This is a genomic window from Sphingopyxis sp. (assembly GCF_965279725.1).
Lineage (GTDB): Bacteria > Pseudomonadota > Alphaproteobacteria > Sphingomonadales > Sphingomonadaceae > Sphingopyxis.
Genome location: NZ_CBDIIL010000002.1, coordinates 172,495 through 228,171, shown reverse-complemented (window position 1 = coordinate 228,171; position 55,677 = coordinate 172,495). Strand labels below are relative to the sequence as shown.

Genomic DNA, 55,677 nt, shown 5'->3' with positions numbered 1-55,677 from the left:
CAGATCGTCGATCCCCAGTTCGGCGAACACCGCGGCCACCGCCGACACCTGCCCCTTGCCGCCGTCGATCAGCACCAGGTCGGGCCATTCGCCCTTGGTCCGCTCGGGATCCTCCTCGATCGCGCGCGCAAAGCGGCGCTGGAACACCTCGGCCATCATCGCGAAATCGTCGCCCGGCATCGTGTCGGCGCGCTTGATGTTGAACTTGCGGTACGCACCCTTGATCCAGCCCTCCGGCCCCGCGACCACCATCGCGCCCAGCGCATTGGTCCCCTGGATATGGCTGTTGTCGTAAATCTCGATCCGCTGCGGCGGAGCTTCCAGGTCGAACAGCTCGGCCAGTTCGCGCCCCAATTTCGCCTGCGAACTGCTTTCGGCGAGCCGCCGGTCGAGCTCCTCGCCCGCGTTGCGGACCGCCTGCTCCAGCAATCGGCGCCGGTTGCCGCGCTGCGGGACGCTGATCTCGACCTTGCGTTCGGCGACTGCACCGAGCGCCTCGGCCAACAATGCGCACTCCTCGGGCTCGCGATCGACAAGGATCGTCTTGGGTGGCGGCACGCCCTCGTAAAACTGCATCAAAAAGCTCGCCATCACCTCTGGCTCGGGCACCCCCGACACATGCGCCGGGAAAAAGCTGCGATGGCCCCAATTCTGGCCGCCGCGAATGAAGAAGCCCGCGATGCACAACTGGCCACCTTTGGCCGCCAGCGCGAACACATCGGCGTCACCCAGCCCGTCGGCGTGGACCGACTGGCTGCCCTGAATGAAGGTCAGCGATTTCAGCCGGTCGCGCACGATCGCCGCCGTTTCGAAATCCATCGCCTCGGCCGCCTGCGTCATCGCATCGCCCAGCCTTTTCTGGACCGCGATCGACCGCCCTTCGAGGAAATCCTGCGCATCGCCGACCAGCTGCGCATAATCCTCCTTGGAAATGCGATCGACGCATGGCGCGCTGCAGCGCTTGATTTGATAGAGCAGGCAGGGCCGCGAGCGGTTGGCGAAAAAGCTGTCGGTGCAGCTGCGCAGCAAAAACGTCTTCTGCAATGCATTGAGCGTCTGGTTGACCGACCCCGCGCTGGCGAACGGTCCATAATAGCGCCCCTTGGCCCGCCGTGCGCCGCGATGTTTTGCACCCGCGGGAAAGCATGATCCATTCGCAGCAGGATGAAGGGAAAGCTTTTGTCGTCGCGCAGCAGCACATTGTACGGCGGGCGATAGCGCTTGATCAGCTGCGCCTCGAGCAGCAACGCCTCGGCCTCGCTCGTCGTCGTGATGATCTCCATCGCGCGCGTTTGCGATACCATGCGCTGCAGTCGCTGGGGCAGCCGCGCAACCTGGGTGTAGTTGGTCACCCGGTTCTTCAATGCTCGCGCCTTGCCGACGTACAGCACGTCGCCGCGCGCATCGAGCATCCGATAGACGCCGGGCCGCGTCGGCAGCTTGCGGACCACGCTGCGGATCGCCTCGGCACCGCGCTCAAGATCGGGCTTGTCATCCTCCCCGTCGCCGCCGCGCATCACATAGGTGGCTTTTTCTTCGTTGAATCGATCGGGAGCGTTCGGGCGAGCCATGATTTGCATGTAGGCGAGGACGATGCGACCCGCCATAGTGCGACAGGTAAAACAAACACCGGAGGGGTCCGCATGAACGTAAGAGGGAAATTGGCGCTGGTCACCGGCGGCAGCGACGGCATCGGGCGCGAAATCGCGCTGCAACTGCAAGCCGCAGGCGCTGAGGTGATCGTGACAGGCCGTTCGGCAGAAAAGTTGCGGGCGATGGCAGCGCTGGGTTTCGGAACCATCGCGGGCGACCTGTCGGGCCCAGCCGGGATCGACGCGGTCGTTGCGGGGGTTGCCGGCAAGCCGCTCGCGCTGCTCGTCAACAACGCCGGGGTCGGCGCGATGGACTATGTCGTCGACGATCCCGCCAACCTCGCCACCGCTGACAATTGCATGCGCACCAATCTCGATGCGCCCATCGCGCTCTGCGCCCATCTGCTACCGGGCTTGAAGGCGCAACCCGAGGCCGCAATCGTCAACGTTACCTCGGGCCTCGCGCTCGCGCCTTGTGGCAGCGGCGCGGTCTATTGCGCCAGCAAAGCGGGCCTGCGCGCTTATACCCAAGCGATGCGCTACGTTCTGAAGGACAGCAACGTCCGGATCATCGAGGCATTGCCGCCGGTGGTCGAAACCAACATGACAAAATCGCGCGCGGGCAAAAAGATGAACGCCCACGATTGCGCCGCCGAAATCGTCCGCGGCATCCGTAATGGGAAGACCGAAATCAATGTCGGCATGGTGAAGATTTTGCAGTTCGTCCACAGCATCTCTCCCGCGTTGGCGCGGCGGATCATGATCAAGTTTTAGGAGGCAACGGACATGATCACCCTCTATGGCGAAGGCCGCGGGTTTCGCGTCGCCTGGCTGCTCGAGGAAATGGGGCTTCCCTACCGGCTACGCCAGGTCGATTTGCTCAACGGGCTCGAAAACGACACCGAATTTCTGGCAGTCAACCCCGCCGGTTTCATCCCGGCGATCGTCGATGGCGATACGATGATGGTCGAATCGATCGCGATCATGGAATATCTTCTCGCAACCCACGGGCCCGGCCCACTAGCGCCTGCGCCAAACGATGCCGCATTCCCCGCCTATCTGCAGTTTCTGCACATGGGTGAGGCGGGCCTGGCCGGTCCGGTGAACGCCATCGTCGCGACCAAAATCCTCGCGCCCCAAGCCGAACAGAATAACTGGACCACGGGCTGGGCGCTGAGCGTTTTCAAAAGCCGCCTCGGTCTGGTGACCCGTCAGCTTTCTTTGACATCCTATATCGCGGGCGACGATTTCACCGCCGCCGATATCTCGGTCACCTATGCACTCGAATTTGCCCAGCGTACTATCGGTTTCGCGCTCGGCGCGGTCGAGCGGGGATATCTCGCCCGGACCACGGCGCGTGCGGCATACGGTCGCGCGATGGACTATTGTCCCGCCACCAAGGCGTGGGTCGCGAGCATGGCCGGCACGGATTAGACCGACAAAACAAAACGCCCGCGGAAATTTGCGGGCGTTTTCTTATTCAACGATGGCGAAAGCGCTCAGCCTTTGGCGACGCCCGCAATCGCCTGATCAACCAGGGCCTTGTCGGCCTTGGCGTCATGCTTTTCGGCAATCAGCGCCGCAGCCGCAGCGGTCGCTGCCTTGGCAGTCGCGGCGCGAACTTCGGTCAGCGCGGTCGCTTCAGCCGCGGCGATGCGGTCTTCGGCCATCTGCTTGCGGCGGCCAATCAACGCGGTGGCGTCGGCCTTTGCCTTGGCGACCAGCGTTTCGGCTTCGGCTTCAGCGCGGGCGCGCATCTCGTCGGCTTCCTTGGCGGCGGCGGCGAGCTTCGCCTCATATTCAGCCTTCAGTGCTTCGGCGTCGAGCCGCAGCTGTTCGGCTTCCTTCAGCTGCTTCGAAATCTCGGCAATCTTGTTGTCGAGCATGCCCGCGACCAGCGCCGGCACCTTCTTCCACAGCAGGATGCCGATGAAGATCGCCATCGCGATCGAGACCCATGTGGTCGCCGTCAGAATCCCGAAGGACTTCGGTTCGGCTGCCGCTTCGGACAGGATCATAAGGAAATCAGCCATGGAGCACCGCCTTCACCGCTGCCTTGGCGTCCGCCGCGGCAATTTTCACGCCCGACAGCTTGGCAACGAGGTCGCTCGCCGCTTCGGCTGCAACCGATTCGATTTCGGCCATCGCCGACGTGCGCGCTGCGGAGATGTCTGCCTCTGCCGCCGACAGCTTGTCGGACAGTTCGGCATCGATCTTCGCAAGGCGCTTTTCAGCATCTTTCGCGGCCTTGTCCTTGGCGTCGGTTACCGCCTTTTGCGCGGCGGCGCGGCTCGCGTCGCTCTGTTGGCGATAGCTTTCTTCCAGATTGTCCGCGGCGGCATGGGCGGCTTTTGCAGCTGCCAGATCGTCCGCAACCTTGCGGTCGCGCGCGTCCACCGTCGCCTCGATCTTCGGCAGCATGCCGCGACCGATGACAAAAAAGACGAAGCCAAAGGTCAGCAGCACCCAGAAAATCTGCGATGCGGCATACCAGTTTTCAGCGAATTGGCTGATTTGAGGCATGGATTTACTCGACCAACAAAGAGGAATGCAGTCGCGGGGCTAACCTTAGGCGGTCAGCCCCGCCGACGAAATCAGGCTGCCTTGAGGTACAGCAGGATCGCGATCAGGAACGACAGCAGGCCCAAAAGTTCGGCAGCCGCGAAGCCGATGAACAGGCGGCCCTGCTGGCCGTCGGCCGCTGCCGGATTGCGCAGCGCGCTTTCGAGGAAGCTACCGAACACATTGCCCACACCGATGGCGGCCATACCGGCACCGATAGCAGCCAGACCAGCGCCGATGAGCGAAGCAGCTTGAACGTCCATTTTAAAACTCCTTGGGAAAAACGTTGATTAGGTAGTTGAAATATCAGTGAAGATTGATCGCGTCGTTCAGATAGAGCGACGTGAGCAGCGCGAAAACATAGGCCTGGATCCCCGCGACGAGCAGTTCCAGCCCGCTGATGCCGACCATCAACGCCATGCTGGGAATACCGACACCGATACCGATCGCCGGACCGGCGGCAATGCCGTCGATGATGAACGAAGCGAAGACCTTCATCAGCACGTGGCCGGCGGTCATCGCAACGAACAGTCGCAGCGCCAGGCTGAATGGGCGGACCATGAACGACACCAGTTCGATCACCGGGATCAGCCATAGCAGCCACCAGGGGGTGCCATGCGGGACGAACAGCGAAAAGAAATGCAGGCCGTGACGCCAGAAACCAACGATGAGCACGATCGCAAAGCTCAGGATCGCAAGGAAGCCGGTGATCGCGAAATGGCTCGTCACGGTGAAGGGATGCACGCCGAACAGGCCGAGCGGCATCAGCCCGATCACATTCAACATCAAGATGAACATGAAGAGCGAGAAAACATAGGGCGTATATTTACGGCCTTCGGGGCCGATATTCGCGTTCATCATGCCCGAAATAAAGCCGGTGAAGCCTTCGACGGCGACCTGCCAGCGACCGGGGACGAGCTGGCGCTTCATCCCGCCGATCATGAAAACCCAGAGCAGCAAGCCGGCGATAAGCATCCACATCGCGCTAGTGGTAAATGCGACCTCGTGATTGCCGACATGGAACATGTCGAACATCTTCTGCACCTCGAACTGGTGCATCGGGTCCACTTTGCCTTGATCCGCCACGCGATACCTCGCCTAAATCCCAAGTCTGTCGAGCGTCAATCCGGCTTCGAAGGCCGAATATTCGCAATTCGAAATATGTTCCTGAAGGCGACGGCTACTCCAAGGAACAGCACCGCCAACAGGCCCCAGGGTTCGGTTCCGGCAAAATGGTCGATCGTCCAACCGACCAACGCGCCGCCACCGATGCCACCCAGCAATTCGGCCAATACGCGATTACCGAGCTTATAATTGGCATCGGTCTCCGGTCCGGCTTTCACATCGGTCCGTTTCGCTTCTGCGGCTTCGGCCCGGTCCAATCGCTCCGTGAGCGACACCAGGCGCGAATCCTCCGAAGCTGGTTCCGGATCGCTGTCGTTCCCCGTCATTTCCCGCCATCCTCCTGAAACAGCATCGGAAAGCTCCGATTCCGCCTGCGAAAAAAGGCCCGAAAAATCGGGGGACCCCTAAGGCGCGGTCCGTTTAGGAACGCGGCCCGATTAAGTCAATGCCCGCGCGCTAGCGCACAACCATCAATTGCTGCCCCGCACAAAAATGCCGCCGCGTTTAGGGGCGCGGCGGCATGTGGCGCCCGCGGGCGCCCTTGTATGGATTTCGGGTTACGGGCAGCTTGCGTTGCGCACAGGCGGGCTGTCATCGCGGGTCAGCCAGCGGCCGTCGGGCGCCTGATATTTCTCACCCGGCTTGGTACTGGCGATCAGGTTGCAGCCGCTGGTAAAGGCGAATTGCTGGACCGTGCTGCCCGTCGACTGCGCGCTCTCGGTGTATTTGGCCTTACGCTTGATATTCAGATCTTCCACCAAAGCGCGGATCGCCGGCGTCGGCGTGCTCGCAAAGCCCAGATAGCCGTCGGGCTGTTCGCCGACCTGTCCGGCGGCGCGCGCCGCAGCATAAGCGGGGTCGCGCTGGGCCATTGCCGACGGCACCATCAGCGCAACGGCGGCGGTCGCCGCGATCGCAGCAAGAGCCAGTCCGGTCGGTTTCCACATTTTCACACGCATCTGTTCATTCCCTGTCATCAGAATATCTCGCTATTCTGTTCGATGAGCTTTTTGGCATCGCCATCCAGTCTGTACACCACTTCCTGACGGATGTTGATGTTCAGGTTGATCTCGATCGGCTTGTCGGGCGTATCGATCTGCACACAGCCGGACAGCGCCGCGGTACCGATCAAGACCACCAGACCGCGCCCGTATCTGGCCAGCCTCCTTGCTCCTGTCTTGGGTATGGTCATCGCATGGGCTCGCTTTCTGGAGGCTGAACGGGGGCAGGTGTGCCCCTTGCAGCGGCTTCGGCTTCTTCCTGCGCGCGCATCAGGGCGGGCAAATTCTGTTCTATGAGCAACGACGGGTCATAAAAACCTTTCGCCGACGTCAGCAGTTGCCGGAACGGCGCCTTGATCTTCACATTGAAGATCAGTGGGACTTTGGCAATCTGGTTGGTCAGGAAATTGCGCGACGCGCCTTCGCCCTGCCCCACGCCGCCGAAACGGATATCGGTTACCATTTCACCGTCCAGATCCCCGTTCAAGATGATCGTCAGGTCATCATATTTCAGGCTGCGGAGCGCGCCAAAGGCAAAATTGGCAATCGCGCCCAGATTGCGGTTCGACAATTCGCCGACATAGGCGAGCGTGCCGCCGCCAGCGCGCGAATCGATCCGCCCGCCGACGATGCGTCCGCCCAGCCCGCCGAACTCGACCGGCAGCGTGCCGTCGAATTTGCCAGTCGCGTTGATATTGTCGAACCCGAAACTCTGCAGAAACACCGCCGCATCGACCCCGACGATGTCGAATGACAACCGCCGCGTCTGCTCGGCGCTGAAATCAAGCGTCGTCGGATGAAGCAGCAACTGCCCGCCCCCAAAGGGCCAGCTGCCGCCCTCCACCCGCACCCGGTTGTCGCCGAGCAGCTGATATTCGATCTCGCCGTCGAGCACCGGGATGCCCGGGTTGACCTCTTTGATCTTCGCAATCTGGCCGGGCGCCGAATGTAACCCGATCAGGTCGTCAAAGGTCAGCGTCGTGGTCAGGCCGGTCACTGGGCCGAACGCCGCGGCAAGGTCGGCGCCAGCCGTCGCGAAAGTCCCGCGGCTGGTCACGCCATCGGCGGTCCACTCGATCCGCCCGTCGCCGACCACCGAACCCTGGACATTGGCGACAACACCAAGCGCGAGGCTGGTCAGCTGATCGGGCTGGAAGCTGTCGCCGAAACGCAGTTCGCGGACCAGCAAGTCGGCCGCACCGCTGCCGTCGGTAAACCGGTGACGGATGATCGTATCCAGAATCTTGGTACCGGTCTTTTGCTCGTTGAATGCAGCCTTTGCGTCGATCATTCCGTCGGCAAAGCGCAAAGTCGCGTTGTTGCTGATGAGCGGCGCAAAGCGGCCATCGGGCGCCGCGTCGGTCAGCAGCAATCCGCCATCAAGCGTCAACGCGCCATTCGCCCATCGCCACGTGCCGCCGATGTCGTTCATGTTCAGCGGCACCGCACCGATTTTGCCGCTGGCGCCGCGCAGTTCGCCCGCCATGCCCTGCGCAGTTGTGCGTCCGGTCAAGCGCTGGGCTCCAAAGTGCGTGACACTTTCGCCTTCACCCAGTCTGAAATCGGCCAGCGCGAGCGACCAGCGCATCGCGGTCAGGTCGATATTCGCCGGTCCGCTGGTCACCGCAAACGGCGAGCGACCGCTGGTGCCGCGCAGATTGATGGCCGGGATCCGAATCTGGCCGCGCAGGCCGTCCGGCCCCGCGCTGAGAAGCGGTGCGCCGGGACGGCTGCACAGATCAATCGCGCTCTTGCCAAGGCTGAACCCGGAAATTGCGATGCGATCGGCGCTCACCCGGCTACAGCCGCCGTTCAGCGCCAGCGCCCCGGTTGGCGCGATGACCCCGTTCAGCGGAATGCTGAGCCGTTCGACGCGTCCGCCTGCGAGTGGTCCCGACAGGTCGGCGCGCGTGGCAAAGCGCAGCAAACCGTTGCGGTCGCCCGAAAAGCGCACTGGTGTCAACGCGAGCCGCGCCCCGTCCGCCTGATAGGGATCGAGACTCGCCAGCCCCGTGATCGATCCGTCGATGCTGCGATCCAGTTTGACCGATCCGGTCGGCAGGCCGCCGCCGCCGAACCGCCAGCCGCCCGACGCCAATATCGCGGGCTGGGCCGCACCATAAATATAGCCGATGCGGCTGTCGGCGCTACCGGTGAAGCGCGCGCCGCTTTCGCTGGTCAGCTGGGGTGCGATCAGGTCGATCCGTGCCGACGCCCCCTCGCCGACCATCGCAAAATCGGCGCTGCCGCCGACATCGGCCAGCATCCGGCTCAGCGCCGCACTGCCCTTGGTCGCCAGTGGTCCGATCGGCGTTCCAACCAGGCCGTCGACGCTGCCCGCCAATGTGCGCCGCATCGCCGCGCTGGCGCTGGCCCGGGCGAAACTGATCCGGCCATCGAATTTTGGCGCGGCGCGGCCGACGTTGCCTTGCGCCTTGAGGTTCACTGTCTCGGCGGTAAAGTCGGCGCCGCGCGCCCTGGCCATAACGGCGTCGAGATCGAGTTTTGTCGCCGCTGCGGTGCCGTCAAAGCGGGCAAGCAAGCCAAGGCGATCGGCCTGCAGCGATCCGGCAGCCAGCGCAGCGATGCTTGCGTCTGCCTGCCCCTTCCAGCTTTGCAGATCTTCGGACAGCGACAGGTCGAGCGCGATCTGCGGCGACGCCGCGGTCACGCCGCCATCGGCGCAGGACAGGCTGCGACCGCGCAGAGGGCCGACGAGTTGCGGGCGAACATTGCGGACGAGGAGGGTGCCGTAAAAGCTCACGTCGCGGCCGCTGCATCCGGCGGCCACGATGCCGGGGGCCACCAGTGCGAGTTTGCCGGTAAAATCGCGGCGCAAATTACCGCCGCCGTTCAGCGCCGCTCCAACATTGCCCCATGGCGTCTCGACCCGCGCCCGCGCATCGCGCAGAACGACTGCCAAGTCGGGCAAGGCAAAGGGGTCGGTGCTGGTCGGATCACGGAACTTGTCGAGCGCGCCAAACGAGAGGCGGTCATCGACAAAGCGGCCATAAAGCCGAACTCCCTCGGCGCGGATTTCCGTAACATATGGTCCCGACCAGCCGTAGCCGAGCAGCACTTGGACCTTTTTCGCGGTCAGGTCGGGGCTGGCGGGATCGCCGATTACCAGATTGGACAGGCGCTCGCTGCGAAAGCCGATCGCGTCGATCTGGTACCGCGCAGCGACCCCGCGGCTGCCCAGCTGGTCGCTGATGAACCGGTCGGCAATCGGCTCGCGTGCCAGCCAGACTCCAGTAACAACGATGATCACCGCACCTGCGGTCAGCCAGCGTTTCTTGAACAGCAGTGTTCGGCTGCGAAATCGTGGTCTCGCGCTCTCATCACCGTCAGTCATAGTAATGAGGCTGCCCGCTGTATTCGGTCCAGTATCGCGTCGCAGCGGATGACGTCATTGCGTCCAATTGTCCTCCGGACCGTATCATGTTCATCAGCGGCAACGCCGGAAATCCCGTTTCGCTGCAACAAATTGGTCCAGTTTGCCATCAGCTGTTTCCTATGACCGTTGAGTGCGGCTCACAAGGCGGTTATTCGACGGCGATGGCCGATGCCGATATACCCGCCCCCTCGCCCCATGCCGCCCCTGATCATGCGGGTCATCGCGGGCGGTTGCGCGCGCGATTACTGAGCGGCGATGTCGACGGCATGGCCGATTACGAACTGGTCGAATATCTGCTCGCGCTGGCCATACCGCGCCGCGATACCAAGCCGCTGGCCAAGGCGCTGCTCCGCGAATTCGGGTCGCTGGCCCAGTTGGTCAGCGCCGATCCCGAATCGCTGCGCCGGGTTGATGGGCTGGGCGATACCGCCATTGCGGCGCTGAAAATCGTCCAGGCTACCAGCTTGCGCCTGCTCAAGGGCGAATTTCGCGACAGGCCTTTGTTATCCAGCTGGGACGCGCTGCTCGACTGGTTGCGCGCCGATATGGGGCCGATCGATATCGAGCGCGTCCGCATACTCTATCTCAACGCGCGCAACATGCTGATCCGCGACGAACTGGCGAGCGAAGGGTCGATCGACCAATCGGCGATTTATGTCCGCGAAGTCGTCAAACGCGCACTCGAACTCGGCGCGTCAGCGATCATATTGGTGCACAACCACCCCAGCGGCAGCCCCGAACCGAGTCGGCAGGACATCGCGATCACCCGCGAAATGGCCGAAACCGCCAGTCGGCTCGGAATCACGTTGCACGATCATATCGTAATCGGCGGGTCGGAGTTTCGGAGCTTTCGCACGATGGGACTGCTGTGACGCCCAAACGGATGCAGCCGTCGGATCGCTCCGACGGCTGCACCACCCCGCGTGTCGCCGATTAGGCGCCGCGCGAGAGGAACCCGGTCAATTCGACCTTGTTGACCGCGCCGGACTTGTCACCATCGGCGGCAGCGAATGCCTGACCGATCCAAGTCTTCACCTCGGCCGATTCGGCATCGACGCTCGGCTCAGTCGCGGCGCGCAGCTTCTTCATCCATGCTGCGAATTCCGCATTGTTGAGATCGCCATTGGCGTCCGCATCATAGGTCGGAAACTCTTGCTCGACGATCTGCGCGATCTGGGTCGGCGTTGCCGTGGCACCCGATGCCGGGGCTGGTTCGGCAGTCGCCGGTGCGGGTTCGGTCGATGCCGGGGGCGCCGCCGAATCGGGAGCGGGTGCCGGAGCCGGTTCAGCAGGCATTGTCGAATCGGGCGCCGGGGCCGGCTGGGTCGCGGTGGTCGAGGCAGCCGGATCGGCAGCGGGTGCGGTGGTCTGCGCCAGCGCGGGGAAACTCACGGCGGCGGCACCGATCAAAAGCATGGTCTTCAACATGATATATCTCCTGTGGCTCGTTGATTGTTATTCCGGTTCCGGTTCAGCTTTGGGATCGGTCTCCGGAGCAGGCTGGTCAGCCGTCGGGGTAGGCTCGGCTGCCGGGGGTGTTTCGGTCGGCGCGGCATCCTCGGTGGGAGCCGCGTCGTCCGAAGGGGTGGCGTCGTCGGCGGGCTGGTCATCCGGCGCCGGAGCCATCGTATCGCTGGGGGCCGGTTCGGCGGGTGCCGGAGCCGTTGTATCGGTCGGTGCCGACTGGGTCTGCGCGGTGGGCGCGGGTTCCGCGCCCGACGGAGCGGTCGTCTGAGCCAGCGCGGGAACGCTGATGGCGGCCGCGCCGATCAAAAGCATTTGTTTCAACATAGAAATTCTCCTTTCGCGGCGACTTTTTGGGTCGTTGTGACCTGCCGCCTTATTGATGGGGTATGCATGCAACCCGTCATCTTCGGGCATGGTTGCGGTGTCACTGCGTTTGGCGAAACGGTCCGTCCCTGCTACGGGGCGGCCCGTCACGGTTCCGCTGCGATTCCGCGATAGAGCGTCCCAAAAGGAAGGAAATTCAATGGTTCCGCGTTACGCCAGGCCGGAAATGACCGCGATCTGGTCGGCCGAGAATCGCTTTCGCATCTGGTTTGAGATCGAAGCGCACGCCACCGATGCCCTTGCCGAGCTCGGAACCGTTCCGAAATCCGCCGCCAAAGCCTTGTGGGACTGGTGGGCGACGAAGCCCGGTATCGACGTCGCTGCGATCGACGCGATCGAGGCGGTGACCAAGCATGACGTCATCGCGTTCCTGACCTGGGTGTCGGAAAATGTCGGCGAAGAAGCGCGCTTCATGCACCAGGGCATGACCAGCAGCGACGTTCTCGACACCTGTCTCGCGGTCCAGTTGGCACAGGCCGCCGACCTGTTGATCGCCGACATTGATGCGCTGCTCACCGCGATCAAGCGCCGCGCCTTCGAACATAAACTGACGCCCACGATCGGCCGCAGTCACGGCATTCACGCTGAACCCGTCACCTTCGGGCTCAAACTGGCGCAGGCCTATGCCGAGTTCGATCGCTGCAAGGCGCGCATTGTCGCCGCCCGCGCCGAAGTGGCCACCTGCGCAATCTCCGGCGCGGTTGGCACCTTCGCCAACATCGACCCGCGCGTCGAGGCGCATGTCGCAGCGAAGCTCGGCCTAACCGTCGAACCCGTATCGACGCAGGTTATCCCGCGCGACCGTCATGCAATGTTCTTTGCCACCCTCGGCGTCGTCGCCGGTTCGATCGAGCGGCTCGCCACCGAAGTGCGCCATTTGCAGCGCACCGAAGTGCTCGAGGCCGAAGAGTATTTCTCGCCCGGCCAAAAGGGCTCGTCGGCGATGCCGCACAAGCGCAACCCGATCCTGACCGAAAACCTTACCGGTCTCGCGCGCATGGTCCGCAGCGCCGTTGTCCCGGCGCTCGAGAATGTCGCGCTGTGGCACGAACGCGACATCAGCCACTCGTCGGTCGAACGCTTCATCGGCCCCGACGCGACGATCACCCTCGATTTCGCGCTCGGGCGGCTGACCGGGGTGATCGACAAGCTGTTGATCTATCCCGAACGGATGCAGAAAAACCTCGACCGCATGGGCGGTCTTGTCCATTCGCAGCGCGTCCTGCTGGCGCTAACCCAGGCGGGAGCGAGCCGCGAGGACAGTTATCTGCTGGTCCAGCGTAACGCGATGCGGGTGTGGGAAAGCGACGGCCAATTGTCGCTGCTCGAACTTTTGAAAGCCGACGCAGACGTCACCGCGCGACTGTCCGCGGCGCAGCTGACGGAACTTTTCGACCTCGGATATCATATGAAGCATGTCGAAACGATCTTCGACCGCGTCTTCGGGCCGGCATAGCCGGACTGGAAAGCCGCGCCAATCTGGCTTAGGGTCGTGACCGACCGACAGAGGAGCATGATATAGTGGGTATTCTGCGGACAATTATCTGGGTCTTTTTGACCGCTGTGCTGGTTATTTTCGCGATGGCGAACTGGCTTGCTGTCACCGTGACCATCTGGCCGGGTCAGGTGCTCGACACCAAATTGCCGGTGCTGATCCTGGCCTCCTTCCTGATCGGCAGCGTACCGATGTGGATTGCACTGCGCACCACCCGCTGGTCGCTCAAACGCCGCCTCGATGCCAGCGAGCGCCAGCTTGCCGACATGCGGGCGCTCGCGAACCGTCCTGTCGAACCCGTTCCGGCGCCGCAAACCGTTCCGGTGAATGACATTCCGCCCGCCCCCAACGATCTCTTTCCAACGGACAAGCTATGAGTTCACCGCTTTATCTCGCTATAGACAACCCTGATCTCGATGCCGCGGTCGCGTTGGCGCAAAAGGTCCGGCATCATGTCGGCGGGTTGAAGCTTGGCCTAGAATTTTTCTGCGCCAACGGCCACCACGGCGTCCATGAAATGGCCAAGCTTGGCCTGCCGATTTTCCTCGATCTCAAGCTGCACGACATTCCCAACACGGTCGCCAAGGCGATCCAGGCGCTGCGTCCGCTCGAACCGGCGATCCTGACGGTCCACGCTGCGGGCGGCCGCGCGATGCTTGAAGAGGCCAAGGCGGTTGCCGGGCTGAATACAAAGGTTGTGGCGGTCACCGTGCTCACCAGCCTCGATGCCCCCGACCTCGACGATATCGGCGTTGGCGGCACTCCGCACGATCAGGTCGTCCGCCTCGCCGCATTGGCGCGCGAAGCTGGGCTGGACGGCATCGTCTGTTCGGGCCAGGAAGTGAAGGCGGCGCGCAAGGCGTGGCCCGGCGGCTTTTTTGTGGTCCCCGGGGTTCGTCCCGCCAACGGCGCCGCTGGCGATCAGAAACGCGTCGTCACCCCGGCGCAGGCATTGGCCGACGGTGCGTCGATTCTGGTGGTTGGCCGCCCGATCAGCCAGTCGTCCGATCCCGACCTTGCGGCGCGCGAAATCGAAGCGACGCTTTAGGGTCCAACCGCACCTACCATCATCGTCATTGCGAGAAGCCAAAGGCGACGAAGCAATCTCCAGCGATCGAGATTGCGCTGCGCCGATAACTGGAGATTGCTTCGCTCCGCTCGCAACGACATCAAATGAGTCAAAACATGTCTCCACTCGTCAAAATCTGTGGCCTGTCCACCCCCGAAACCGTTGATGCCGCGATCAAGCTTGGCGCAACCCACATCGGCCTCGTTCATTACGAGCCAAGCCCGCGCCACGTTGACGTCAAAACCGCTGCAAACTTGCGCAAACGCGCCGGTCCGCATGTCAAGGTGGCGTTGTTGCTGGTCAACGCGTCGCAGCAACTGACGGGCGAGGCGCTGGCGGCAGTGCGTCCCGACATCATCCAGTTTCACGGCAACGAAACCCCCGAATGGCTCGCGGCGGTAAAGCGACTGGTTCCGGCAGAAATCTGGAAAGCCGTTGGCTTGAAGGACGCCGGCACGCTGACGCGCATGCAGCAGTATTTCGGTATCGCCGATCGGATCCTGTTTGACGCTCCTGCGGCGGCTCTGCCCGGCGGGACCGGCACGCGCTTTGACTGGTCGTTGCTCAAGGATCACCGCCATACGATGGAGTGGGGCGTTGCCGGCGGCCTGACACCGGCCAATGTCGCCGAAGCGATCGCCGCAACCGGCGCGCCGCTGGTCGATGTCTCCTCGGGCGTCGAAAGCGCCCCGGGCGTCAAGGATGTGGACAAGATCGCCGCTTTCCTTAAAGCGGCGCGATCATGAGCACCCAGCCCAACAGCTTTCGCACCGGCCCCGACGAGCGCGGGCATTTCGGCATCTTTGGCGGGCGCTTCGTCGCTGAAACGCTGATGCCGCTCGTGCTCGACCTCGAACGCGAATATCGCGCAGCACAGATCGATCCGGCCTTTGCCGCCGAATTCGACGATCTGCTAACCCATTATGTCGGCAGGCCGAGCCCGCTCTATTATGCCGAGCGGCTGACCGACGAACTGCGCAAGGATGCCCCCGCGGGCAAGGGCGCGCAAATCTGGTTCAAGCGCGACGAACTCAACCACACCGGCGCGCACAAGATCAACAATTGCATCGGCCAGATCCTGCTCGCACGCCGCATGGGCAAGACGCGGATCATCGCCGAAACCGGCGCGGGCCAGCATGGCGTCGCAACCGCGACGGTCTGCGCGCGCTTCGGCCTGCCCTGCGTCATCTATATGGGTGCGCGCGACATGGAGCGGCAGCAACCAAACGTGTTCCGCATGAAGCTGCTCGGCGCCGAGGTGATTGGAGTCGAAAGCGGCGCCCGGACGCTGAAGGATGCAATGAACGAGGCGCTGCGTGACTGGGTCGCCAACATCGAAGACACCTTTTACATCATCGGCACTGCCGCCGGTCCGCACCCCTATCCCGAACTCGTGCGCGATTTCCAAAGCGTAATCGGCAAGGAAGCACGCGCCCAGTTGCTGGAGCGGACCGGGCGTTTGCCCGACCTGCTCGTCGCCGCGATCGGCGGCGGGTCGAACGCCATCGGCCTGTTCCACCCCTTCCTCGACGACCCGTCGGTCAAGATGCTCGGCGTCGAGGCCGCAGGCCACGGGCTCGACAGGGAACATGCCGCCAGCCTTGCAGGCGGCGCGCCCGGCATCCTGCACGGCAACCGCACCTACCTGCTCCAGGACGCAGACGGGCAGATCGACGAGGCCCATTCGATCAGCGCCGGGCTCGATTACCCCGGCATCGGCCCCGAACATGCGTGGCTGCGCGACATCGGCCGCGTCGAATATACCAGCGCCACCGACAAGGAAGCGCTCGATGCCTTTCAGCTGCTCTGCCGCACCGAGGGCATCATTCCCGCGCTCGAACCCGCGCACGCGATCGCTGCGGTCACCAAGGTCGCGCTGGAAATGGACCGCGACGCGATAATCATCGCCAATCTGTGCGGTCGCGGCGACAAGGACATCTTCACCGTGGCCGAGGCGCTGGGGACACAGATATGACGCGCTTCGCCACCGCCTTCAATAAGCCCTACGCTGCGCTCGTCACCTTCGTGACCGCGGGTGATGGCGACACCGCCGCCATCCTAGATGCACTTGTTGCAGGAGGCGCCGATGTCATCGAACTCGGGATGCCGTTTACCGATCCGATGGCCGACGGTCCCGCGATACAGAGCGCTAACCTGCGCAGTTTTGCCGCGGGAACGACGACCGCCGACATTTTCGCCATCGCCAAGGGCTTTCGCGCCCGCAACGCTGACATCCCTCTCGTACTCATGGGCTATGCCAATCCGATGACCGTGCGCGGGGCCGACTGGTTCGCCACCGCGTGTAAGGACGCGGGCGTCGATGGCGTCATCTGCGTCGATATTCCGTTCGAGGAAGACGACAGCCTTGGCCCCGCGCTGCGCGCCGCCGGGGTGGACCAGATTCGCCTCGCCACCCCGACCACCGACGCCGCGCGGCTGCCCGCCGTGCTCGATGGCGCGGGCGGGTTCCTCTATTATGTCAGCGTCGCCGGGATCACCGGGCTGCAACAGGCGGCGCAGGCAAGCATTGAGGAGGCGGTCGCCCGCCTGCGGACCCAGACCGACCTGCCGATCGCGGTCGGCTTTGGCGTCCGCACCCCCGAACAGGCCGCGAATATCGCGCGCGTCGCCGATGGCGTCGTCGTCGGCTCAGCGCTGGTTGAGCTCGTCGCGCAGCATGGCGCCGACGCGCCGCGCCACATTGAAACCTTCACCCGCAGCCTTGCCGATGCTATCCACGGCGCCAAGGAGATCGCCGCATGAGCTGGCTCGACCGCGTTCGCAACGCCCTGCCGTTCACCGCCAAGCGTGATACCGCCGACAATCTCTGGCACAAATGCCGCCAGTGTCAGCAGATGGTGTTCGTCAAGGAGTGGGAAGACAATCTCAACGTCTGCCCGCGCTGCGACCATCACGATCGCATCGGCGCGACCGAGCGTTTCGCCCAGCTGTTCGACGGCGGACTGCATGAAATGATCGCGGCGCCGGCGGCGCCCGAAGACCCCCTGAAATTCCGCGATACCAAGAAATATGTCGACCGCATCAAGGCGGCGCGAGCTTCAACCGGCGACCGCGATGCCTACCAGAACGCCTTCGGGCGGATCAACGGTCAGGGTGTTGTCATCGGCGTCCAGGATTTCGCCTTCATGGGCGGGTCGATGGGCGTCGCCGTGGGTGAGGCCTTTGTCGCTGGGGTCGAGCAGGCGATCAAGCGCGGATCCCCCTATATCGCGATCACCGCGGCGGGCGGCGCGCGGATGCAGGAAGGTACGCTGTCATTGATGCAGATGCCGCGCGCCACGGTAGCGCTCGCGCGGCTGCGCCGCGCCGGCCTGCCCTATATCGTGCTGCTTACCGACCCGACCACGGGGGGCGTCACCGCCAGCTATGCGATGCTTGGCGACATCCAGATCAGCGAGCCCAAGGCGTTGATCGGCTTCGCCGGCCAGCGCGTGATCGAGAATACGATCCGCGAGAAACTCCCCGAAGGCTTCCAGCGCGCCGAATATCTGCTCGATCACGGGATGATCGACATGGTCGTTCACCGCAAGGACCTGCCCGAGACGCTGGGGCGCCTCATCGGTTATCTGGCGCCCGAGAAAGCGGCCTGACGTTCAAAAACATCGTCATTGCGAGGAGCGAAGCGACGCGGCAATCTCCAGCGATCAACCTTGCGCTGGACCGCGGGCTGGAGATTGCTTCGCTTCGCTCGCAATGACGACATCGCCGTAAAGTATCGTCCCCTATGCCCGACCACGCCCATAGCTCGAACCCCGCAGTCCAGACCCAGCTCGACCGCCTCACCGCGCTCTCCCCGGGCCGCGACATCCTCGGCCTCGAACGCATCGCCGAACTGTGCGACCGGCTCGGCAACCCGCAGAACAAGCTTCCGCGCACTTTTCATGTCGCCGGCACCAACGGCAAAGGCTCGACTTGCGCCTATCTGCGCGCCATCCTCGAAGCGCAGGGCCGCACCGTCCACAACTACACCAGCCCGCACCTTGTCCGCTTCAACGAACGCATCCGCCTCGCCGGCACGCTGATCGACAACGACCAACTCGCCGCGCTCCTCGAAGAAGTGCTCGACGTCGCGCAAGACCTTCAGGCGAGCTTCTTCGAAGTCACCACCGCCGCCGCCTTCCTCGCCTTTTCGCGCATCCCCGCCGACGATTGCATCATCGAAGTAGGCCTAGGCGGCCGCCTTGACGCGACGAATATCATCCCCGCCCCCGCCGTCTGCGGCATCGCCTCGCTCGGCATCGATCATGAAGGCTTTCTGCTCGCCCCCGAAGTCGGCACCCCCGACGACCCTTTCGTCCGCATCGCTTGGGAAAAGGCGGGCATCGTCAAACGCGGCGCGGCGCTTGCTTGCCTCGATTATCCGCTCCCGCTCGCCAATATCATCGGCGAGCGCGCCGCGGCGGCGGACGTCATTCCTTTCGCCGAAAACGACGTCTGGTCGGTGATTCCCGAGGGTAACAGTTTCCGCTGGCAATCGAAGTTCGGATCGATTGACCGCCCGCTCCACACGCGCATGGCGGGCGCACACCAGATGCGTAACGCCGGGCTAGCGATCGCTATGCTCCGTATCGCCCCCGGACCACACCCGTCGGAGGATGCCATCGCGCGCGGCGTCGCCGACAGCTTCTGGCCGGGACGGATGCAGTTGCTCGGCGATGGGCCGCTCGCCGCGCCGCTGCCGTCCGGGTGCAGCCTGTGGATCGACGGCGGCCACAATCTCGACGCCGCGCGGCAGGTCGCCGATTTCCTCGCGCATGATCTGGCGCACGACGAACCCGTCGATCTCATCCTCGGCATGCTCGCGAACAAGGACGCCGCGGGCTTCCTCGCGATGCTCGCGCCGCATGTCCGCCGCCTCCTCGCGGTACCGATCCCGGGCCACGAGCACCACAGCCCCGCCGCCCTCGCGCGTATCGCCGATACGATCGGGATCGCCCAGACATCGGCGCACAAAGACCTGCCATCGGCGCTCAGCGCGCTGGCGGCGGACGATCCCGCGCCCAACATCCTGATCGGCGGCTCGCTCTACCTCGTCGGGCAGGCGCTCGATCTCAACGAGGAATGGCCGGTCTAAATCGTCACTGCGACGAGCCAAAGGCGACGCGGCAATCTCCAGCTACCAACCTTGATAGCTGAAGATTGCTTCGCTCCGCTCGCCATGTCGCAATTTGCTGCGACTAATCCTCGCTTGTCACCCGAGCTCCGCCTGCATCCGCTTGGCCCAGTCGTACATCGCTGCATTCGCCTTCAGCATCGCCGGCGGGGTGCGCTTCTTGCGCATCTCGACCTCGCTCAGCATCGCCCGCGCCCCGGCCTTGTCGCCGTCGGCGATCAGGATCGCCGCGATCCGGCATCGCACCTCGTCGCCCGGCACCCGGTCGACGATGCTGCGATACAGCGTCAGTGCGTCGGCGCTTTTCCCATTGATCTCCGCCACCTTGGCGCGGAGCAGGTCGCGGCGGTCGCGTTCCGATTGCGACCCCGTCTCGGGCAGCCGATCGAGAGCCGCTAGCGCGTCCTTCGCCAACCCCGTCTCATAGGCGGCCTCGGCAATTCGCATCCCGATCGCCTTGTCGGCGTACGGCGACTTGCGCTCGGCAACCCGAAACTGTTCCAGCGCCTGGTCGTATCGCTCGCGCGCCATCAACGCATCGCCATATTCCATCCGGTTGCCGACGGTATCGCTGAACTCCACAGCGCCCTGCGCATCGCGGACGCGGCGTTCGGGATCGATCGTATCGGAAATCGCCAATCGTGCCTGCCGCACCCGCCGGTCGCCCGACATGCCGGGCAATATCTCGACGATGAAATAGGCGAGGATGCCGACCATCGGCAGGAATGCGATCGCCATGATCCACGCGGTGTTGCGCCCGGTGCGGAACACATGGACAATGCAGAGCAACTGCAACGCGATCGAGATGACGAACCAATGCATCCGCTCGCCCCTATGCCGTCTTCGCCGCCTGGCCCTTCCACGCCAGCAACCCGCCGGCAACGAAAGCGATCAGCGCCGCGGCAAGCACCGGAGTGCCAAGCTCAAGCTGCTTGTACAACAATACGCCGACCAGTCCTGCAACGATCAGCACAAAGCCAAAGACACGCCACGCGCCGACCGGTTGCTTGAGCTCGCGTTCGTCCACCGCGCCGGTCTGGCGGATGCTTTCGACCACATAGCCCTTGTGCCACAAAATCCACAGCAGCAGCATCCCGGGGATCGCCGCGACGACCGTAAAACCCCAAAAACCGACCCAGCCGATCTTCTCGGCAACGATCCCCGCCGGACCGGCCATGAAAGTTCGCCCGACCCCGGCAAAGGATGACAGGAGGGCGAATTGCGTCGCGGTGTAGGCGATGCTCGACAGTCCCGAGAGGTAGGTCGTGAACACGGTCAGCCCGATCCCGCTCGTCATATTCTCGGTGACGATCGCCGCGACCAGCATCCAGTAATTGTTGCCGGTTGCCGCCAGGATCATGAACATGATGTTCGACAACATCATCATCAGTCCCGAAATCAGCAGCGCCCGCCCCATGCCGAGCCACAGGATGAACGGCGCGCCCAGTGCCGAACCGACGATCAGCGCCCCGAATCCCCACAGCTTATTCGCCGAGATATAATCGAGATCGGCAAAGCCAAGATCGACGATCATCGGCCCCAGCATCGCCTGCCCCATCGCGTCGCCGACTTTGTAAACGAGGACGAAGCCGAGGATCAGAAAGGCGCCATGGCGGGTCAAAAATTCGCGGAACGGATTGACGACCGCTTCGGTCAGCCACTGTCCGGTCTTCATCCCCTTGGCATGTTCGAACCGATCGACGAATTTTCCCGGCCCCGCCCACAGCGCGCCGATGATCGCGGGAATGATGCAGAATGCGGTCAGGCCATAAGCGGTCGCCCAGCCCAGCCCCAACCCTTCGTTCGACGCAAAATAGATCGTGCCGGCGCCCGCGATCAGGTTGCCGGTGCGATAGCCGAACTGGTTGGTCGCGGTGCCGTGCGCGAACTCGTCTTCTTCGAGGATTTCGATGCGATAGGCGTCAATGACAATGTCCTGCGTCGCCGACAAGAAGGCAGTGATCAGGCCCCATATCGCGAACAGACCGATATCACCGGGTTTGGGATCGCTGGCGCCGAGTTGCCAGATCGCAACGAACAGCAACGCCTGAACGAAGAACAGCCAACCGCGCCGTTGCCCGAACGTCTTTGTCAGAAATGGCAGCGGCAGCTTGTCAACCAGCGGCGCCCACAGAAACTTCAGTGTGTAGGGAATGCCGAGCGCGACCGCGAAGCCGATCGTTGCGGTATCGATTCCGACCTTGGCCAGCCAGAAGGTCATCGTCGCGACCAGCAACGTCAGCGGAAACCCGCTCGAAATGCCGAGCAGGAAGGTGATCATCGGATTCTTGCGCAGATAGGGCCGAAACGCCGGGACCGACAGCGCGACGATTACCAGTCCGCCCAGGATCGCAACAAAAATGATAAACCGAATCAGATCAACTGACATGCCGTCGCTCCCCGCGCCTCCGCTCGGCGGACGCATTGTATGCAACGGGCCTAAAGGCTTGGTCCCAAATTGGAAGCGGCTATTTGCCCGGTCGGCCGATCCAGCGCACGGCCTGCACGCGTCCGCCTGCCTTGTCCTGCAGGACAGCCGCCCAGCGGTCGGCGCCTTTCTGGCCGGCGATCACCGCGGGCATGGCGGCGCTGCACACCGCCGATGGGGCGCAGGCGACCGCGGCTTCGTTCAGCACGACGTTGGTATAGCCGATATCGCGCCCGCCATTCTCGCCGCGTCCAATCTTGACCGCGCGATTGCTTGCCACCGCCACAAAGCGCAGTTCGGCGCTCGGCACGGCGCGCGATGCGGTCACGCGCCCGCCTGCCTGCGTCAGCAAGACGGGGTTGTTGCCGCGTGCCGATATGATCAACTTGCGCAGCGCGCGCTCGTCCGAACCGACGGTAGCGCTGGTCCCTTGCACCACAGCTTCTGGGGTAAAGACCCCGCCGCCGGGCAATCCGCGCGCAGCATAGCGGCGCTGCAAATCATCATGGGCGGGTCGCGCCAGCGTATCCTTCCAGCCGAGCCGATCCCAATATGTCACAGGGCGGCTCAGCGCGACGACACCGCCGCCCGTATCGAGCCGCGCGAGCAGCTTATCTGCCGGCGGGCAGGACGAGCAACCCTGGCTGGTGAACAGCTCGACCAGCACCGGCTGGGCGTTGGCTGCGCCCGCCGTCTGCTGTGCGGTTGCCGAATTGCCTTCAGGAGCGAGTGCGAGAACCGCGGTTACGGCGGTCGCGCCAAGTACCATCAGCAGAAACAGGTTTTTCGTCACGCTATTTTCCTTCGTCCGGCCATGCACGACCACAGGGAAGTTCGGACGAAGCGGGCAAAAAGTTACCGATCAAGCGGCCTTCGGACGCCAATAGGTCTGGAGGCCACTAACCTTGCGCGGCTCCTGATTCTTGCATGTCATCGTCTCGACCGCGCGCAGCGCCGCGATCAGCGCCGACGCGCTGTGCGGTTTGCCCAGGCAGGCCACCGCGATGTCGGAGGCATCTTCGGGGCATTGTCCGGTAACCAGCAACACTGCGATCCCGCGATCGCGCGCCAGCCGCGCGACCTCGCGTCCGGTCATGTGGCCGGCGAGCCCTAGGTCGAGAACGATCGCGTCGAGCGGTTCGGCGGCAATGATCGGCACCGCGGCTTCACCCGAATCGACCGTGGCGACGACATCATAGCCGCTGTGTTTCAGCGTCCGCTCATTGTCGAACGCGACCAGCGGATCATCCTCGATGATCAGCAGCCGCTTGATGCAGGACGGGCGGGACGCGAAGAGCATTGTTACTCCCTTTAAAGGCGGCATGACGTGCTCGGTGGCTTCGTGCAAGATTGCTTCTGCTTGCCATCGACGAAGCGACACGTTTCCGGCTATGAGCGTGGCCACAACGCAACACTCTCTTTCCGAATAACGACAAGAAAGCCGCATCCGTTCCGATGACGACACGCCGTCCCCCCCGCCCTGCACCCCGTTCCGCGCCGAAAGCCGCTGGCGATCGCGACGCCCCGAAGGGCCGCCGCGCCGCGCGCGGCGCCGCTTCTGCGCTGAAAGCGAAACCCGCCGAGGCCGAACATGAGGATGGGCCGCAGCGCATTGCCAAGCTGCTGGCGCGCGCCGGCGTCGGTTCGCGCCGTGATGTCGAACGGATGGTCGAGGAAGGGCGGATCGCGCTCAACGGCACGGTCATCGTCCAGCCAGCGCCGCTGCTCACCTCGCTCGAGGGGCTGACCGTCGATGGCAATCCCGTCGCGAAGCCAGTCTCGACCCGCCTCTATCGCTTTCACAAGCCGTCGGGCTGCATCACTGCGGCGCGCGATCCCAAGGGGCGCAAGACGATCTACGACGTGCTGCCCAAAGATCTGCCACGCCTGATGCCCGTCGGCCGCCTTGATTATAATACCGAAGGATTGCTGCTCCTCACCAACGACGGCGAATTCAAACGCCAGCTCGAACTGCCCGCCAGCGGGGTCGAGCGCACCTATCGCGCCCGTGCTTTCGGCGACATCAGCCAGGAACAGCTTGAAGAACTCGCGATGGGCATCACCATCGACGGAGTCACCTATGGCAAGATCGATGCCAACCTCGAACGTCGGACGGGCCGCAACCAGTGGGTGGAAATGACGCTGACCGAGGGCAAGAATCGCGAAGTCCGTAAAGTGCTCGAGCATTTTGGACTGCAGGTCAGCCGCCTGATCCGCACGCGATATGGCGCGTTCGAGCTGGATGGTATGCCGCTGGGCGCGGTCGACGTCGTGCCGCGCGACGAATTGTTCAAATTCCGTCGGCATATGAGCTAGCCGATATGCGCGTGATTTCTGGCGAGTGGGGCGGCCGCAAGCTGCTGGCCCCCAAGGGTGATACGACGCGGCCGACCGCGGATCGCACCCGCGAAACCCTGTTCTCGATGCTGGCAAGCCGCCTTGGCAGTTTCGAGGGGTTGGTCGTCGCCGATCTGTTTGCCGGATCGGGCGCGCTGGGGATTGAAGCGCTGTCGCGCGGCGCGGCGCAGTGCCTGTTCGCCGAACAGGACCGCGATGCGCTCGACGTCTTGCGCAGCAACCTCGGCGCATTGGGCGCGACCGCGCGCGCCGATGTTCGGGCGGGATCGGTGCTCGGCCTCGGCCCTGCGCCGCGCGCTTATGATCTGCTGATGCTCGACCCGCCCTATGGGACCGGCGCCGCCAGCGTCGCCCTCGACAAATTGCGGCGGCTCGGCTGGATCGGCCCCGACAGCTGGGTGTCGGTCGAAACCGCGCATAGTGAAACGGTCGATGTCGCAGGGCTTGCTATCGACGCCGACCGCAAGGTGGGCAAAGCGCGGCTGACACTACTCAGATCCGAATAGCAGCCCGTCGCGCCATGCTGGACAGCGCGCCTGCTGTTCCCTAATCGTTCACGCGTGACCATACCCCCCGCCTCCCTCCCCGACCTGCCTTCACTTCACCCGTCGGACCCGCCTTATCTGCAAGGTTTGAACGATCCGCAGCGGCGGGCGGTGCTTACCACCGAGGGGCCGGTGCTGATGCTCGCCGGGGCCGGGACCGGTAAGACCGCCGCGCTCACCGCGCGGCTAGGCCATATTATCGCAACGCGCCGCGCCTGGCCGTCCGAGATCCTCGCGGTCACCTTCACCAACAAGGCGGCGCGCGAGATGCGCGAGCGGATTGGCCGCATGATGGGCGACGCGGTCGAGGGCATGCCGTGGCTCGGCACTTTCCATAGCATCGCCGCCAAGATGCTGCGCCGTCATGCCGAACTTGTGGGCCTGCAAAGCAATTTCACCATCCTCGACACCGACGACCAACTGCGCGTCCTCAAACAGCTCATCCAGGCCGATGGGCTCGACGAAAAACGTTGGCCCGCGCGCCAGCTTGCCGGGCTGATCGACAAATGGAAGAACCGGGGGCTGGTTCCTGCTGACCTCGATGCCGCCGACAAGGAATCCTACGCTGACGGTAAAGGCCAGCATTTCTACGCGCTCTATCAGGCGCGGCTGAAGACACTCAACGCCTGCGATTTCGGTGACCTGCTGCTTCACATGCTGGTGATCCTCAAAAGCCACCGCGACGTGCTCCAGCAATATCAGGAGCGCTTCAAATATATTCTCGTCGACGAATATCAGGACACCAACGCCAGCCAATATCTGTGGCTCCGCCTGCTCGCGCAGCAGCGCAAGAACATCTGCTGCGTCGGCGACGACGACCAGTCGATCTATAGCTGGCGCGGCGCCGAGGTCGCGAACATCCTGCGCTTTGAGAAAGATTTCCCCGGCGCGACCGTCATCCGCCTCGAACAAAATTACCGCTCGACCCCGCAGATCCTTGCCGCCGCGTCGGCGCTGATCGCGCAGAACAGCGGCCGCCTTGGCAAAACGCTGTGGACCGATCTCGACCCCGGCGACAAGCTGCGCGTCGTCGGCGTGTGGGACGGACCCGAAGAAGCGCGGCGGATCGGTGAGGAGCTGGAAACCCTTCAGGTTCGCAAAGTCAGCCTCGACCGCGCCGCGATCCTTGTCCGCGCGCAGTTTCAGACGCGCGAGTTCGAAGACCGTTTCATCGCGATCGGCATGCCGTATCGCATCGTCGGCGGCTACCGCTTCTACGAACGCGCCGAAATCCGCGACGCGCTCGCCTACCTCCGCCTCGTTCAGTCGCCCGCCGATGACCTGGCGTTCGAGCGCATCATCAACGCGCCCAAACGCGGCCTCGGCGACAAGGCGCTCGCACGCATCCACCAGTTTGCGCGCCACGAACAGACGCCGCTGCTCCGCGCGGCGGCGCGCATTACCGAAACCGACGAACTGACCCCGCAAGCCCGTCGTCAGCTCGCTAACTTCGTCGCGCTCATGCGCGGCTGGCAGGAAAAGGCGGGCAATCTTTCGCACCCCGAGCTGACCCAGTTGATCCTCGACGAATCGGGCTACACCGCGATGCTGCAAGCCGATCGCAGCGTCGAAGCCGCAGGACGGCTCGAAAACCTGTCCGAGCTCGTCCGCGCAATGGAGGAGTATGACTCGCTCGAAGCCTTTCTCGAGCATGTCAGCCTGGTGATGGACCGCGACCAGAATGACGAGACCGAAACCGTGACGATCATGACGATCCACGCCGCCAAGGGGCTGGAATTCGACCATGTCTTCCTCGCCGGATGGGAGGATGGGGTGTTCCCGTCGCAGCGTTCGATGGACGAAGGCGGCACCGCCAGTCTCGAGGAAGAGCGCCGCCTCGCCTATGTCGCGATCACCCGCGCCCGTGTGCGCGCCAGCATCTATCACGCCGCGAACCGCCGCATCTACGGCCAGTGGATGAGCAGCATCCCCAGCCGCTTCATCGCCGAAATCCCGCCCGAGCATGTCGACAGCGAAAACAGCTTCGGCGGTGGGCAAAGCCTGTGGCGCGCCAACTGGTCGGCGCAGGGCGACCCTTTCGCGCATGTTGCCGAACGCCAGCCCTCGCGCATAATGACCCGTGGTCCGGCATGGCAGCGTGCCGTCGCCGGATCTTCAACGATCACCCACACCGCGGCGCCCAGCGAAAAAGGCCCTGCGGCGTCGGTAGGCGCCAAGCCGCGCGCCGACCTCGCGATCGGCATGCGCGTGTTTCACGAAAAATTCGGTTATGGCGAAATCGCCGACATCGACGGCAACAAACTCGAAGTCGAATTCGAACAGGCCGGCAGCAAACGGGTGCTCGACAGTTTCATCAAGCTCGCCTGAAATCTCTATTGTCAACTATAACAGTTATGATATGTCATACCATGTCGCCGACGAGCCGCGACTTTGAGAGAAGCTTATGAAGATCAAGCTCTTGGTAGGCGCAATGGCGCTCATATTGGTTGGCTGCGGCCAGCAACGGTCCGAAGAATCCACCTCGAGCGCTCCCGCCGCGATGGCAGAATCAGCGGCCTCCAATAACGCCGGCGGACCCAATGTCGCGGTGACCGCCGCGCCGGGCGTGGCATTCAACTATAGCTATGCCTTCCGCCTCGAAGACGACCGGATCGCCAAGGTACAGGAGGAGCATGCCGCCGCGTGCGAGACGCTCGGCATCAACCGTTGCCGCATCACAGGTCTGACCTATCGCTTGGTGCGAGAGAATGAAGTCGAGGCCCAGCTCCAGTTCAAGCTCGACCCCACGATCGCCCGCCAGTTCGGCAAGGATGCGATCGCCAGCGTCGAAAAGGCCGAGGGCGTGCTGGCGCTGGCCAATGTCACCGGCGAGGATGTCGGTTCGCAGATTAGCGACTCGCAGCGCCGCAGCGCGGGCATCGGCGGAGACATCGCACGCCTCGAAGTGCGGCTCAAGCAAAGTGGTCTCGGCGACAGCGAACGCACCGAACTCCAGCAGCAGATCGCCTCGCTGCGCGAGCAACTGGGCGGCGAGCGCGACACCCGCCGCACCGGCGAAGCGCTGCTCGCGACCACTCCGATGACCTTCGATTACCAAGGCACCGGCGGCCTTCCCGGCATCGGTTATGGCAACCCGTTCAGCGATGCGGCGAACATGCTGATCAGCAGCGGCAGCACCTTGCTCTCCTTTGTCCTCGTTGTCGGCGCGGCGGTGCTGCCGTGGGGGCTGTTTTTCGCAATGCTCCTGTTCCTGTGGCGGACGGCCCCGGTTCGCGCCGCGCGCAAATGGCTGGGTGGAAAACCGAAGGAACGGCCCGCACCGCCGCCCTCCGCGGCCTGAACCCCGCCGCTTGCAAAGGTCCGCCGCTGCGTTATGGCGAAAGCGATGACTGGCGACGGGCCACCCGATAATCCACCCCTCGATAAACCCGCTTCGGGTGCGGCATGGCTTTGGAAAGATCGCGATGTCGCTAAAGGCATGACGATGCCCGGTCCGCAATCCATGGACGCCGTAACGCAAGTCTCACAAGGCTATGCGTTGCGCCTATCATCCGCGATCGACAGCCACGCGGACCATTACAGCGACTGACAGCCTCAAGGACAGGAACGACGATGATCAACCCGGGAATGGACGCCGACATCTATGACGCCTTCATGGAGCAGTTGCAGCGTTATGTGCGCGAACGACTGATACCGGCGGAAGATCAGCTTGAGGAACTCGGCCGCGTTCCCGACGACATCCTGGCCGAAATGCGCGAGATGGGGCTGTTCGGCGTCACCATGCCGCCCGAATATGGCGGCGCGGGGATGAACGTCAGCCAATATGTCGGCTTTATCCGCGAAATCGCCTATGCCTCGCCTGCCTATCGCTCGATCGTGTCGATCAACATTGGCATGGTTTGCAAGTCGCTTCTGGGCTTTGGCACCGACCAGCAAAAGGACCATTGGCTGCCCAAGCTGGCGATGGGTAGCATCGCCGCCTTTGGCCTGACCGAACCCGATAGTGGATCGGACAGCGCGGCGATGAAGACCCGCGCCGTCCGCGACGGCAATGGCTATGTGCTCAACGGGACCAAGCGTTACATCACAAACGCGCCCTTCGCCGACGTCATTCTGGTGATGGCGCGGACCAATGCTGAACCGCTCCCCAAGAACGCCCATGTCAGCGCCTTCATGGTCCCGCGCGACGCGCCGGGGGTGTCGATCGGCAAACCCGATGGCAAGATGGGCCAGGCCGGATCGCAGATCGCCGATGTGATCCTTGAGGATGTGCACGTCGACGGCGACGCGCTGCTTGGCGGTGAGGAAGGCATCGGCTTCCGCGCCGCGATGCAAAGTCTCGACAACGGCCGCCTGTCGGTCGCCGCCGCCAGCGTCGGCTATGCCAAACGGATGCTCGACGTCGGCCTGAAATATGCGATGGAACGCAAGGCGTTCGGCGAACCGATCGCCAATTTCCAGCTGATTCAGGCGATGCTCGCCGACAGCAAGGCCGAAATCTACGCGGCAGAATGCATGCTTGCCGACGCCTGCGCGCGCGCCGATCGCGGTGAGAAGATTCTGGTCGAAGCTGCCGCGACCAAGATGTTCGCCAGCGAGATGTGCGGCCGCGTCGCCGACCGCGTGGTGCAGATTCACGGCGGCGCCGGATACCTGAAGGAATATCTGGCCGAACGCTTCTATCGCGACTGCCGCATTTACCGGATTTATGAAGGAACGACGCAGATTCAGCAGCTAGTGATCGCCAAGAACATGATCCGTGATTATGTGGGCTGATCGATTTTCGGGGTCGTAAAGGTCGCTGGTGGAGCCGAGGGGAATCGAACCCCTGACCTCTGCAGTGCGATTGCAGCGCTCTCCCATCTGAGCTACGGCCCCGCGACGGCGGCGGTTTAACGACACCGCCGAACAGTGGCAACGGCTTTTCTGACCACGGGCCGCCACGCGAAATCGAGGAATGGGGGTTCCGATGAGCAAAGCCTGGCATTTGACCAGCCGCCCGCAAGGGCTTCCGACCATGGACAACTTCGCGCTGCGCGAAATGCCCGACGCACCTCTCGACAATGATCAGTTGCGCGTTCGTAACCTGTGGCTGTCGGTCGACCCTTATATGCGCGGGCGGATGAACGACGCAAAAAGCTATGCGGCGAGTTTCCAGATCAACCAGCCGATGACGGGCGGTGCGATCGGGGAAGTCATTGAAAGCCGGATGGAAGGCTTTGCACCCGGCGACCTGATCCTCCACATGGGCGGATGGCGCGACGGCGGCGTTGTCGGCCTCGACATGATGCCGAACAAACTGCCCGCCGACGCGCTGGCCGCAGGGCTGACCCCGCAGACGTTCCTCCACAATATGGGTTTGACCGGCGGCACCGCATGGATTGGTCTGCTGCGCGTTGCCGCAGCCAAGCCCGGCGACACGATTTTCGTCTCGGCGGCGGCGGGCGCGGTGGGATCGGCGGTCGTACAGATCGCGAAGGCGCGTGAGATGACGGTCATCGGATCGGCTGGCGGCGCTGAAAAATGCGCGTGGGTCAAGGATTTAGGTGCCGATGCGGTTGTCGATTACAAGGCGGGAGCGGTTTTGGCGGGGCTTGCAAAGGCGCTCGAAGCCTTGGGCAAACCCGGCATCGATGTCTATTTCGACAATGTCGGCGGCGAACATCTCGATGCTGCCTTTGCGACCGCCAATGACTTTGCCCGCTTTGCCATCTGCGGCATGATCGACGTCTATAATGACGGCAAGGCGCAGGAGATGAAATATCTGATCCGCACGATCCCGGCGCGCATCCGGATGGAAGGCTTTATCTACACCGACCAGTTCTTCGACTGCATGGAAGAATTTTACGCCGACATGGGCGGCCTGATCGCTAGCGGCGCGGTGACGATGCGCGAAACCGTGCACGAGGGGCTGGAAGCGACGCCGGAGGCGTTCCTGGGCCTGTTCGCTGGGTTGAATATGGGGAAGATGCTCGTTCGGGTGTAGGCCTGTCCGAGCGCTTTCGACCAAAAGCCGACGGTTCTCTATTTCATTGTTCCCAAGAAGGCAGAAACCCAGTGGCAACGGAAGCTCGCTGGATTCCCGCTTTCGCGGGAATGACGAGATAGGTGGGCTTGACCGCTTCCCACCTCAAACATTCTGAAGATTTCAGCTTCCGAAACCGACCGATAGGAAACCAGGCATCGGGCCATTCCAGCCGTCGTCGGGACCATCCTGGTCGTCACGGCGCGGCGCGGGCGCCGGCTTGCGGTCATTGCGCAGCTTCTGCGCTTTTGCTGGCGCAGGGGCAGCTTCTTGTACGAGTTGCACGTCGACCGACTGCACCGGCGCTTTGTCGGGCTTGGCCGCGCCCCTGCCGCGTCCGCCGCGCGCTGAGCGTGCGCGCGCCGGCGGCGCTTCGGTCTCGGCTTCGCCGCGCGTCGAGGGTGCCGTGTCGGTCGCCACTGCGCCATTGCCATGCACGGGAATTTTATAGCCCGTCAGCTTCTGGATGCTGTCGATTGCCTCGTCGTCAGACGGCGTGACGAGCGTAAAAGCGCGGCCCTGCGCACCCGCGCGACCCGTCCGCCCAATACGATGAACATAATCGTCGGGGTGCCACGGCGCGTCGAAATTAAACACATGGCTGACGCCCTTGACGTCGAGACCGCGCGCCGCGACGTCGGACGCCACCAATATGTTGATCGTACCGTTCTTGAACCGGTCGAGTTCGGCGGTGCGGCTCGACTGGTCCATGTCGCCCTGGATCTCGCCGGCATTAAAGCCCGATCGTTGCAGCGCTTTCGCCAGCTCGCGCACCGTCGTCTTGCGATTGCAAAAGATGATCGCGGTATGAACCTTTTCGGATTCGATTAGGCCGCGCAGCGTGTCGCGCTTGCCGCGTTCCGACGTCTTGACCAGAAACTGCTCGATATTCTCGTTGCGGCTCGCTGGACGCGCGACTTCGACCGTCTTGGGGTTCGACAGGAATTTGTCCGCCAGTCGTTTGATCGGCGCCGGCATTGTCGCCGAAAACAGCAAGGTCTGGCGATTCGCCGGCAGCTTGGTGCAGATATTCTCGATATCGGGGATGAACCCCATGTCGAGCATCCGGTCGGCCTCGTCGATCACCAGCAGGTTACAACCTGTGAGCAAAATCTTGCCGCGTTCGAACAGGTCCATCAGGCGGCCAGGGGTTGCGATCAGCACATCGACACCCTTTTCCAGCGCCTTGACCTGATCGCCCATCTGGACCCCGCCGATCAGCAACGCCATCGACAGCTTGTGATACTTGCCATATTTTTCGAAATTCTCTGCGACCTGCGCCGCAAGCTCACGCGTTGGCGCCAGGATCAGCGAGCGCGGCATCAGCGCGCGGGCGCGGCCATGCGCCAGAATATCGATCATCGGCAGCACGAACGACGCGGTCTTGCCGGTCCCCGTCTGAGCGATGCCGATGATGTCGCGCATCATCAGAACCGAGGGGATGACGCCCGCCTGGATCGGCGTGGCTTCGTCATAACCCGACTCGTCGATGGCGCGCAAAAGTTCGTCGGAAAGGCCGATGTCGGCAAATTTCATAAGGTTATCATGTCCGGAAAAGAGGGTGCGCCCAGCCGCCCACGCTGGCGGGCGTTGACGCGGCCATTGCGGAAATGGCGATGAAAAGTCAAGAAAAGGCGACAAAAGACGCGATTAATCGCCTAATCGTCGTCGCGCACCGGAACCATCAATCGGAACTTGTCGATCTCGCACTTTGCTCCGGTTCGCGCATGGATCTGATCGCGGCCCTCACAGAGCCGCCCGTCTTTGCTGCCCTGCATGTAAAAGCCGGCATAGAAATCCAGCGCGCGGCAGCCGCGATTGAGCTGGGCGCGCAAGCGTTGATTCTGCCGCGTGATGATATCGATGCTGTCGCGCTGAACCGCCTGCATCCCCATGATGTTGCGCATCGCCACGCATTTTGGCGCCTTTTTCTCTTTCCATACGATAGGAATTTCGGTGGCGCGCCGCGACTGCGTGGGGCCGGCAGCAAAGTTGTTGAGCTGCGACCGCTGCGCCGGGACGCGAATGATGAGTTGCTGTTCGATCACCACCTGCCAGAAAGATGTGACCTGTTCGGTCGTCGGGGCGGAGATCGCAATCAGGGGTTCGGGCGCCGCAACGGGCGCCGCCGCTTCGGCAGCGGGTACGGCTGCCGCAAACCACAGGACGGCGGCGGTCAGCACAGCCGCGCGACCGCTCCTTCGGCGTCCTGATAGAAATTGCTGCTCACCCGTCGCTCCCGCGTCCATGGTCACTGGACGAAAACCTGATATTCATCCTACGCTCGCTTTAACAGCCATGATTGAACATCAAATGAACTATTATCGCCCCCTTGCCGCAGCAATACCGAGTTATGTCGCATGACCCGGGCGCCATCGAAGCCTTTTCTCGATCAGCTGGCTGGGTTGCTGGGGCCAAAGGGGTTCACCATCGACGCCGATACGATGGCGCCATGGCTGACCGACTGGCGCGGTAAATACACCGGGCGCGCGGCCGCGATGTTGTCGCCTCGTTCGACCGAAGAGGTCGCCGCGGTCGTCCGCCTGTGCGCTGCGGCAGAAGTGGCGCTGGTGCCGCAGGGCGGCAACAGCGGCATGGTCGGCGGCGCGACCCCCGACGCGGGAGGCAACCAGCTTTTGCTCAGCCTGCGCCGCATGAACCGGGTACGCGGGATCGATACCGCTGCGCGCGTCGCGATTGCCGAGGCGGGTGTCATCCTCGAAACTTTTCATCATGACGTCCTCGCCCACGGGCTTCGGTTCCCGCTGACGCTGGGCGGCAAGGGGTCGGCGACGATCGGCGGTCTCTTTTCCACTAACGCCGGCGGCACCCAGGTGCTGCGCCACGGCACGATGCGCGCGCTGGTTGCGGGGATCGAGGCGGTGCTCCCCGACGGCAGCATCTTCGACGGCCTCGCGCCGCTCAAGAAGGACAATCGCGGCTATGACCTGCGACATCTGTTGTGCGGAGCGGAGGGGACGCTGGGCATCGTCACCGCCGCCAGCCTGCATCTCGTTCGCGCCGCCGCGGCACGGCGCACCGCCTGGATCGCCATCGATTCGCCCGAACGCGCGCTGCGGCTGCTTCGCCAGCTCGACGCCCGTATCGGGCCGGAGCTCGAGGGGTTCGAGATCGTGCCGCACGGCTGCCTTGACGCCGTGCTGCGGCATATCCCGCAAACGCGCGCCCCCATCACGGCGGTGCATCCCTGGTATGTGCTCGCCGAACTGGCGGGCGAGAACGATCCGGACCTGGGCGATGCGCTGGAACGCGAACTCGGCGCCGCGCTCGAAGCGGGACTGATCCGCGACGTCGTGATCGCGAAAAACGATCGCGAGAGTGAAGATTTCTGGCGCCTGCGCGATTCCATTTCAGAGGCCGAGCGCGCCGAAGGACCGGCGTTACAACATGATGTCAGCGTTCCCGTCGACCTGATGCCGACCTTCATCGCCGATAACCCGGCTCGGTTGGAAAAGGCATTCCCGGGGGTCCGCGCGCTGTCGTTCGGGCATTTGGGCGATGGCAATGTCCATCATCATGTCCAGCCGCCAAGCGGCATCGATGGTGCCGCCTGGCTGGCGCTGCATGGCGCCGCGGTCAGTCGGCTGGTCTATTCGCATGTCATCGAACTGGGCGGCTCGATTTCGGCCGAGCATGGCATCGGCCAGATGAAACGCGACATCATGGCCGAACTTGACAGTCCGGCGCGACTGACGGCGCTGCGCGGTATCAAGGCGGGTCTCGATCCCGCGGGCATCTTCAACCCCGGCAAGCTGATCGGCTGACGCTTCGCTTGCCCTGTGCCATCGCCCCCCTTGCGCGGCGGGGCGCAGGTCAATAAGGCGCGCTGTTATCTTTTACGTCCCGGCTGGTCGGGACACCCTACCGGAGTTTTATCATGGCCACTGCGCCCGCCCCTGCCAACCTGCCGTTGTTCTATAAGGATCTCGTTCCGCTTTCGAGCGTCGAGCATGCCGATTTCCGCGCGCGTCCGCTGGACAAGGCCGATTTCCTGATCAATCAGCACGCCATTCCGCTGACGTCGGACGAATTCGTATCGGCGTGCCGTCATTATCCGATCGTTTTTTCGGCTGGCGATAACCCGGTGCCGTTGGCGCTGATGGGCCTCAACGAAGGCGTGAACACCTTCGTCGATGACGAAGGCAAGCTGATCAATCCGGTCTATGTCCCGGCCTATGTCCGCCGCTATCCGTTCCTGCTGGCACGGCTTCAGCAGGATTCGGATGAATTGTCGCTGTGCTTCGACCCCACCTCGGGCGCGATCGGGAAATTCGACGAGGGCGATGCACTGTTTGAAGACGGCCAGCCTACCGGCTCGGTTCAGGCGGTTCTCGAGTTCTGCAAGAATTTCGAAGAAGCAGGCCAGCGCACCAGCCTGTTTATCGACGAATTGAAAAAGGCCGACCTGCTGATGGAAGGCGAAGTCAGCATCCAGCAGGAAGGCAACGACAATCCCTATATCTATCGCGGCTTTCAGATGGTCGACGAGGCCAAGCTGCGCGAGCTGCGCGGCGACGTGCTGCGCAAGTTGATGCAGAACGGCGTCCTCGCTCTGGTCTTCGCGCATCTTTTCTCGCTGCAGCTGATGCGCGAAGTCTTTGCCGAACAAGTGAAAGCTGGCAAGGTGCCGGAACTTCAGGAAGTTCCTGCGACCTAAGGAGCATGACACCGATGGCCATCATGGCGAGCACCGACAGTGTGCGTTATACCAAGGTGGCCATCTGGCTCCACTGGCTGATCGGGTTGGCGGTCATCGCGAACATTGGGTTGGCCATGCTGACCGAGGATATGCCACGCGAGACGCATCTCGCGGCGATGGCTGTTCACAAGGCAATGGGCATCACCATATTGGGCCTGACCATATTGCGCATTCTGTGGCGACTTGGTCACAGGCCGCCGCCCTTGCCCGCCGCGACCCCACTCTGGCAACGACCGCTCAGCAAGATCGTGCACATTCTCTTTTATGTGCTGCTGATCCTGCTGCCGCTGTCGGGTTGGGTGTGGATGTCGGCGGCGGATCGGCCGATCGATTTTTTCGGCCTGTTCACGGTTCCGGTCATCGTCGCGCCGAACGAAGGCCTGGCCGATGTCATGCACGACCGGCACGAAATGCTCGGTCTGGCGATGCTGGGACTTGCCGCGATTCATATCCTGGCGGCGCTGAAGCATCAGTTTGTTGATCGGACCGGCCTGATCGGACGGATGAACCCCTTTTGACATCGGGGTTTGCGACGCCTTCAAAAATCGACAGCAATGCCCTTGAGTTCCCAGTCGCCATATCGCACCGGGTTACGGCCGCCCGGCTGATCGGCGGCGTTTTCCTCGCGGATCGGCTCGGGGGGTGGTACCGGGCTGTTGATCCAGTCGGCGGGCGCCTTGACATGCGCCGGACGCCGCACTGCGCGCGGCGTGCCGCCGATGGTTTCCGTTTTGCTGCGTTGGGTCATAACGCGGCTGCTATAGGATTTTTCATGCGTCACGCCAACCTCGCCGATCAACATGGTTGATCGCCCGCGTCGCCCCAAACAACGGTCGCAGGGTGAAGCCGATCCGGCGGGCACCGCACCGCGCCGGGCGGCGCTGCGCCTGGTCGATGCAGTCCTGCGCCGGGGCGATCCGCTCGACATCGCGATGCACGCTGCCGCGCAAGGGCTGACCGGCGCCGACCGCGCCTTTGCGGTGGCCATCGCTTCGGAAACATTGCGCTGGATGGTCGACATCGACGCGCTGATCGATAGCGCGACGGCGCAGATCCTGCCCGACGATGTCAAATCGCGCGCCGTCCTGCGGATCGCCCTGGCGCAACTGCTCGTGCTCAAAAGTCCCGGTCACGCGGTGGTGGCGACCGCCCTGCCCCTCGTCGCAGGCGGACCTCGGCGATTGGTCCACGCGATCCTGTCGCGCGCCCAGCAAGATGCGTGGCAGCTTCCCGACCGCGCGACCCTTCCCCTCCCCACCGCCGAGCGATGGGCCGAGCTATGGAGTTTGGCGACGGTCGAAGCGGCGGAATCCGCATGGAGCACGCCGCCGCCCATCGATCTGAGCTTTGCCGCAGAACCGGGGCCGGAAGAATGGCCGGAAGCCCTATCGCTGGCGCCGCGGCATCGCCGTCTGCCGCGCGGGCAGGCGGTCGAGGCGATGCCCGGATTCGCCGAAGGTGGCTGGTGGATCCAGGATCTGGCGGCGACCCTGCCGGCGCGTTTGCTTGGTTCGGGCGACGCTCGCACCGTCCTCGATCTGTGCGCGGCACCCGGCGGCAAGACGATGCAACTCGCGGCCGCCGGATGGAAGGTCGTCGCGGTCGATTCCAGCGCCAAGCGTCTCGAACGGCTCAGCGCCAATATCGCCCGCACCGGGCTCGCCGCCGATATCGTTCAAGCCGACATCCGGTCGTGGGCGCCCGCCGCGCCCGCCGACGCGGTACTGCTCGACGCCCCCTGTTCGGCGACCGGCATCTTCCGCCGTCATCCCGACGTGTTGCACCGCATCGAACCGCGCCAGATCGACGAGATGGCAGCGCTGCAAACCGACTTGCTCGCGCGCGCGGCGCGCTGGGTCAAACCCGGCGGTACTTTGATCTACGCCACCTGTTCGCTCGAACCGAGCGAGGGTGAGGATCAGGTCGCAACTTTCCTCGAACGCCATCCGGCGTGGCTCATCGACGCCGTGCGCGCGGACGAGCTGCCCGACGCCATTGCGCCCGATGCGAACGGTTTCGTCCGCACGCTTCCCGGTGTTCTGAACGATGTGGGCGGTCTCGACGGCTTTTTCGTCGCGCGACTGCGCGCGCCGTCAGACTGACCGACGCGACAGGCGGTATAGGGCCAGCTCGCCATAATCCTTGGCGAGTTGCACCTTGCCGACATAGTCGCAATCGAAATCGCGCGCGTTGCCGAGCGCCAGCATCGCCGCGAGCGGCTGGGTGCAATACACCTGTCCGACCAGCGTCACCGGCTCGATCCTTGCGGTGCGGGTCACCTCGGTGCCGTACCATAGCTCGTTGCCGACGACGGGGTCTTGGCCGCGATAGATCGGGCCGAAATGGATGCCGGTTCGCATCCCCGCCCGGTGTCCGTCGAGGCCCAGTCCCGGCGGAAGCACATCCAGCCTCTCCTGTATCGCAAGCGCAATCCGCGCCGCCGTCGCAGGGTCGTCGATGATCGCATAAACCGCGTCGCCCCACGTGTTGCGAAACAGCACGGCGTCGCCAAAATCGTCGAGGATGCCCCCGATTCTGCCCATCACTTCGCTGGCAAAAATCGGAAGTTCGGCTTCGCCCAGTTTCGAAAAGCCCGCAAAGTCGGCGAACAGGATCGCGTAAAGCCCGCGCTGCGTTCCTTCGGGCGGCTTTGGAGCGGGCAGGAAGTCAAGATTGCGGTCGAGATCGCCGACCGGAATTGTCCGTGTCGATCCGCCATGCCGCTGCCACAGCGCGATGTCGGCATTCGTCCCCGCAATCAACGCGGCGGGCCGAGCAGCCACCTCGGGATCGACCACCGCCAACTGGATCGCCGCAGTTTCCAACTCGTGCGCGCGGAGTTTGGCAAGCCCCATCGCGGTGTGCGAGCCCAGCACAAATTGACAGTCGTCGCTGACGTAACGCGCGCTGCTGGCAAAATGGACCGTCGCCGCATGGTCGCGGCAATGCACATAACGCGGCAGCCATTGTTCGCCGCCCGATACGACGGACTGGGCGATGAAGTCGTCTTCGGCAAAGGGCAATATGATCGTAAGGTCGATCCCACGCGCCAGCGCCGCTTCGGCGAAGAGGATGTCGGCGCCGCACGCGAGCGGGCCGATCAGCGCCGACAGCGGCTCGGCATCGAGCGCTGCGGCAATCGCCGACCGTGCGTTCGCCTCGCCCACGCCGCCGGCACGGAACATGCGCCCGCAAAAGACACCCACCGGCGGCGGCCGCAGCAAATCGCAAATCGCGGTGGCATTTGCCGCGTCGATCGCACCGCAGGCGGCAAGCCGCGACAGCTGGCGGCAGGTCGACGCGCGGTCGCCGGCGCGCGTTCCCGCCTGATCATTGGCCGATCGCGCGTGGCGCAGTGCATCCTCGCCGCGGCCGAGCAACAGCAAGGCCTCGGCCAGTGTCGCCTGATCCCAGTAATCCTCTGCAGCCCCATTCGCGGCGATCGGTCCCGCCAACGCCGCCGCCCGCTCGCGTTCGCCGAGCATCGCATAAAGACTGGCCGCATTGATGGCCGGAAACAGGGCGCCCGAAAGCTGCCACGCGCGGTCATAGGCGCGCGCTGCCTTTCGAAGCGAATCTGTCCGCCGATCACCATCATGATCGAACGCTGCATCCTTCCAGATACGCCCGGCAAGCGCGAGGCTGTCGATGTCGTCGGACGTGCCCAGCTGAAGCTGTTCGTAAAGATGCATTGCGCCCAGGCTATCTCCCGATGCAGCGAGCGCGCGGACCATCAGGTAACAAAGGCGCGGGCTGTCTTGTCCCGCACGCCGCGCGGCTACCGCACAATCGAATGCGCTGAGCGCATCGCCCTGACCCAAGCGGTGGGTGACTTCCGCCTCGCAGGCGGCGCAGTCCGTCATCGCGCCGCAGTTTCAGCCGATTGGAGCAAGTCGACATTGGCCTGTTCGGTCGGCGACAGCGATACATTTTTGGTCGTCGGTCGATACCAGCTGAACTGCGTAAAATGGGCGCTGAGCGCCGGGTCTTTGAACCGCAAACCGCGCCGCGCGAAGATTTCGTTTCGCGCAATGCGCAGCTCCAACGCGCTATAATTGCCCAGCTCGTCTGCGGTTAGTGCTCGGTCGGATGAATCGGGAATGACCACTCCGCTGCCCCCGACCCCGGTCGGCATCGGCGGTGCGGATGACGTGGCGACACCGCCCTCGACCAATCGGATATATTTGCGGAACATGAAACCCGTGGTGCCGTCGGCCTTCCGGACGCGCCACCATGGACCGCGCTGCTTGTACGTCAGGAACTTCTCGCCCTCGAGCACCTTGCCGACGATCGCCGCCTGCGTGCTTGCACCTGATCGGATATTGGTGAAGCCATCAGGGTCTTCGATGACGGCTGCCAGCGTGAAAGCCTCAGCCGGACCGTCAGTTGCTACTCCGGGGGTTGCTGCCACGCCTTTCTCGCTCGACGCGGCAATCGTTTCCGGCATCGTTCGAGCCGGCTCGGCTGCGGGCTGCAGCAGTTTCCATGCGAGCAAGCCGATCGCGATCACAGCGACACCGACAAGCGCCCAGGCCAGCTTCAGAGCGGTGGACGAGGATTTTGGCGGCGCCGGGGCAACCTGCCGATCGGTCGAAGGCGTCGTCGTTTCGGGCGCGGCGGTTGGCATGGGCGGCGGCGGCGCGACGGCTTCGCGCCCGCACAGTTCCTCCAGGCTCATCAACACTTTGCGCCAACTGCCATCAGCGGGATCACCGTTCCAGTCGCGCAGGTCAGCGAACTGGATCTGGTTGAACGGCAGCGGCGGCATCACATCGTCGATCGCCGTCTGGACCAGTTTTTTCTGGTTACGCGCTACATCGGCCTCGGCGCGCACCCATTCGGATTGCACCGACGCATGCGACCAGACGACGATCGCTGCCTTGGCGCTGCCAATTTTTTCAGTGATGACGTCGCCATAGGAACGATGCGGTGGTAGTTCGGCATCCCACCACACGTCATAACCCGCTGCGGCGACCGCCTTGGCGATGTCCGCCACCCGCGCCTTGTTGTCGCGCGAATAGGAAATGAACACATCGACCATCGGCTAGCCCCCTCTTGCGAGGAAGCTAGCCGTCCATCGGTCGATTCGCCAGCCCGACCTCAGAAGACCGCCTTGGGCGTGTCTTCCTTCATCATTGCGGCGCGCACCATCGGGATCGGCGGGCCGCCGTATGACAGGAATTCATCGTGGAAGGCTTTCCACTTCGTCCTGTCTCCTTTCGTCCAATCCTCGCGCAGCTTGCGGATCATCAGCTTGCCCATCGTGTAGTTCAGATAAGCGGGATCATAAGTGCCGCGCGCCGCCTGTTGCCGCGCATTGCCTTCGTCCTGATAGCATTGTTCCTTAAACAGCTTTTCGCTGTCGGCGACGGTCATGCCCTTGGTGTGCAGTCCGATCGCCGACAGATAGCGGCAATCGCGCAGCAGCGCGTTAGACAACTGGCCGATATGGGTTTCGGGATCGCCCTCGCCCAGCCCGGCATCCCACATCATCTCCTCGGTATAATGCGCCCACCCTTCGGCGAAGGCGTAGCCGACGAACAGCTTGCCAAAGATGCTCTCCGCCCGGTTGGCGTGGAGGAAGTTGAGGAAGTGGCCCGGCCACACTTCGTGGACCGACGTGAACATCAGATCCTTGCGGCCCGGCACGAAATCGGCCTGCGTCTGCTTGTCCCAGCTCGGGTCGGGCGGCGAGATGTAATAGACCGACGGCAGGCCTTTTTCATACGGCCCGGGGATGTCGATATAGGCGCTGTTCTGGCGGTTATACGGCGGCGATTCCTCGACCTGCGCCTGTTCGGTGCCGGGGATCGTTACGATGTCCTTTTCGACCAGGAAGGTGCGCAGCGTTGGCAACTGGCGCCGCGCCTCAGCGACCGGACCGTCGGCGGGCTTGTCCGAATTCATCTTCTTCATGCAGTCGGCGATCGTCATGCCGACGGCGTAGGTCGCGCAGGCGGCCTTCAGCGCGTCCTGGTTGCGCTTGAGGTCGGCCTGGCCGATGCGCTCCAACTCGTCCAGCGGCGTATCGACGCCTTCATTGGTCAGGATCATCTTGGAAAATTTTTCGGCGCCCAGCGCATAGCCATCGGCAGTTCCCGGCTGCGATCCGACGTATTTTGCCAGATCGGTCATCGCGGCGCCGGCCTTTGCCGCCGCTTCATCGAACTGCTTTTGCAGCGCCGCGTCCTTGACCTCGGCAAACGCCGCCTTGGCATCGCCCGTGTAATAATCGGCAAAGCCGCCAAAGCCCGCAGTGCCATATTTCACGAAAGTCGCGGGCAGCGGCAGCTTCAAATTCGCCTTGATCTGCGCCGCGGCAGCAGGGACTTTTTCAGCATAGGCAATAAACGCCTTCATCCGCGTCGTCGCATCAGCATAAGGCCGCGCGATATAGACATTGGGATCGAGCGCGCCAACGTAGAAGGCCGGGTTCTTTTGCGCAAAGTCGGTATCGCGCAGGAAGAACAGCTGGCCCTGCGCCACATGTACCAGATAATCGCGCTCGAATTTCTCGGCGTCGGTCATTTTGCCGTCAAAGGCTTTCGCGTCGACGATGGCCTTTTCGAGATAGGCCGCCTGCTTCTCCATCCCCTCGGGCGACCAGTCGGGCAGCTGTCCATCGAATTCGTGCTTGCCTTGATAAACCGCAAAATTCGGGTTCAGCGGAAAATAGCCGGCGAGGAAATTGTCGCGGAACCCGGTCCAGCTTTCGGTGCTCGGCGCCGCCGTCGATTTGTTGTCCGACGCGTTGCAGGCGGTGAGCACCAGCAGCGTTGCGGCCATGGCCGCGCCGCCAAAGCGGGATAATTTGCGTTTCATTCGATTGTCTCCCTGACTCCAATGGCGGTACTTGTGCCAGCGGGCCGGACCAATGGCACCCGATAATCGACGAACGGCAAAGCTATGCTATCTGGACAGCTGCGAAAAGCGGGCTACGGCGAAGGGCGATGGCAACGATCCCTCCCGCAGCTGGCGACGACCTGGTCATGCCGGGTGCAACGCCCAAAGCCCCTTCCCCGCTGAGCTATCCCGACTTCCGCTATTTCTGGGTCGCACGCTTCACCGCGGTGATGGCGACGATCGCGATGGTCGTCGTGATTGGCTATCAGCTCTATGACACGGCGCGCACCGACTATGGTATGTCGATCAAGGAAGCGTCGTTGCAGCTTGGGTTGCTCGGCCTCTTTCAGTTCGTTCCGCTGGCGATCCTGACGCCGGTCGCCGGGTGGGCCGCCGACCGGTTTGAGAGGCGCAGCGTTGCGATTTTCTCGAACCTCATCGACCTGCTGATCGCCGCGACGCTTGGCTGGTTCACCTGGATCGACGGGCTGACGATCAATCTGCTCTTTGGCCTTGCCGCGCTGCACGGCGTAGCGCGTGTCTTTTCCGGGCCAGCAATGAGTGCGATCGCGCCCAACATTGTTCCGCCGGCGGTGCTCCCGCGCGCGATCGCGATGAGCAGCATCGCCTGGCAATCCGCATCGGTCATCGGGCCTGCGGCGGGCGGGCTCATCTACGCGGCGCATCCCGCCGCGGTTTACGTCTTTTCGGCCGCCCTGCTGGCGATCTCTGCGTTGACGCTCAGCCGCGTCCGCAAGGTCTTGCCGCCGCCTGCTGAAGTCCGCCGTCACCCGCTGCGCGAAATGGTCGACGGACTGCGCTTCGTCTGGACTGAGCGCTTTCTGCTCGGGACGATCACCCTCGATCTGTTCGCGGTGCTGCTCGCGGGCGCCACGGCGATGTTTCCGGTGTACGCCCGCGATATATTACACGCCGGTGCCGACGGCGCCGGATTCATGCGCGCCGCCGTGGCGCTGGGATCGGTGGTGGTGGCCGTCGGCCTCGCTATCCGCCCGATCGAACGCAACGTCGGGGTGAAGATGCTCTGGGCGGTCGCCGCCTTTGGCGTCGGCACGGTCGTCTTTGGCTTGTCGACCAACCTGTTCCTGTCTCTCGGCGTTCTTGTTCTGATGGGCGCGGCGGACATGTTCTCGGTGTTTGTGCGTGGGACGCTGATTCAGCTCAACACGCCGGATCATATGCGGGGCCGGGTCAGCGCCGCATCGGGACTGGCGATCTCGGCGTCGAACGAACTTGGCGAAATGCGCGCTGGAGCGATGGCGGCGGCGCTCGGTCCCGTCGGCGCGGTGGTTGTTGGCGGCGCGGCGGCCGTTGGCGTGACCGCGCTCTGGGCGTGGCTGTTCCCCGAACTGCGGCGCGCGCGGACGTTCGCTCCTCAGTTCAAACAGACCAGCGAATAGTCCCCAACCGTTCGCCGTATTCGGCGCCCTGTTCATCCATACCCTATTGTCAATCTAATTGATTGAGTTATTACCAGCGCACCCGTCACCGCGGCTCCCCACTCCTCCAAATTGGAGCGACCGCCATGCATGATTCCAATATCCGTTATAAAATCCTGACCATTCCCGGGCTTTACAACAGCGGCCCAACCCATTGGCAAAGCCTGTGGGAAAGACGCTTTGCCAATTGCGAGCGCGTGGAACTGGGTCGCTGGGACCAACCGTCAAAGGATGAATGGGTCGAACGAATCGCGTTGGCGATCGACGCGGAACCCGAACCCGTTCTTATCGCGGCGCACAGCTTGGGCTGCCACGCCTTCGCCCACTGGTTTGCGTTGGCCAGCAGCGTCGCCCGCGACCGGGTCGCCGGCGCCTTGCTGGTAGCGCCGCCCGACTTGACGCAACTCAAACGCACCAGCGGGATCGACAGCTTTACCGACTCCCCCGCGCTGTCGTCGCAGAAGCCGATGATCGTCGTGGCCAGCGATGACGATCCCTATGCCAAGACCGCCCATGTCTGGCGCCTGTCGCGGCATTGGGACGCGCGCTTCGTCAACGCTGGTCCTTTCGGCCATATCAACGCGGACTCGGGCGTCGCGGACTGGCCTTATGGACAGTATCTGCTCGCCTCGTTACAACCCGCGTCGACGCCCGAGCTGGCAGACGAGGCACGCTGGCTCCGTGCCGCAGACTGGCCAAATCGGGTCCGCCGCGACCCGCGGTTTGAATTCAAAGAAAGAAGCTACCGATCATGAAAGCCAATTCGATCCTTGAGACTATCGGCAATACGCCGCATATCCGCATGGGCAAGCTGTTCCCCGGCGCCGAAGTCTGGGTGAAGTCGGAACGCAGCAATCCCGGTGGCTCGATCAAGGATCGGATTGGTCTCGCGATGATCGAAGCCGCCGAGCAGGACGGCAGCCTGAAACCTGGCGGTACCATCGTCGAGCCGACGTCGGGGAATACCGGCATCGGCTTGGCGATGGCCGCTGCGGTCAAAGGGTATAAGCTCGTCCTCGTCATGCCCGAAAGCATGTCGATCGAACGCCGCCGGCTGATGCTGGCTTATGGCGCGACCTTTGATCTGACTCCGCGCGAAAAGGGCATGAAGGGCGCGATCGAGCGCGCCATCGAACTGGTCGAAACGACCCCCGGCGCGTGGATGCCGCAACAGTTCGAAAATGAAGCCAATATCGACGTCCATGTCCGCACCACCGGCCCCGAAATTCTCGCCGATTTCAAGGACACGCCGATCGATGCGTTGATCACTGGGGTTGGCACCGGCGGCCACATCACTGGCACCGCGCAGTTCTTGAAGGCGCATTGGCCGAATTTGAAGGTGTTCGCGGTCGAACCCGAAGCATCGCCGGTCATTTCGGGAGGCCAACCCGCGCCGCACCCGATCCAGGGCATCGGCGCCGGATTTATCCCGCGTAACCTGCACACCGATCTACTTGACGGGGTGATCAAGGTCGATGCCGCGGACGCGAAAAATTACGCACGCCGCGCCGCGACCGAGGAAGGTATGCTGGTCGGTATCTCGTCGGGCGCTACGCTCGCCGCCATCGCCCAGAAACTCGCCGAGTTGCCGCCCGGGAGCCGGGTGCTGGGTTTCAATTACGATACCGGCGAGCGCTATCTGTCGGTCCCCGATTTCCTCCCGGAGATCTGAGGCCAGCGCATGCGCCCCGACGGTGATCACGCGGCGTTGCCCCATGGGCGCGACTGGACGGGCTGGTTGTTCGTGCTGCTGGTTGTCGCTGCGATCGGCGCGGTGCTCTATGCCAGCGATCGCAACAGCGACCGGGACTTTGCGGCCCGTCCGCAGCCGATCGCGCCGCCCGCCGACATGGTACCCGAAGTGCTCCCGATGGAATTCGCGCCCGTTGCCGAGGACGATGCTCGCGCCGCGAACGCGCGCATCGCCCTGATGACCAAGGGCTTCGTCGCCGCACGGCCCTTTGTCTATGCTGGCAGCGGCGACGCGCGTCTGCGCGCCCGTGACTGCCTGGCGGCAGCGATGATCTACGAAGCCGGCGACGATGCGAAAGGCCAGCAAGCCGTCGGGCAAGTCATCATCAACCGCGCGCGTCATCCCGCTTTTCCCAAATCGATCTGCGGCGTGGTGTTCCAGGGATCGGAACGCACCACCGGGTGCCAGTTCACCTTCACCTGCGACGGCGCACTCAATCGCCGCTACTCCGACGCCGCATGGACGCGAGCCAGGGGGAATGCCGATGCGATGCTGTCAGGCGGCACCTATCCGCCTGTCGGCCTCGCGACCCATTATCACACTGACTGGGTCCGCCCTTATTGGAGCGATAGCCTGGAAAAGATCGCGGTCGTCGACACCCATCTGTTTTTCCGCTGGCCGGGCTATTGGGGAACGCCGGGCGCATTTCGCGGTGCGGTGTCGGGCAGCGACGGGCCGGTCGCAAAACTCGCCGCCATATCGCCGCTCCATGCCATGGCGCTCGGGCTGCCGACCGAATTGGCGACCGGCGTCGATGCCAACGCTGCAGTCGGCGAAGCGCACGTCGTCGCCGGAGCGGGCGAAGCGACGGGCCGCGACACCATCTATACCCAGCTCGACCGCAAAGCCGCGCCCGAAAGCTTTGTGACGACCGCGCTGCGCCTGTGCGGCGACAAACCCTATTGCAAGTTCATGGGCTGGACCAACCCGGTGCTGAAACCCGATAGCGATGCGATGAGCGACATCCAGCGCGCCGCGATGACCTTTTCCTACCTGCGCGACGACAAGGCGGGGTTCGAAAAGGCGCTGTGGAACTGCAGCGAATATCAGCGCGATGATGTCCGCCAGTGCATGAAGCGCTAAGCTGGATTACAAATTCGGCAGCCACAAGAACAGCCACGCCATCCCGATCCCCGCGCCCATCAGCGTCGAGCAGATAAACAGCGTTGCCGCGACCGACCAATGGACCGCCGGGGTCTTGCTGCGCTGCGCCCAGCGATACAGCTCGAACAGCATGATCGGGACGATGAACTGCGCATAGTTGAGCCCGACACCCGCTGGCCCGCCCAGATCTTCGCCCAGCCCCTCGGGGCCGAACAACAGCACCCACAGCATGATGAAGACGCGCAGGAACCATACCCCGCTCACAGCCAGAAACAGCCGGATCGCCCACGGCTGATGCCGCATAAAATTGCGGGCCATGGCAAAGCGCGTGGCAAAATAGGCGCAGATCAGAATGACGACCCCATTGATCGACGTCGCATAGCCCGACCCGATCTCACCCCGGCCCCACGCGACATAGAAACCGCCCAAGCTCATCACCACCGCAGACAGCATGTACAACCGCCCGTTCCAGCGGTGAAACCGCGGGTATTTCATGCGCACCCGGGGGATCAACTGGAGCAGCCCGCCAAAGGTGATCAGCGCCCCGAACAGTAGATGGAAGAACAACACGGCATTGCCCGCTCCGTCGCCCGGGATCATGCCATCGGGCAACACGTCATTCGCAGCGGTCCAATCGCCGGTGACGCTGGCGCGGCCATAAAAGATCAGAATATAGAGGGTGAACAGGCTTTGCCCGATAAAGGTCAGAACGAACCAGTAGATTGCCGCTGCGACAAGCGGTCGCTGTCGAATTGTCTGAAACATGATGGCGTGATGTCCCGCTGTTTTTCCGCGCGGGTCCGCTAGCAAAGGGATTTATCAGCCGACCCGCAGGCCGCTGTGCTAGGTGAGTAACACACAGTGCACCATGACCGGGCATCTCAAAATACTGACTTCAGGTTGCATGGGATGATGGCTTCAGCCGTCAGTGTCGCCATCGCGCGTCGTAACCCCCTTCAATGTCGCGCGCGGCGACGTGCCGGTCCACCGCTTGAACGCGCGCGTGAACGCGCTCGGCGCCGAATAGCCGAGCAGATAGGCGACTTCGTTGACCGACACCTTCCGCTCCTGAAAATAGCTCAGCGCGAGCCGGTGCCGCAGATTATCGAGCAGCTTTTCGTAACTGGTATTTTCGGCTTTCAACCGCCGGAAAATCGTCTGGCGGCTGACACCCAATTCAGTTGCTATCGTCGCCAGATCGATCGCGCCGGTGTGCAGGCGCGGCATGATCGCGGCTTCGATCCGGTGCGCAAAATCCTCGCTGCCTTGCAAATCCTTGAGCAATCGATCGGCGTGCGCGCTCAGAATCCCGAAAGTGAAGCGCGGCTGTTTCGCTACCCGATATGTCAGCCACCGTTCGTCGAGCCGCATCGCGTTCCGACCCGCCGCAAATTTGACCGGCGCCTGAAAGACCGCCTCATAATCCCGCGCATAGGGCGGCGGCGGATGGCTGACATGGACCTCCAGAACGAACGGCGTGTCGCCGAACACCCGCGTTCCACACACCATGCGCGCAAAAGACATTTCGGTCAGTTCGATAAAGTCGTTCGGGTCGGCGCGGTGGTCGGTCAGCCAAAGCCCCGCCTCATCGCGCTCCAGCGTGAAGCGGTTTGGCGCGTTCGATGCGACGTCGGTGATCAGGCGCGTGTAGCGATTGATCTGCGCAAAGGCGTCGGTCATCGTTTCCGATGCGTGGGTGATGAGGCCCAGCACCGAAATTTCCGACACATCGATCGCTTCGGCATAATGCAGCGCAAACGCCGGATCGCTCGTGAGCGCCGCGCACGTCTCGATCAGGCGCCGATACGCCGACAGCGGCAGGCGCGCCTCGAAATTTCCCAGCATGCCCTCGGTGATGCCCGCAGCCGCTAGCAACTGCTCGCGATTGACGCCTTTGCGCACCGCAAAATTCACCATGCCGCGGGCGTCGCCCACCGCGGCCGTCAGTCGTGCCATATGCGCCTCGCCAAAAGCTCGTCAGGGTCGGATCAGATATTTCTCTCCGGTCCGCTTGGCATTGTAGGCATTGGCCACGTCGAGCGATAGCGCCTCGGTGAGCGAGATCTCATGGCTGTAATGGCTCTTGAACGTGGTCGTCAGCTCATCGACGACGCGTTTGCGCAGCCGCATATTGGTTTCCATCCCGGCCTTCTGCAGGAAGGGTGTCAGCAGGAAGCCAGACAACGACCACGTCAAACCAAATGCGCGGTTAAGGATCGTTGGGCCAAGGTCGAGCGCCCCATAAATATAGACCTGCTTGAACGTGTCCGAACCATAGCGGCTGTACGTCGTCATCCGCTTCACTGCGGCAACCTCCATCGCGGAGAGGATCTGGCCCGACAGCTTGCCGCCGCCGATCGCGTCGAAGCCGATCGTCGCGCCCGTCGCGACGATCGCGGCGACCAGCTGGTCGATGAAATCGTCGGCGCTGCTGTTGACGATATGCGTCGCGCCGATCCCTTTCAGGATGTCGACCTGCGCGTCGCTGCGCACGATGTTGACCAGCGGGATGCCGTCCTTGGCGCAAATCTTGACCAGCATCTGGCCCAGGTTCGATGCCGCAGCAGTGTGGACGATCGCGCTGTGTTCCTCGGCCTTCATCGTTTCGGTGAAGGCTAGGCTGGTCAGCGGATTGACGAAGCAGGAGGCGCCGTCCTTGGGATCGGTGCCGTCGGGCAAAACCATGCACATCTGTGCGGGCAGGCAGCGGTATTCGGCGTAGATTTCGCCGCCGATCAACGCGACGGTTTTGCCGAGCAGCGCCTGCGCGTCGGGCGAATCGCCTGCCGCCACAACCGTGCCGCACCCTTCGTTACCGATCGCCAGCGCTTCGCCGATCCGCCCGCCCATCGCGCGCATACCCGCGGGCGGAATATCGGCGGTGATCATCGGCAGGCTGTCGCGGGTCGATGCCCGCGCGGTCGACATGTCGGCGCCGCCGAACAGCAAGCCCAGGTCCGACGGATTGATCGGAGTGGCAAGGATCTTGACCACGACGTCGTGCGACTTCGGAGTCGGCATTGGGCGCCGTTCGAGCGAGACTTCCAACACCCCCTCAGGCTTGACGAGGGTCAGCATAGTCAGGTTGGTGTCAGGCAAGTCGGTCATCGTGCGTCTCCCGTGATTTTTGAGTTTCTTGATGCAACGGATTAGGGGGTCGAGCCAAGACTGGCAATGGTCCTCATGCGTGCGTCATGCCGCGCCATCGACTTTGGTCTCGCGCCATTCGACGGCGATCGCCGTGATCATCTGGAGCGCGTGGGCAAGCTGCGGTGCGACGTCGGGCAAAACGCGCCATGCCGGATCGGTGATCAATCCCAATTCGCGCCGGAAATCATAGCCCATTACTTTCAGCGGCATGATGCCGTCGATCGCCAGCGATAGGGGTGCCGTGGTAATCCCGATCCCGGCGGCGACCATGCGCAAGCATCGCTCGTCACTTTCGCTACGCAAGGCAAAGCGCGGCCGGACACCGTGGCGGGTGAAGAAGCGGCTCGTTGCGTCCAAAAATTCGCACGAGCGGCGTGCTATCATCGTCTCGGCCGCCAGTTCCTCAGGGCCGACAGCGATGCGCGCCGCAAGTGGATGGTCCATCGCGACGAACATCACGAGCGGCTCTTCATATAGCGGCATCACATGCGCCCCGTGCTCGCCGCTCCGAAGCGGAACGAGCGCCATGTTGATGCGTCCACTGCCAAGCATGGCGCGCAGTTCGGACTCGCTGTTTTCGATAATCTCGATGGCAAAGCTGGGCCGAAGCGCCGCGACGATCGCTTGCAGCAATTCACCCGGCGCTGAGCGGATCACGCCAAGCTTGAGCTCGGTCGCCCGCCGATCGTTATCGCGACCGAAATCGTCAGCGGCGCGAAACCCGCGTTCCAGATCGCGCGCGATGGGCAGGAAACGCCCGCCCGCTTCGGTCAACCGTATCTGGCGGCGATTGCGGATAAACAACAGGGCACCGACCAGCTTCTCCAGCTCGGCGATCCCGCTCGACAACGCCGGTTGCGTTACCCGAATCCGCGCTGCCGCTTGCGTAAAACTGCCTGCGTCGACGACGGCAAGAAACTGGCGGACATGGGCGCGCTTAATCATAGATTTTGTTTATGCCAAATCCCCCATCGTTTCAATTTCCATATGGTCAATTTTTGGGGCAGTATCGCGCTCAGTCCAGCCCTCGATCGATAGGCCCATCCATGCGCGCAACCCCCGACTTCGATTTCGCGCTCGGCGAAACCGCCGACATGATCCGCGACACCACCGCCCGCTTCGCCGACGAACAGATCGCGCCGCTCGCTGCGAAAGCGGACGCCGAAGACTGGTTCCCGCGCGACGAACTATGGACGCAGATGGGCGATCTGGGTCTGCACGGCATCACCGTCGAGGAAGAATTTGGCGGCCTTGGCCTCGGCTATCTCGAGCATGTTATTGCGGTCGAAGAAGTGTCGCGCGCGTCGGGTGCGATCGGCCTTAGCTACGGCGCGCACTCGAACCTTTGCGTCAACCAGATCCGCCGCTGGGGCAATGCCGAGCAGAAGGCGAAATATCTGCCCAAGCTGATCAGCGGCGAGCATGTCGGAAGCCTCGCGATGTCCGAAGCTGGAGCGGGCAGCGACGTCGTGTCGATGAAGCTGAAGGCCGATCGCGTTCAGGGCGGCTACGTCCTCAACGGCACCAAATTCTGGATCACCAACGCGACGCATGCGGACACACTGGTCGTCTATGCCAAGACCAGCCCCGAGGCCGGATCGCGTGGGATAACGGCGTTCCTGATCGAAAAGGATATGCCGGGGTTCAGCATCGGGCAAAAGATCGACAAGGTCGGCATGCGCGGCTCACCAACCGCGGAGCTTGTCTTCAACGATTGCAAGGTGTCCGAAGAGCAGGTCATGGGGCCGGAAAATGGCGGCGTCGGCGTGCTGATGTCCGGCCTCGATTATGAGCGCGTCGTGCTCGCCGGGCTCCAGCTCGGCATCATGCAGGCCTGTCTCGATACTGTCATTCCCTACGTTCGCGAGCGAAAGCAGTTCGGTAAACCGATCGGTTCGTTCCAGCTGATGCAGGCGAAGGTCGCCGACATGTATGTCATGCTCCAGTCGGCGCGCTCCTATGTCTATAACGTCGCCAAGGCATGCGATGCCGGCCAGACGACGCGCTTTGACGCCGCGGGCTGTATCCTGCTCGCAAGCGAAAACGCGGTGAAAGTCGCTGGCGAAGCGATCCAGGCACTGGGCGGCGCAGGTTACACGAAGGATTGGCCTGTCGAGCGTTACTGGCGCGACGCCAAGCTGCTCGACATCGGCGCGGGGACGAACGAGATTCGCCGGATGCTGATCGGCCGCGAACTGATCGGTGCCGGCACGTGATCTGGCTCTGGCTGTCGGCCGCCTTCATGGTGACGACGGCCGTTGTTCACGGCGTATTGGGCGAGCGTCGGTTGATCGGGCCTCTGCTGACCCTCGATGAAGGCATCATGGGCTTCGATCTGGCGCGCAAGGTTTTTCGGCTCGCGTGGCACGCGTTGTCGCTGCTGATGCTGGTATCGGCCGCATCGGTGGTCTGGCCGGGAACGCCGCGCGGGCTGATCCTGCTGATCGGCGGAGCATGGGCGGCGACCGGACTTTTCGACGCGATCTACACCCGCGGGCGGCATATCGGCTGGCCGTTGCTGGCCGCATCGGGCGTGTTCACTTTATTGGGTGCAGCTTGAGCGAAGCTGTCATCACCATCCTGCAATATTATGGCGCCGCTGCTTCAACGCTCGCCGCATTACTCGTCTCGCTGAACCTCGGCGAGCGCTGGAACGGCTGGGCGTTCGTGATCTTCGTGACGAGCAGCCTCGCGCTCATTGCATGGGGCTTTATGCAGCCCGATAGCGAAGGCATCGGCTGGCAGAATGTCGCGTTGCTCGGCATCAACCTGGTTGGCGTCTATAGCCATTTGATCCGGAAAAAGCCCGATGGGAAAGCCAAGAAGGGCGGGACCGAATAATGCCCCGCCCTCCCCTGACATCAACCCCAGACGCGGACACGCTTGTCGGGCGCCAGGTACAGCTTATCGGTCGGCTGGACGTCGAACGCCTTGTACCAGGCGTCGAGATTGCGCACCGTCAGCGCGCGGTACATGCCCGGCGCATGGCCATCAGTCGCGACGCGCGCGCGCAAAGCCTCGGCGCGCATCTTGGTCGCCCAGGTTTGGGCATAGGCGATGAAGAAGCGCTGATCGCCACTAAAACCGTCGATCACCGGCGCTTCCTTGCCGCCCAACGACGCCCGGTAAGCATCATAAGAAGCCTGCAGACCGGCGACGTCGGCGATATTTTCGCCGAGCGTCAGCTTGCCGTTGACCGCCAGGTCCGGGAACGGTTTGTACGTGTCGTATTGTGCGGCAAGCGCAGCGCCCGACGCGTTGAACTTCGCCAGATCCGCCGCGGTCCACCAGTTGCGCAGCGCGCCAGTGGAATCGAACGCGGCGCCATTGTTGTCAAAGCTGTGGCTGATCTCATGCCCGATAACCGCGCCGATCGCGCCATAGTTGAACGCCGGATCGGCCTTCGCGTTAAAGAAGGGCTGTTGCAGAATCGCGGCGGGGAAGTTCAGCGCGTTCTGGACGGGCAAGTTCACGGCGTTGACCGTCTGCGGAACCATCCACCATTCATTCTTGTCCATCGGTTTGCCGATCTTGGCGAGCTGGTGTGCATATTCAGACTTTTGCCCTGCAACCTCGTTGGCATAGGCGTCCGCGCCGACGCTGTAGCTGCCGTAATCGCGCCAGCTGTCTGGGTAGCCGACGCCGACCGCGATCGTTTCGACCTTCTTGATCGCTTCCTTTTTCGTCTCGGGCGCCATCCAGTCGATGGTATTCACGCGCGTGGCAAAGGCGGTCTTGATGTTCTTCACCATGTCGCCCACTTCGGCCTTGGCAGAGGCGGGGAAATATTTGTCGGCATAAGCCTTGCCCACCGCGTCGCCCAGATAGGAATCGACCGCGTCAAGCGCGCGCTTTTCACGGCTGCGCTGCTGAGGGGTACCCGCCAGCGTCGTGCCATAAAAGGCGAAATGGGCGTTATCGACGGCGCTGGGCAGAACGCCGGCGTGGCCGTTGATCTGATGGAAGGCGAGCCAATCCTTCCATGCGTCGAGCGGTTCGGACGCGACCAGCGCCGACAGCCCGGTGATGGCATTCGCGTGATAGGCGCCGAACTTGGCCGCGTTATCGAGCTTCGCCGCCTTCATAAAGGCAGGCCAGTCAATCCCGGGCGCCTTTTTCGCAAAATCGCCACTGGCCCAGACATCGGCCGACTTGGTGAAATCTTCGCTCTGTTCACGCGTCGCATGTGCCTTGGTGATCTTGACCTCCAGGTCATAGATGCGCTTCGCCTTTGCCGCGGCATCGCTCTGCCCCGCGGCTGTCAACAGCTTGGCGATATAGGCTTGATAGGCGGTGCGGATGGACGCCATTTTCGGATCGGCCGACAGATAATATTCGCGTTCCGGCAATCCAATGCCGCCCTGCAGCAAATAGGGGATGACATCGCCCGGTGTTGCCAATCCCTGCGTCACGAACACGCCAAAAAGATTCTCGGTGTTGAAGTTGGTGGCGTTGAGCGGGTCGACGTCGGCGCGCAGTTGCTCGCCAAGCACTTTCGACAGACTCGCCTTGTCGTTGATTGCCGCGAAGCGCGCGAGGTCGGCGGCGACGGGCGCCATGCCCGCCGCATCGATCGCCTTCACATCGGTAAAAGCGTTGTAGAAAGCGGCAATGCGACCTTCGTTGGTGTCCGCCCCGGCGTTGCCCTTGACGATCGCGTCGATCAGTTCGCGGTTGCGCTTTTCGGTTTCGAGCTGCGCAACATAAAACGCACCGACCGACGAGCGGTCCGCCGGAATTTCGGTGGTCTTATCCCAATTGCCATTGGCGTAGGCATAGAAATCGTCGCCGGGCTTTGCGGCCGTGTCCATGGCTGCTTTGCTGATTCCAAGGTCGGTGCCGACAGTATAGCTGGCGCTGCTTTCCTCCTTGCCGCTGGTGCAGGCAATCGGTCCCGCGACGACCGCAGCGGTGGACAGCAGGATGGCGAAGACAGCTTTTTTCATGGGAACGACCTTGTTTTTGCGAAGAAGGGCAGGAGACATAGGCCTGTGACAAATTGGTTTCAACGCCAACCATTTTCGGCCTGCTGCGCTTTCCAATCGACGAGCGACGGGCTAGTTCCAAACCAGTTGCAGGGAGAGAATAGACAGTGAGCGCTCCGGTCCTTGGCACCAGCATCAACGCGGATAGCGACGAGTATCGCACGCGTGTCGCGCATAACCGCGCGCTGAACGACGCACTGCGGGCGCGGGTCGCCGAGGCTGCGCTGGGCGGCAACGAAAAGTCGCGTGAACGGCATACAAGCCGCGGCAAGTTGCTTCCGCGCGAACGCGTCGAGCGACTGCTCGATCCGGGCTCACCGTTCCTCGAGATCGGCCAGCTCGCCGCACACGACCTGTATGACGGCGAGATTCCTGGCGCCGGGCTGATCTGCGGCATCGGCCGCGTATCGGGACGCCAGTGCATGATCGTGTGCAACGATGCGACGGTGAAGGGCGGCACCTATTATCCGCTGACGGTGAAAAAGCATCTGCGCGCGCAGGAGATTGCGCTCGAGAACCGCCTGCCGTGCATCTATCTCGTCGACAGCGGCGGAGCTAACCTGCCGCACCAGGATCAAGTCTTTCCCGACCGCGATCATTTCGGGCGCATCTTCTTCAACCAGGCGAACATGTCGGCGCGCCGCATTCCCCAGATTGCTTGCGTGATGGGCAGTTGCACCGCAGGCGGCGCTTATGTGCCAGCGATGTCCGACGAGACGGTGATCGTGCGCAATCAGGGCACGATCTTCCTCGCCGGCCCGCCGCTGGTGAAAGCTGCGACCGGCGAAGAAATCAGCGCCGAGGATCTGGGGGGCGGGGACCTCCATGCCAAGAAGTCAGGCGTCGTCGATCATCTGGCTGAGAATGACGAGCATGCGCTGACCATCGTCCGCGACATCATCAGCCATCTGGGCGAAAACAGAGGATTCGAAGTTGTCCTGAAGGACCCACGCCCGCCGAAATATGATGGCGAAGAGCTTTATGGCGTCGTCCCCGACGACGTCCGCGCGCCTTACGATGTCCACGAAGTCATTGCGCGCATCGTCGACGCCAGCGAGTTTCACGAGTTCAAGGCGAATTACGGCAGCACGCTGGTGTGCGGTTTTGCCCATATCTGGG

54 protein-coding genes, 1 tRNA gene and 1 pseudogene (2 of these 56 cut by a window edge) are annotated in these 55,677 nt (G+C 63.1%); 29 read left to right on the top strand and 27 right to left on the bottom strand.

The features are described 5' to 3' along the window. Window positions 1-1,571, bottom strand: a pseudogene (gene uvrC, locus ACQY6T_RS05465) (excinuclease ABC subunit UvrC); it reaches 363 nt to the left of the window's first position. 72 nt (window positions 1,572-1,643) lie between these two features. Between uvrC and ACQY6T_RS05460 the strand changes: the two are divergent. Then, the gene (locus ACQY6T_RS05460) at window positions 1,644-2,366 is read left to right on the top strand and encodes an SDR family oxidoreductase (RefSeq protein WP_428629315.1); all 723 of its coding nucleotides are present in this window, start codon (window positions 1,644-1,646) and stop codon (window positions 2,364-2,366) included. Between the two features lie 12 nt (window positions 2,367-2,378). Next, entirely contained in the window at window positions 2,379-3,026 is a 648-nt protein-coding gene (locus ACQY6T_RS05455; protein ID WP_428629313.1) for a glutathione S-transferase family protein, read from the top strand. A 65-nt stretch (window positions 3,027-3,091) separates the two neighbouring features. Here ACQY6T_RS05455 and ACQY6T_RS05450 read toward each other — a convergent pair whose 3' ends face one another. The 8 genes from ACQY6T_RS05450 to ACQY6T_RS05415 form a co-directional block, all read right to left on the bottom strand. After that, window positions 3,092-3,625, bottom strand: a complete 534-nt coding sequence (locus ACQY6T_RS05450; protein WP_428629311.1) for a F0F1 ATP synthase subunit B — start codon at window positions 3,623-3,625, stop codon at window positions 3,092-3,094. Further along, window positions 3,618-4,115, bottom strand: a complete 498-nt coding sequence (locus ACQY6T_RS05445) for an ATPase (RefSeq protein WP_428629309.1) — start codon at window positions 4,113-4,115, stop codon at window positions 3,618-3,620. The genes ACQY6T_RS05450 and ACQY6T_RS05445 overlap by 8 nt, the downstream gene beginning before the upstream one ends. Window positions 4,116-4,186: 71 nt before the next feature. Then, window positions 4,187-4,417, bottom strand: a complete 231-nt coding sequence (locus tag ACQY6T_RS05440) for a F0F1 ATP synthase subunit C (protein WP_037515205.1) — start codon at window positions 4,415-4,417, stop codon at window positions 4,187-4,189. A 43-nt stretch (window positions 4,418-4,460) separates the two neighbouring features. After that, window positions 4,461-5,213 carry a F0F1 ATP synthase subunit A gene (locus ACQY6T_RS05435; RefSeq protein WP_428630381.1) on the bottom strand — a complete coding sequence of 251 codons (753 nt, stop codon included), beginning with the start codon at window positions 5,211-5,213 and terminating at the stop codon, window positions 4,461-4,463. Between the two features lie 62 nt (window positions 5,214-5,275). Then, the gene (locus tag ACQY6T_RS05430; protein WP_428629306.1) at window positions 5,276-5,605 is read right to left on the bottom strand and encodes an AtpZ/AtpI family protein; all 330 of its coding nucleotides are present in this window, start codon (window positions 5,603-5,605) and stop codon (window positions 5,276-5,278) included. Between the two features lie 231 nt (window positions 5,606-5,836). Then, the gene (locus tag ACQY6T_RS05425) at window positions 5,837-6,238 is read right to left on the bottom strand and encodes a YdbL family protein (protein ID WP_428629304.1); all 402 of its coding nucleotides are present in this window, start codon (window positions 6,236-6,238) and stop codon (window positions 5,837-5,839) included. 17 nt (window positions 6,239-6,255) lie between these two features. After that, window positions 6,256-6,417, bottom strand: coding sequence for a YnbE family lipoprotein (locus ACQY6T_RS05420; RefSeq protein ID WP_428629302.1), 162 nt, complete (start codon window positions 6,415-6,417; stop codon window positions 6,256-6,258). 50 nt (window positions 6,418-6,467) lie between these two features. Continuing rightward, on the bottom strand, window positions 6,468-9,635 hold the full coding sequence (locus tag ACQY6T_RS05415) for a YdbH domain-containing protein (RefSeq protein WP_428629300.1): 3,168 nt from the start codon (window positions 9,633-9,635) through the stop codon (window positions 6,468-6,470). 203 nt (window positions 9,636-9,838) lie between these two features. Between ACQY6T_RS05415 and radC the strand changes: the two genes are divergently transcribed. Beyond that, a complete protein-coding gene (radC, locus tag ACQY6T_RS05410; protein ID WP_428630380.1) occupies window positions 9,839-10,549 on the top strand; it encodes a RadC family protein in 711 nt (236 codons plus the stop codon). 61 nt (window positions 10,550-10,610) lie between these two features. Here the strand turns inward: radC and ACQY6T_RS05405 are convergent, their stop codons facing one another. Beyond that, window positions 10,611-11,105 carry a calcium-binding protein gene (locus ACQY6T_RS05405; protein ID WP_428629298.1) on the bottom strand — a complete coding sequence of 165 codons (495 nt, stop codon included), beginning with the start codon at window positions 11,103-11,105 and terminating at the stop codon, window positions 10,611-10,613. Window positions 11,106-11,132: 27 nt separating this feature from the next. Next, window positions 11,133-11,468, bottom strand: coding sequence for a calcium-binding protein (locus ACQY6T_RS05400; protein ID WP_428629296.1), 336 nt, complete (start codon window positions 11,466-11,468; stop codon window positions 11,133-11,135). A gap of 199 nt (window positions 11,469-11,667) precedes the next feature. Between ACQY6T_RS05400 and purB the strand changes: the two genes are divergently transcribed. The 8 genes from purB to ACQY6T_RS05360 all read left to right on the top strand — a co-directional run bounded on the left by purB (window position 11,668) and on the right by ACQY6T_RS05360 (window position 19,187). Next, window positions 11,668-12,984 carry an adenylosuccinate lyase gene (purB, locus tag ACQY6T_RS05395; protein ID WP_428629294.1) on the top strand — a complete coding sequence of 439 codons (1,317 nt, stop codon included), beginning with the start codon at window positions 11,668-11,670 and terminating at the stop codon, window positions 12,982-12,984. A 65-nt stretch (window positions 12,985-13,049) separates the two neighbouring features. Then, window positions 13,050-13,400 (top strand): lipopolysaccharide assembly protein LapA domain-containing protein, encoded by a 351-nt coding sequence (locus ACQY6T_RS05390; protein ID WP_428629292.1) that lies wholly within the window; start codon window positions 13,050-13,052, stop codon window positions 13,398-13,400. Next, on the top strand, window positions 13,397-14,071 hold the full coding sequence (pyrF, locus tag ACQY6T_RS05385) for an orotidine-5'-phosphate decarboxylase (RefSeq protein ID WP_428629290.1): 675 nt from the start codon (window positions 13,397-13,399) through the stop codon (window positions 14,069-14,071). The genes ACQY6T_RS05390 and pyrF overlap by 4 nt, the downstream gene beginning before the upstream one ends. A 137-nt stretch (window positions 14,072-14,208) precedes the next feature. Beyond that, the gene (locus ACQY6T_RS05380; protein WP_428629289.1) at window positions 14,209-14,838 is read left to right on the top strand and encodes a phosphoribosylanthranilate isomerase; all 630 of its coding nucleotides are present in this window, start codon (window positions 14,209-14,211) and stop codon (window positions 14,836-14,838) included. Further along, entirely contained in the window at window positions 14,835-16,067 is a 1,233-nt protein-coding gene (gene trpB / locus ACQY6T_RS05375; RefSeq protein WP_428629288.1) for a tryptophan synthase subunit beta, read from the top strand. The genes ACQY6T_RS05380 and trpB overlap by 4 nt, the downstream gene beginning before the upstream one ends. Then, window positions 16,064-16,855: a tryptophan synthase subunit alpha gene (gene trpA, locus ACQY6T_RS05370; protein ID WP_428629287.1), complete on the top strand. Its 792-nt coding sequence runs from the start codon at window positions 16,064-16,066 to the stop codon at window positions 16,853-16,855. Before trpB ends, trpA begins: the two co-directional genes overlap by 4 nt. Continuing rightward, complete coding sequence (accD, locus tag ACQY6T_RS05365; RefSeq protein ID WP_428629286.1) at window positions 16,852-17,703, top strand: acetyl-CoA carboxylase, carboxyltransferase subunit beta; 852 nt, start codon at window positions 16,852-16,854, stop codon at window positions 17,701-17,703. The genes trpA and accD overlap by 4 nt, the downstream gene beginning before the upstream one ends. A 134-nt stretch (window positions 17,704-17,837) precedes the next feature. After that, complete coding sequence (locus tag ACQY6T_RS05360) at window positions 17,838-19,187, top strand: bifunctional folylpolyglutamate synthase/dihydrofolate synthase (protein ID WP_428629284.1); 1,350 nt, start codon at window positions 17,838-17,840, stop codon at window positions 19,185-19,187. Between the two features lie 117 nt (window positions 19,188-19,304). Here ACQY6T_RS05360 and ACQY6T_RS05355 read toward each other — a convergent pair whose 3' ends face one another. From ACQY6T_RS05355 to ACQY6T_RS05340, 4 genes are all read right to left on the bottom strand, one after another. Further along, complete coding sequence (locus ACQY6T_RS05355) at window positions 19,305-20,048, bottom strand: PLDc N-terminal domain-containing protein (protein ID WP_428629283.1); 744 nt, start codon at window positions 20,046-20,048, stop codon at window positions 19,305-19,307. 10 nt (window positions 20,049-20,058) lie between these two features. Continuing rightward, window positions 20,059-21,615 (bottom strand): AmpG family muropeptide MFS transporter, encoded by a 1,557-nt coding sequence (locus tag ACQY6T_RS05350; RefSeq protein ID WP_428629281.1) that lies wholly within the window; start codon window positions 21,613-21,615, stop codon window positions 20,059-20,061. Window positions 21,616-21,694: 79 nt separating this feature from the next. After that, complete coding sequence (locus tag ACQY6T_RS05345) at window positions 21,695-22,447, bottom strand: DUF1223 domain-containing protein (protein WP_428629279.1); 753 nt, start codon at window positions 22,445-22,447, stop codon at window positions 21,695-21,697. A 69-nt stretch (window positions 22,448-22,516) separates the two neighbouring features. Continuing rightward, on the bottom strand, window positions 22,517-22,954 hold the full coding sequence (locus tag ACQY6T_RS05340; protein ID WP_428629278.1) for a response regulator: 438 nt from the start codon (window positions 22,952-22,954) through the stop codon (window positions 22,517-22,519). A gap of 155 nt (window positions 22,955-23,109) precedes the next feature. On the opposite strand from ACQY6T_RS05340, the gene ACQY6T_RS05335 reads away from it, so the two are divergent. The 5 genes from ACQY6T_RS05335 to ACQY6T_RS05315 all read left to right on the top strand — a co-directional run bounded on the left by ACQY6T_RS05335 (window position 23,110) and on the right by ACQY6T_RS05315 (window position 29,294). Further along, window positions 23,110-23,970, top strand: a complete 861-nt coding sequence (locus tag ACQY6T_RS05335) for a pseudouridine synthase (RefSeq protein ID WP_428629276.1) — start codon at window positions 23,110-23,112, stop codon at window positions 23,968-23,970. Window positions 23,971-23,975: 5 nt separating this feature from the next. Next, window positions 23,976-24,518, top strand: coding sequence for a 16S rRNA (guanine(966)-N(2))-methyltransferase RsmD (gene rsmD / locus ACQY6T_RS05330; protein ID WP_428629275.1), 543 nt, complete (start codon window positions 23,976-23,978; stop codon window positions 24,516-24,518). Between the two features lie 54 nt (window positions 24,519-24,572). After that, window positions 24,573-26,885 carry an ATP-dependent helicase gene (locus ACQY6T_RS05325; protein ID WP_428629273.1) on the top strand — a complete coding sequence of 771 codons (2,313 nt, stop codon included), beginning with the start codon at window positions 24,573-24,575 and terminating at the stop codon, window positions 26,883-26,885. Between the two features lie 76 nt (window positions 26,886-26,961). Beyond that, complete coding sequence (locus ACQY6T_RS05320; RefSeq protein ID WP_428629272.1) at window positions 26,962-27,858, top strand: DUF4349 domain-containing protein; 897 nt, start codon at window positions 26,962-26,964, stop codon at window positions 27,856-27,858. A gap of 272 nt (window positions 27,859-28,130) precedes the next feature. Next, the gene (locus ACQY6T_RS05315) at window positions 28,131-29,294 is read left to right on the top strand and encodes an acyl-CoA dehydrogenase family protein (protein WP_428629271.1); all 1,164 of its coding nucleotides are present in this window, start codon (window positions 28,131-28,133) and stop codon (window positions 29,292-29,294) included. A gap of 26 nt (window positions 29,295-29,320) precedes the next feature. Here the strand turns inward: ACQY6T_RS05315 and ACQY6T_RS05310 are convergent. Next, a tRNA-Ala gene (locus tag ACQY6T_RS05310) sits at window positions 29,321-29,396 on the bottom strand. Between the two features lie 91 nt (window positions 29,397-29,487). Between ACQY6T_RS05310 and ACQY6T_RS05305 the strand changes: the two genes are divergently transcribed. After that, a complete protein-coding gene (locus ACQY6T_RS05305) occupies window positions 29,488-30,504 on the top strand; it encodes an NADP-dependent oxidoreductase (protein WP_428629270.1) in 1,017 nt (338 codons plus the stop codon). Window positions 30,505-30,666: 162 nt separating this feature from the next. Here the strand turns inward: ACQY6T_RS05305 and ACQY6T_RS05300 are convergent, their stop codons facing one another. Together ACQY6T_RS05300 and ACQY6T_RS05295 are read right to left on the bottom strand one after the other, a co-directional pair. Beyond that, window positions 30,667-32,079 carry a DEAD/DEAH box helicase gene (locus tag ACQY6T_RS05300; protein WP_428629268.1) on the bottom strand — a complete coding sequence of 471 codons (1,413 nt, stop codon included), beginning with the start codon at window positions 32,077-32,079 and terminating at the stop codon, window positions 30,667-30,669. Between the two features lie 122 nt (window positions 32,080-32,201). After that, window positions 32,202-32,726: a hypothetical protein gene (locus ACQY6T_RS05295; protein ID WP_428629267.1), complete on the bottom strand. Its 525-nt coding sequence runs from the start codon at window positions 32,724-32,726 to the stop codon at window positions 32,202-32,204. Between the two features lie 177 nt (window positions 32,727-32,903). Here ACQY6T_RS05295 and ACQY6T_RS05290 point away from each other — a divergent pair, with 177 nt between their 5' ends. From ACQY6T_RS05290 to ACQY6T_RS05280, 3 genes are all read left to right on the top strand, one after another. Further along, entirely contained in the window at window positions 32,904-34,328 is a 1,425-nt protein-coding gene (locus ACQY6T_RS05290) for an FAD-binding oxidoreductase (protein WP_428629266.1), read from the top strand. 113 nt (window positions 34,329-34,441) lie between these two features. Then, window positions 34,442-35,221: a SapC family protein gene (locus tag ACQY6T_RS05285; RefSeq protein WP_428629264.1), complete on the top strand. Its 780-nt coding sequence runs from the start codon at window positions 34,442-34,444 to the stop codon at window positions 35,219-35,221. 5 nt (window positions 35,222-35,226) lie between these two features. Further along, window positions 35,227-35,781 carry a cytochrome b gene (locus ACQY6T_RS05280; RefSeq protein WP_428629263.1) on the top strand — a complete coding sequence of 185 codons (555 nt, stop codon included), beginning with the start codon at window positions 35,227-35,229 and terminating at the stop codon, window positions 35,779-35,781. 20 nt (window positions 35,782-35,801) lie between these two features. Here ACQY6T_RS05280 and ACQY6T_RS05275 read toward each other — a convergent pair whose 3' ends face one another. Next, window positions 35,802-36,011: a DUF1674 domain-containing protein gene (locus tag ACQY6T_RS05275; protein ID WP_428629261.1), complete on the bottom strand. Its 210-nt coding sequence runs from the start codon at window positions 36,009-36,011 to the stop codon at window positions 35,802-35,804. 52 nt (window positions 36,012-36,063) lie between these two features. Here ACQY6T_RS05275 and ACQY6T_RS05270 point away from each other — a divergent pair, with 52 nt between their 5' ends. After that, a complete protein-coding gene (locus ACQY6T_RS05270) occupies window positions 36,064-37,365 on the top strand; it encodes an RsmB/NOP family class I SAM-dependent RNA methyltransferase (protein WP_428629259.1) in 1,302 nt (433 codons plus the stop codon). On the opposite strand, the gene ACQY6T_RS05265 is transcribed toward ACQY6T_RS05270, so the two are convergent. From ACQY6T_RS05265 to ACQY6T_RS05255, 3 genes are read right to left on the bottom strand one after another with little or no spacing between them, the layout of a single operon-like run. Continuing rightward, the gene (locus ACQY6T_RS05265) at window positions 37,357-39,126 is read right to left on the bottom strand and encodes a TRAFs-binding domain-containing protein (RefSeq protein WP_428629257.1); all 1,770 of its coding nucleotides are present in this window, start codon (window positions 39,124-39,126) and stop codon (window positions 37,357-37,359) included. The two genes, ACQY6T_RS05270 and ACQY6T_RS05265, sit on opposite strands and share 9 nt — an antisense overlap. Further along, the gene (locus ACQY6T_RS05260; RefSeq protein WP_428629255.1) at window positions 39,123-40,304 is read right to left on the bottom strand and encodes a YARHG domain-containing protein; all 1,182 of its coding nucleotides are present in this window, start codon (window positions 40,302-40,304) and stop codon (window positions 39,123-39,125) included. The genes ACQY6T_RS05265 and ACQY6T_RS05260 overlap by 4 nt, the downstream gene beginning before the upstream one ends. Window positions 40,305-40,363: 59 nt before the next feature. Beyond that, on the bottom strand, window positions 40,364-42,085 hold the full coding sequence (locus ACQY6T_RS05255; protein ID WP_428629253.1) for a DUF885 domain-containing protein: 1,722 nt from the start codon (window positions 42,083-42,085) through the stop codon (window positions 40,364-40,366). A 128-nt stretch (window positions 42,086-42,213) separates the two neighbouring features. Between ACQY6T_RS05255 and ACQY6T_RS05250 the strand changes: the two genes are divergently transcribed. From ACQY6T_RS05250 to ACQY6T_RS05235, 4 genes are all read left to right on the top strand, one after another. Continuing rightward, window positions 42,214-43,527, top strand: a complete 1,314-nt coding sequence (locus ACQY6T_RS05250; RefSeq protein WP_428629251.1) for an MFS transporter — start codon at window positions 42,214-42,216, stop codon at window positions 43,525-43,527. Between the two features lie 125 nt (window positions 43,528-43,652). Beyond that, complete coding sequence (locus tag ACQY6T_RS05245; protein WP_428629250.1) at window positions 43,653-44,321, top strand: RBBP9/YdeN family alpha/beta hydrolase; 669 nt, start codon at window positions 43,653-43,655, stop codon at window positions 44,319-44,321. After that, a complete protein-coding gene (gene cysK, locus ACQY6T_RS05240) occupies window positions 44,318-45,238 on the top strand; it encodes a cysteine synthase A (RefSeq protein WP_428629247.1) in 921 nt (306 codons plus the stop codon). The genes ACQY6T_RS05245 and cysK overlap by 4 nt, the downstream gene beginning before the upstream one ends. A 9-nt stretch (window positions 45,239-45,247) precedes the next feature. Next, window positions 45,248-46,402 carry a cell wall hydrolase gene (locus ACQY6T_RS05235; RefSeq protein ID WP_428629245.1) on the top strand — a complete coding sequence of 385 codons (1,155 nt, stop codon included), beginning with the start codon at window positions 45,248-45,250 and terminating at the stop codon, window positions 46,400-46,402. A gap of 6 nt (window positions 46,403-46,408) precedes the next feature. On the opposite strand, the gene ACQY6T_RS05230 is transcribed toward ACQY6T_RS05235, so the two are convergent. The 4 genes from ACQY6T_RS05230 to ACQY6T_RS05215 all read right to left on the bottom strand — a co-directional run bounded on the left by ACQY6T_RS05230 (window position 46,409) and on the right by ACQY6T_RS05215 (window position 50,518). Further along, a complete protein-coding gene (locus ACQY6T_RS05230) occupies window positions 46,409-47,188 on the bottom strand; it encodes a DUF2306 domain-containing protein (protein ID WP_428629242.1) in 780 nt (259 codons plus the stop codon). Window positions 47,189-47,341: 153 nt separating this feature from the next. After that, window positions 47,342-48,379: an AraC family transcriptional regulator gene (locus ACQY6T_RS05225; RefSeq protein ID WP_428629240.1), complete on the bottom strand. Its 1,038-nt coding sequence runs from the start codon at window positions 48,377-48,379 to the stop codon at window positions 47,342-47,344. 21 nt (window positions 48,380-48,400) lie between these two features. Continuing rightward, window positions 48,401-49,531, bottom strand: a complete 1,131-nt coding sequence (locus tag ACQY6T_RS05220; RefSeq protein WP_428629238.1) for a zinc-binding dehydrogenase — start codon at window positions 49,529-49,531, stop codon at window positions 48,401-48,403. Between the two features lie 84 nt (window positions 49,532-49,615). Next, on the bottom strand, window positions 49,616-50,518 hold the full coding sequence (locus ACQY6T_RS05215) for a LysR family transcriptional regulator (protein ID WP_428629236.1): 903 nt from the start codon (window positions 50,516-50,518) through the stop codon (window positions 49,616-49,618). A 101-nt stretch (window positions 50,519-50,619) separates the two neighbouring features. On the opposite strand from ACQY6T_RS05215, the gene ACQY6T_RS05210 reads away from it, so the two are divergent. From ACQY6T_RS05210 to ACQY6T_RS05200, 3 genes are read left to right on the top strand one after another with little or no spacing between them, the layout of a single operon-like run. Next, the gene (locus ACQY6T_RS05210) at window positions 50,620-51,789 is read left to right on the top strand and encodes an isovaleryl-CoA dehydrogenase (protein WP_428629233.1); all 1,170 of its coding nucleotides are present in this window, start codon (window positions 50,620-50,622) and stop codon (window positions 51,787-51,789) included. Next, a complete protein-coding gene (locus tag ACQY6T_RS05205; RefSeq protein ID WP_428629231.1) occupies window positions 51,786-52,133 on the top strand; it encodes a hypothetical protein in 348 nt (115 codons plus the stop codon). The genes ACQY6T_RS05210 and ACQY6T_RS05205 overlap by 4 nt, the downstream gene beginning before the upstream one ends. Beyond that, entirely contained in the window at window positions 52,130-52,414 is a 285-nt protein-coding gene (locus ACQY6T_RS05200; RefSeq protein ID WP_428629229.1) for a hypothetical protein, read from the top strand. The genes ACQY6T_RS05205 and ACQY6T_RS05200 overlap by 4 nt, the downstream gene beginning before the upstream one ends. A 20-nt stretch (window positions 52,415-52,434) precedes the next feature. Here the strand turns inward: ACQY6T_RS05200 and ACQY6T_RS05195 are convergent, their stop codons facing one another. Further along, the gene (locus ACQY6T_RS05195; protein ID WP_428629227.1) at window positions 52,435-54,519 is read right to left on the bottom strand and encodes a M13 family metallopeptidase; all 2,085 of its coding nucleotides are present in this window, start codon (window positions 54,517-54,519) and stop codon (window positions 52,435-52,437) included. A gap of 146 nt (window positions 54,520-54,665) precedes the next feature. Here ACQY6T_RS05195 and ACQY6T_RS05190 point away from each other — a divergent pair, with 146 nt between their 5' ends. After that, window positions 54,666-55,677: the 5' portion of a carboxyl transferase domain-containing protein gene (locus ACQY6T_RS05190; protein WP_428629225.1), read on the top strand. The gene runs 587 nt beyond the window's last position; the window shows 1,012 of its 1,599 coding nt (coding positions 1-1,012); the start codon lies at window positions 54,666-54,668; its stop codon lies off the right edge, out of view.

What these genes read in the sequence shown, in the direction of transcription:
- ACQY6T_RS05460 (WP_428629315.1), top strand. Translation starts at nt 1,644, where the DNA reads ATGAACGTAAGAGGGAAATTGGCGCTGGTCACCGGCGGCAGCGACGGC.
- ACQY6T_RS05455 (WP_428629313.1), top strand. Translation starts at nt 2,379, where the DNA reads ATGATCACCCTCTATGGCGAAGGCCGCGGGTTTCGCGTCGCCTGGCTG.
- ACQY6T_RS05450 (WP_428629311.1), bottom strand. Translation starts at nt 3,625, where the DNA reads ATGGCTGATTTCCTTATGATCCTGTCCGAAGCGGCAGCCGAACCGAAG.
- ACQY6T_RS05445 (WP_428629309.1), bottom strand. Translation starts at nt 4,115, where the DNA reads ATGCCTCAAATCAGCCAATTCGCTGAAAACTGGTATGCCGCATCGCAG.
- ACQY6T_RS05440 (WP_037515205.1), bottom strand. Translation starts at nt 4,417, where the DNA reads ATGGACGTTCAAGCTGCTTCGCTCATCGGCGCTGGTCTGGCTGCTATC.
- ACQY6T_RS05435 (WP_428630381.1), bottom strand. Translation starts at nt 5,213, where the DNA reads ATGCACCAGTTCGAGGTGCAGAAGATGTTCGACATGTTCCATGTCGGC.
- ACQY6T_RS05430 (WP_428629306.1), bottom strand. Translation starts at nt 5,605, where the DNA reads ATGACGGGGAACGACAGCGATCCGGAACCAGCTTCGGAGGATTCGCGC.
- ACQY6T_RS05425 (WP_428629304.1), bottom strand. Translation starts at nt 6,238, where the DNA reads ATGCGTGTGAAAATGTGGAAACCGACCGGACTGGCTCTTGCTGCGATC.
- ACQY6T_RS05415 (WP_428629300.1), bottom strand. Translation starts at nt 9,635, where the DNA reads ATGACTGACGGTGATGAGAGCGCGAGACCACGATTTCGCAGCCGAACA.
- radC (WP_428630380.1), top strand. Translation starts at nt 9,839, where the DNA reads ATGGCCGATGCCGATATACCCGCCCCCTCGCCCCATGCCGCCCCTGAT.
- ACQY6T_RS05405 (WP_428629298.1), bottom strand. Translation starts at nt 11,105, where the DNA reads ATGTTGAAGACCATGCTTTTGATCGGTGCCGCCGCCGTGAGTTTCCCC.
- ACQY6T_RS05400 (WP_428629296.1), bottom strand. Translation starts at nt 11,468, where the DNA reads ATGTTGAAACAAATGCTTTTGATCGGCGCGGCCGCCATCAGCGTTCCC.
- purB (WP_428629294.1), top strand. Translation starts at nt 11,668, where the DNA reads ATGGTTCCGCGTTACGCCAGGCCGGAAATGACCGCGATCTGGTCGGCC.
- pyrF (WP_428629290.1), top strand. Translation starts at nt 13,397, where the DNA reads ATGAGTTCACCGCTTTATCTCGCTATAGACAACCCTGATCTCGATGCC.
- ACQY6T_RS05380 (WP_428629289.1), top strand. Translation starts at nt 14,209, where the DNA reads ATGTCTCCACTCGTCAAAATCTGTGGCCTGTCCACCCCCGAAACCGTT.
- trpB (WP_428629288.1), top strand. Translation starts at nt 14,835, where the DNA reads ATGAGCACCCAGCCCAACAGCTTTCGCACCGGCCCCGACGAGCGCGGG.
- trpA (WP_428629287.1), top strand. Translation starts at nt 16,064, where the DNA reads ATGACGCGCTTCGCCACCGCCTTCAATAAGCCCTACGCTGCGCTCGTC.
- accD (WP_428629286.1), top strand. Translation starts at nt 16,852, where the DNA reads ATGAGCTGGCTCGACCGCGTTCGCAACGCCCTGCCGTTCACCGCCAAG.
- ACQY6T_RS05360 (WP_428629284.1), top strand. Translation starts at nt 17,838, where the DNA reads ATGCCCGACCACGCCCATAGCTCGAACCCCGCAGTCCAGACCCAGCTC.
- ACQY6T_RS05355 (WP_428629283.1), bottom strand. Translation starts at nt 20,048, where the DNA reads ATGCATTGGTTCGTCATCTCGATCGCGTTGCAGTTGCTCTGCATTGTC.
- ACQY6T_RS05350 (WP_428629281.1), bottom strand. Translation starts at nt 21,615, where the DNA reads ATGTCAGTTGATCTGATTCGGTTTATCATTTTTGTTGCGATCCTGGGC.
- ACQY6T_RS05340 (WP_428629278.1), bottom strand. Translation starts at nt 22,954, where the DNA reads ATGCTCTTCGCGTCCCGCCCGTCCTGCATCAAGCGGCTGCTGATCATC.
- ACQY6T_RS05335 (WP_428629276.1), top strand. Translation starts at nt 23,110, where the DNA reads ATGACGACACGCCGTCCCCCCCGCCCTGCACCCCGTTCCGCGCCGAAA.
- rsmD (WP_428629275.1), top strand. Translation starts at nt 23,976, where the DNA reads ATGCGCGTGATTTCTGGCGAGTGGGGCGGCCGCAAGCTGCTGGCCCCC.
- ACQY6T_RS05320 (WP_428629272.1), top strand. Translation starts at nt 26,962, where the DNA reads ATGAAGATCAAGCTCTTGGTAGGCGCAATGGCGCTCATATTGGTTGGC.
- ACQY6T_RS05315 (WP_428629271.1), top strand. Translation starts at nt 28,131, where the DNA reads ATGATCAACCCGGGAATGGACGCCGACATCTATGACGCCTTCATGGAG.
- ACQY6T_RS05305 (WP_428629270.1), top strand. Translation starts at nt 29,488, where the DNA reads ATGAGCAAAGCCTGGCATTTGACCAGCCGCCCGCAAGGGCTTCCGACC.
- ACQY6T_RS05300 (WP_428629268.1), bottom strand. Translation starts at nt 32,079, where the DNA reads ATGAAATTTGCCGACATCGGCCTTTCCGACGAACTTTTGCGCGCCATC.
- ACQY6T_RS05290 (WP_428629266.1), top strand. Translation starts at nt 32,904, where the DNA reads ATGACCCGGGCGCCATCGAAGCCTTTTCTCGATCAGCTGGCTGGGTTG.
- ACQY6T_RS05285 (WP_428629264.1), top strand. Translation starts at nt 34,442, where the DNA reads ATGGCCACTGCGCCCGCCCCTGCCAACCTGCCGTTGTTCTATAAGGAT.
- ACQY6T_RS05280 (WP_428629263.1), top strand. Translation starts at nt 35,227, where the DNA reads ATGACACCGATGGCCATCATGGCGAGCACCGACAGTGTGCGTTATACC.
- ACQY6T_RS05275 (WP_428629261.1), bottom strand. Translation starts at nt 36,011, where the DNA reads ATGACCCAACGCAGCAAAACGGAAACCATCGGCGGCACGCCGCGCGCA.
- ACQY6T_RS05270 (WP_428629259.1), top strand. Translation starts at nt 36,064, where the DNA reads ATGGTTGATCGCCCGCGTCGCCCCAAACAACGGTCGCAGGGTGAAGCC.
- ACQY6T_RS05265 (WP_428629257.1), bottom strand. Translation starts at nt 39,126, where the DNA reads ATGACGGACTGCGCCGCCTGCGAGGCGGAAGTCACCCACCGCTTGGGT.
- ACQY6T_RS05260 (WP_428629255.1), bottom strand. Translation starts at nt 40,304, where the DNA reads ATGGTCGATGTGTTCATTTCCTATTCGCGCGACAACAAGGCGCGGGTG.
- ACQY6T_RS05255 (WP_428629253.1), bottom strand. Translation starts at nt 42,085, where the DNA reads ATGAAACGCAAATTATCCCGCTTTGGCGGCGCGGCCATGGCCGCAACG.
- ACQY6T_RS05250 (WP_428629251.1), top strand. Translation starts at nt 42,214, where the DNA reads ATGGCAACGATCCCTCCCGCAGCTGGCGACGACCTGGTCATGCCGGGT.
- ACQY6T_RS05245 (WP_428629250.1), top strand. Translation starts at nt 43,653, where the DNA reads ATGCATGATTCCAATATCCGTTATAAAATCCTGACCATTCCCGGGCTT.
- cysK (WP_428629247.1), top strand. Translation starts at nt 44,318, where the DNA reads ATGAAAGCCAATTCGATCCTTGAGACTATCGGCAATACGCCGCATATC.
- ACQY6T_RS05235 (WP_428629245.1), top strand. Translation starts at nt 45,248, where the DNA reads ATGCGCCCCGACGGTGATCACGCGGCGTTGCCCCATGGGCGCGACTGG.
- ACQY6T_RS05230 (WP_428629242.1), bottom strand. Translation starts at nt 47,188, where the DNA reads ATGTTTCAGACAATTCGACAGCGACCGCTTGTCGCAGCGGCAATCTAC.
- ACQY6T_RS05225 (WP_428629240.1), bottom strand. Translation starts at nt 48,379, where the DNA reads ATGGCACGACTGACGGCCGCGGTGGGCGACGCCCGCGGCATGGTGAAT.
- ACQY6T_RS05220 (WP_428629238.1), bottom strand. Translation starts at nt 49,531, where the DNA reads ATGACCGACTTGCCTGACACCAACCTGACTATGCTGACCCTCGTCAAG.
- ACQY6T_RS05215 (WP_428629236.1), bottom strand. Translation starts at nt 50,518, where the DNA reads ATGATTAAGCGCGCCCATGTCCGCCAGTTTCTTGCCGTCGTCGACGCA.
- ACQY6T_RS05210 (WP_428629233.1), top strand. Translation starts at nt 50,620, where the DNA reads ATGCGCGCAACCCCCGACTTCGATTTCGCGCTCGGCGAAACCGCCGAC.
- ACQY6T_RS05195 (WP_428629227.1), bottom strand. Translation starts at nt 54,519, where the DNA reads ATGAAAAAAGCTGTCTTCGCCATCCTGCTGTCCACCGCTGCGGTCGTC.